Source organism: Streptomyces sp. NPDC001599, assembly GCF_042893535.1.
Taxonomy (GTDB): Bacteria; Actinomycetota; Actinomycetes; order Streptomycetales; family Streptomycetaceae; genus Streptomyces.
Genome location: NZ_JBIAVA010000007.1, coordinates 73,615 through 127,381, shown reverse-complemented (window position 1 = coordinate 127,381; position 53,767 = coordinate 73,615). Strand labels below are relative to the sequence as shown.

The 53,767-nt window shown below is 74.1% G+C and carries 58 protein-coding genes (1 of these 58 cut by a window edge); 25 read left to right on the top strand and 33 right to left on the bottom strand.

All coding sequences use genetic code 11. From position 1 onward, the window contains the following. From ACFYZ3_RS19465 to ACFYZ3_RS19455, 3 genes are all read left to right on the top strand, one after another. Positions 1-902: the 3' portion of a SpoIIE family protein phosphatase gene (locus tag ACFYZ3_RS19465; protein WP_388519044.1), read on the top strand. It extends 802 nt beyond the left edge of the window; 902 of the gene's 1,704 nt are visible here — the last part of the coding sequence; its start codon lies off the left edge, out of view; it ends in the stop codon at positions 900-902. A gap of 399 nt (positions 903-1,301) precedes the next feature. Further along, the gene (locus ACFYZ3_RS19460) at positions 1,302-1,823 is read left to right on the top strand and encodes a DUF5994 family protein (protein ID WP_388519041.1); all 522 of its coding nucleotides are present in this window, start codon (positions 1,302-1,304) and stop codon (positions 1,821-1,823) included. A gap of 100 nt (positions 1,824-1,923) precedes the next feature. Then, on the top strand, positions 1,924-2,964 hold the full coding sequence (locus ACFYZ3_RS19455) for a fatty acid desaturase family protein (RefSeq protein ID WP_388519038.1): 1,041 nt from the start codon (positions 1,924-1,926) through the stop codon (positions 2,962-2,964). A gap of 258 nt (positions 2,965-3,222) precedes the next feature. Here ACFYZ3_RS19455 and ACFYZ3_RS19450 read toward each other — a convergent pair whose 3' ends face one another. Both ACFYZ3_RS19450 and ACFYZ3_RS19445 read right to left on the bottom strand, forming a co-directional pair. Beyond that, a complete protein-coding gene (locus ACFYZ3_RS19450) occupies positions 3,223-3,507 on the bottom strand; it encodes a hypothetical protein (protein WP_388519035.1) in 285 nt (94 codons plus the stop codon). Then, on the bottom strand, positions 3,504-4,097 hold the full coding sequence (locus tag ACFYZ3_RS19445; protein ID WP_388519033.1) for a DUF5994 family protein: 594 nt from the start codon (positions 4,095-4,097) through the stop codon (positions 3,504-3,506). The genes ACFYZ3_RS19450 and ACFYZ3_RS19445 overlap by 4 nt, the downstream gene beginning before the upstream one ends. Before the next feature lie 306 nt (positions 4,098-4,403). On the opposite strand from ACFYZ3_RS19445, the gene ACFYZ3_RS19440 reads away from it, so the two are divergent. Continuing rightward, positions 4,404-4,805 carry a DUF5994 family protein gene (locus ACFYZ3_RS19440; protein WP_388519030.1) on the top strand — a complete coding sequence of 134 codons (402 nt, stop codon included), beginning with the start codon at positions 4,404-4,406 and terminating at the stop codon, positions 4,803-4,805. Here ACFYZ3_RS19440 and ACFYZ3_RS19435 read toward each other — a convergent pair. Both ACFYZ3_RS19435 and ACFYZ3_RS19430 read right to left on the bottom strand, forming a co-directional pair. After that, positions 4,773-5,306, bottom strand: coding sequence for a DUF5994 family protein (locus ACFYZ3_RS19435; RefSeq protein WP_388519027.1), 534 nt, complete (start codon positions 5,304-5,306; stop codon positions 4,773-4,775). The two genes, ACFYZ3_RS19440 and ACFYZ3_RS19435, sit on opposite strands and share 33 nt — an antisense overlap. A gap of 260 nt (positions 5,307-5,566) precedes the next feature. Continuing rightward, a complete protein-coding gene (locus tag ACFYZ3_RS19430) occupies positions 5,567-5,914 on the bottom strand; it encodes a hypothetical protein (RefSeq protein ID WP_388519024.1) in 348 nt (115 codons plus the stop codon). A 144-nt stretch (positions 5,915-6,058) separates the two neighbouring features. On the opposite strand from ACFYZ3_RS19430, the gene ACFYZ3_RS19425 reads away from it, so the two are divergent. The 5 genes from ACFYZ3_RS19425 (at position 6,059) to ACFYZ3_RS19405 (ending at position 10,165) form a co-directional block, all read left to right on the top strand. Next, positions 6,059-6,706, top strand: a complete 648-nt coding sequence (locus tag ACFYZ3_RS19425; protein ID WP_388519022.1) for a dihydrofolate reductase family protein — start codon at positions 6,059-6,061, stop codon at positions 6,704-6,706. A gap of 87 nt (positions 6,707-6,793) precedes the next feature. Then, positions 6,794-7,189: a helix-turn-helix transcriptional regulator gene (locus tag ACFYZ3_RS19420; RefSeq protein ID WP_361011822.1), complete on the top strand. Its 396-nt coding sequence runs from the start codon at positions 6,794-6,796 to the stop codon at positions 7,187-7,189. A gap of 239 nt (positions 7,190-7,428) precedes the next feature. Further along, positions 7,429-8,220 carry a molybdate ABC transporter substrate-binding protein gene (gene modA / locus ACFYZ3_RS19415; protein WP_388519608.1) on the top strand — a complete coding sequence of 264 codons (792 nt, stop codon included), beginning with the start codon at positions 7,429-7,431 and terminating at the stop codon, positions 8,218-8,220. Further along, positions 8,217-9,068, top strand: a complete 852-nt coding sequence (locus ACFYZ3_RS19410) for an ABC transporter permease (protein WP_388519019.1) — start codon at positions 8,217-8,219, stop codon at positions 9,066-9,068. The genes modA and ACFYZ3_RS19410 overlap by 4 nt, the downstream gene beginning before the upstream one ends. Then, positions 9,065-10,165: an ABC transporter ATP-binding protein gene (locus ACFYZ3_RS19405; protein WP_388519016.1), complete on the top strand. Its 1,101-nt coding sequence runs from the start codon at positions 9,065-9,067 to the stop codon at positions 10,163-10,165. Before ACFYZ3_RS19410 ends, ACFYZ3_RS19405 begins: the two co-directional genes overlap by 4 nt. A gap of 44 nt (positions 10,166-10,209) precedes the next feature. On the opposite strand, the gene ACFYZ3_RS19400 is transcribed toward ACFYZ3_RS19405, so the two are convergent. From ACFYZ3_RS19400 to ACFYZ3_RS19390, 3 genes are all read right to left on the bottom strand, one after another. Then, positions 10,210-10,776, bottom strand: a complete 567-nt coding sequence (locus ACFYZ3_RS19400; protein ID WP_388519014.1) for a hypothetical protein — start codon at positions 10,774-10,776, stop codon at positions 10,210-10,212. Positions 10,777-10,919: 143 nt separating this feature from the next. Then, positions 10,920-11,522, bottom strand: coding sequence for a hypothetical protein (locus tag ACFYZ3_RS19395; RefSeq protein ID WP_388519012.1), 603 nt, complete (start codon positions 11,520-11,522; stop codon positions 10,920-10,922). Positions 11,523-11,544: 22 nt separating this feature from the next. Beyond that, positions 11,545-12,099 carry a SigE family RNA polymerase sigma factor gene (locus ACFYZ3_RS19390; RefSeq protein WP_388519009.1) on the bottom strand — a complete coding sequence of 185 codons (555 nt, stop codon included), beginning with the start codon at positions 12,097-12,099 and terminating at the stop codon, positions 11,545-11,547. A 285-nt stretch (positions 12,100-12,384) separates the two neighbouring features. Between ACFYZ3_RS19390 and ACFYZ3_RS19385 the strand changes: the two genes are divergently transcribed. Together ACFYZ3_RS19385 and ACFYZ3_RS19380 are read left to right on the top strand one after the other, a co-directional pair. Beyond that, positions 12,385-12,630: a hypothetical protein gene (locus ACFYZ3_RS19385; protein ID WP_388519006.1), complete on the top strand. Its 246-nt coding sequence runs from the start codon at positions 12,385-12,387 to the stop codon at positions 12,628-12,630. Between the two features lie 151 nt (positions 12,631-12,781). Further along, on the top strand, positions 12,782-13,558 hold the full coding sequence (locus tag ACFYZ3_RS19380; protein ID WP_388519003.1) for a polysaccharide deacetylase family protein: 777 nt from the start codon (positions 12,782-12,784) through the stop codon (positions 13,556-13,558). Between the two features lie 13 nt (positions 13,559-13,571). On the opposite strand, the gene ACFYZ3_RS19375 is transcribed toward ACFYZ3_RS19380, so the two are convergent. The 11 genes from ACFYZ3_RS19375 to ACFYZ3_RS19325 form a co-directional block, all read right to left on the bottom strand. After that, positions 13,572-14,768, bottom strand: a complete 1,197-nt coding sequence (locus ACFYZ3_RS19375; RefSeq protein ID WP_361011806.1) for an FAD-dependent oxidoreductase — start codon at positions 14,766-14,768, stop codon at positions 13,572-13,574. Positions 14,769-14,967: 199 nt separating this feature from the next. Next, a complete protein-coding gene (gene sigJ / locus ACFYZ3_RS19370; protein WP_388519000.1) occupies positions 14,968-15,909 on the bottom strand; it encodes an RNA polymerase sigma factor SigJ in 942 nt (313 codons plus the stop codon). Positions 15,910-15,930: 21 nt separating this feature from the next. Continuing rightward, complete coding sequence (locus ACFYZ3_RS19365; RefSeq protein ID WP_388518997.1) at positions 15,931-16,608, bottom strand: potassium-transporting ATPase subunit C; 678 nt, start codon at positions 16,606-16,608, stop codon at positions 15,931-15,933. 5 nt (positions 16,609-16,613) lie between these two features. Beyond that, positions 16,614-18,752 (bottom strand): potassium-transporting ATPase subunit KdpB, encoded by a 2,139-nt coding sequence (gene kdpB, locus ACFYZ3_RS19360; protein ID WP_388518994.1) that lies wholly within the window; start codon positions 18,750-18,752, stop codon positions 16,614-16,616. Next, positions 18,749-20,413, bottom strand: a complete 1,665-nt coding sequence (gene kdpA / locus ACFYZ3_RS19355; RefSeq protein ID WP_388518991.1) for a potassium-transporting ATPase subunit KdpA — start codon at positions 20,411-20,413, stop codon at positions 18,749-18,751. Before kdpA ends, kdpB begins: the two co-directional genes overlap by 4 nt. Before the next feature lie 7 nt (positions 20,414-20,420). After that, on the bottom strand, positions 20,421-20,510 hold the full coding sequence (kdpF, locus tag ACFYZ3_RS19350; RefSeq protein ID WP_007451765.1) for a K(+)-transporting ATPase subunit F: 90 nt from the start codon (positions 20,508-20,510) through the stop codon (positions 20,421-20,423). 256 nt (positions 20,511-20,766) lie between these two features. After that, entirely contained in the window at positions 20,767-21,555 is a 789-nt protein-coding gene (locus ACFYZ3_RS19345) for an ABC transporter permease (protein ID WP_388518988.1), read from the bottom strand. Then, positions 21,552-22,547, bottom strand: a complete 996-nt coding sequence (locus ACFYZ3_RS19340; RefSeq protein ID WP_388518985.1) for an ATP-binding cassette domain-containing protein — start codon at positions 22,545-22,547, stop codon at positions 21,552-21,554. Before ACFYZ3_RS19340 ends, ACFYZ3_RS19345 begins: the two co-directional genes overlap by 4 nt. 90 nt (positions 22,548-22,637) lie before the next feature. Further along, the gene (locus ACFYZ3_RS19335) at positions 22,638-23,480 is read right to left on the bottom strand and encodes a DUF4097 domain-containing protein (protein ID WP_388518983.1); all 843 of its coding nucleotides are present in this window, start codon (positions 23,478-23,480) and stop codon (positions 22,638-22,640) included. Positions 23,481-23,603: 123 nt separating this feature from the next. Beyond that, entirely contained in the window at positions 23,604-24,125 is a 522-nt protein-coding gene (locus tag ACFYZ3_RS19330) for a hypothetical protein (protein WP_388518980.1), read from the bottom strand. A 163-nt stretch (positions 24,126-24,288) separates the two neighbouring features. Beyond that, entirely contained in the window at positions 24,289-24,912 is a 624-nt protein-coding gene (locus tag ACFYZ3_RS19325) for a carbonic anhydrase (RefSeq protein WP_361014199.1), read from the bottom strand. A 334-nt stretch (positions 24,913-25,246) separates the two neighbouring features. On the opposite strand from ACFYZ3_RS19325, the gene ACFYZ3_RS19320 reads away from it, so the two are divergent. After that, on the top strand, positions 25,247-26,653 hold the full coding sequence (locus tag ACFYZ3_RS19320; protein ID WP_388519605.1) for a GAF domain-containing SpoIIE family protein phosphatase: 1,407 nt from the start codon (positions 25,247-25,249) through the stop codon (positions 26,651-26,653). Positions 26,654-26,815: 162 nt separating this feature from the next. Here the strand turns inward: ACFYZ3_RS19320 and ACFYZ3_RS19315 are convergent, their stop codons facing one another. After that, positions 26,816-28,105, bottom strand: a complete 1,290-nt coding sequence (locus tag ACFYZ3_RS19315) for a phosphatase PAP2 family protein (protein ID WP_388518977.1) — start codon at positions 28,103-28,105, stop codon at positions 26,816-26,818. 78 nt (positions 28,106-28,183) lie between these two features. After that, positions 28,184-28,804 carry a glyoxalase gene (locus ACFYZ3_RS19310; RefSeq protein WP_388518974.1) on the bottom strand — a complete coding sequence of 207 codons (621 nt, stop codon included), beginning with the start codon at positions 28,802-28,804 and terminating at the stop codon, positions 28,184-28,186. 130 nt (positions 28,805-28,934) lie between these two features. On the opposite strand from ACFYZ3_RS19310, the gene ACFYZ3_RS19305 reads away from it, so the two are divergent. Further along, a complete protein-coding gene (locus tag ACFYZ3_RS19305; RefSeq protein WP_356862233.1) occupies positions 28,935-29,519 on the top strand; it encodes a TerD family protein in 585 nt (194 codons plus the stop codon). On the opposite strand, the gene ACFYZ3_RS19300 is transcribed toward ACFYZ3_RS19305, so the two are convergent. Then, positions 29,509-30,252, bottom strand: a complete 744-nt coding sequence (locus ACFYZ3_RS19300; RefSeq protein WP_388518971.1) for a ferritin-like domain-containing protein — start codon at positions 30,250-30,252, stop codon at positions 29,509-29,511. The genes ACFYZ3_RS19305 and ACFYZ3_RS19300 overlap by 11 nt on opposite strands. Positions 30,253-30,366: 114 nt before the next feature. Then, positions 30,367-31,020, bottom strand: a complete 654-nt coding sequence (locus ACFYZ3_RS19295; protein WP_388519602.1) for a DNA-binding response regulator — start codon at positions 31,018-31,020, stop codon at positions 30,367-30,369. A gap of 1,003 nt (positions 31,021-32,023) precedes the next feature. On the opposite strand from ACFYZ3_RS19295, the gene ACFYZ3_RS19290 reads away from it, so the two are divergent. The 4 genes from ACFYZ3_RS19290 (at position 32,024) to ACFYZ3_RS19275 (ending at position 35,647) form a co-directional block, all read left to right on the top strand. Beyond that, on the top strand, positions 32,024-32,881 hold the full coding sequence (locus ACFYZ3_RS19290; protein ID WP_388518969.1) for an aldo/keto reductase: 858 nt from the start codon (positions 32,024-32,026) through the stop codon (positions 32,879-32,881). A gap of 284 nt (positions 32,882-33,165) precedes the next feature. After that, entirely contained in the window at positions 33,166-33,369 is a 204-nt protein-coding gene (locus tag ACFYZ3_RS19285) for a cold-shock protein (RefSeq protein WP_003975209.1), read from the top strand. 283 nt (positions 33,370-33,652) lie between these two features. Further along, a complete protein-coding gene (locus ACFYZ3_RS19280) occupies positions 33,653-35,245 on the top strand; it encodes a DEAD/DEAH box helicase (RefSeq protein WP_388518965.1) in 1,593 nt (530 codons plus the stop codon). A gap of 72 nt (positions 35,246-35,317) precedes the next feature. After that, a complete protein-coding gene (locus tag ACFYZ3_RS19275; RefSeq protein ID WP_361014176.1) occupies positions 35,318-35,647 on the top strand; it encodes an SCO5918 family protein in 330 nt (109 codons plus the stop codon). A 7-nt stretch (positions 35,648-35,654) separates the two neighbouring features. Here ACFYZ3_RS19275 and ACFYZ3_RS19270 read toward each other — a convergent pair whose 3' ends face one another. The 5 genes from ACFYZ3_RS19270 to ACFYZ3_RS19250 form a co-directional block, all read right to left on the bottom strand. Further along, positions 35,655-36,008, bottom strand: coding sequence for a DUF952 domain-containing protein (locus ACFYZ3_RS19270; RefSeq protein ID WP_388518962.1), 354 nt, complete (start codon positions 36,006-36,008; stop codon positions 35,655-35,657). Continuing rightward, entirely contained in the window at positions 36,005-36,562 is a 558-nt protein-coding gene (locus ACFYZ3_RS19265) for a hypothetical protein (RefSeq protein ID WP_388518959.1), read from the bottom strand. The genes ACFYZ3_RS19270 and ACFYZ3_RS19265 overlap by 4 nt, the downstream gene beginning before the upstream one ends. Continuing rightward, positions 36,546-37,037, bottom strand: a complete 492-nt coding sequence (locus tag ACFYZ3_RS19260; protein ID WP_388518956.1) for an RNA polymerase sigma factor — start codon at positions 37,035-37,037, stop codon at positions 36,546-36,548. The genes ACFYZ3_RS19265 and ACFYZ3_RS19260 overlap by 17 nt, the downstream gene beginning before the upstream one ends. An 81-nt stretch (positions 37,038-37,118) precedes the next feature. Beyond that, positions 37,119-37,736, bottom strand: coding sequence for a class F sortase (locus tag ACFYZ3_RS19255; RefSeq protein WP_388518953.1), 618 nt, complete (start codon positions 37,734-37,736; stop codon positions 37,119-37,121). After that, positions 37,733-38,128, bottom strand: a complete 396-nt coding sequence (locus ACFYZ3_RS19250; RefSeq protein ID WP_388518950.1) for a sortase-dependent protein — start codon at positions 38,126-38,128, stop codon at positions 37,733-37,735. The genes ACFYZ3_RS19255 and ACFYZ3_RS19250 overlap by 4 nt, the downstream gene beginning before the upstream one ends. Before the next feature lie 200 nt (positions 38,129-38,328). On the opposite strand from ACFYZ3_RS19250, the gene ACFYZ3_RS19245 reads away from it, so the two are divergent. Next, the gene (locus ACFYZ3_RS19245) at positions 38,329-39,333 is read left to right on the top strand and encodes an NAD-dependent epimerase/dehydratase family protein (protein ID WP_388518947.1); all 1,005 of its coding nucleotides are present in this window, start codon (positions 38,329-38,331) and stop codon (positions 39,331-39,333) included. 17 nt (positions 39,334-39,350) lie between these two features. On the opposite strand, the gene ACFYZ3_RS19240 is transcribed toward ACFYZ3_RS19245, so the two are convergent. Together ACFYZ3_RS19240 and ACFYZ3_RS19235 are read right to left on the bottom strand one after the other, a co-directional pair. After that, a complete protein-coding gene (locus tag ACFYZ3_RS19240; protein ID WP_388518944.1) occupies positions 39,351-40,463 on the bottom strand; it encodes a sensor histidine kinase in 1,113 nt (370 codons plus the stop codon). Positions 40,464-40,465: 2 nt separating this feature from the next. Further along, complete coding sequence (locus tag ACFYZ3_RS19235; RefSeq protein WP_388518941.1) at positions 40,466-41,212, bottom strand: response regulator transcription factor; 747 nt, start codon at positions 41,210-41,212, stop codon at positions 40,466-40,468. A 405-nt stretch (positions 41,213-41,617) separates the two neighbouring features. Between ACFYZ3_RS19235 and ACFYZ3_RS19230 the strand changes: the two genes are divergently transcribed. The 3 genes from ACFYZ3_RS19230 to ACFYZ3_RS19220 are packed head-to-tail and all read left to right on the top strand — an operon-like array spanning position 41,618 to position 43,757. Beyond that, positions 41,618-42,334 (top strand): glycosyltransferase family 2 protein, encoded by a 717-nt coding sequence (locus ACFYZ3_RS19230; RefSeq protein WP_388518938.1) that lies wholly within the window; start codon positions 41,618-41,620, stop codon positions 42,332-42,334. Then, a complete protein-coding gene (locus ACFYZ3_RS19225) occupies positions 42,331-42,972 on the top strand; it encodes a DUF2064 domain-containing protein (protein WP_388518935.1) in 642 nt (213 codons plus the stop codon). The genes ACFYZ3_RS19230 and ACFYZ3_RS19225 overlap by 4 nt, the downstream gene beginning before the upstream one ends. Further along, on the top strand, positions 42,969-43,757 hold the full coding sequence (locus tag ACFYZ3_RS19220) for a class I SAM-dependent methyltransferase (RefSeq protein WP_388518932.1): 789 nt from the start codon (positions 42,969-42,971) through the stop codon (positions 43,755-43,757). Before ACFYZ3_RS19225 ends, ACFYZ3_RS19220 begins: the two co-directional genes overlap by 4 nt. Positions 43,758-44,106: 349 nt before the next feature. Here the strand turns inward: ACFYZ3_RS19220 and ACFYZ3_RS19215 are convergent, their stop codons facing one another. Further along, positions 44,107-45,399, bottom strand: coding sequence for a molybdopterin-dependent oxidoreductase (locus ACFYZ3_RS19215; RefSeq protein WP_388518929.1), 1,293 nt, complete (start codon positions 45,397-45,399; stop codon positions 44,107-44,109). 113 nt (positions 45,400-45,512) lie between these two features. Between ACFYZ3_RS19215 and ACFYZ3_RS19210 the strand changes: the two genes are divergently transcribed. Next, positions 45,513-46,889 carry a hypothetical protein gene (locus tag ACFYZ3_RS19210; protein ID WP_388518926.1) on the top strand — a complete coding sequence of 459 codons (1,377 nt, stop codon included), beginning with the start codon at positions 45,513-45,515 and terminating at the stop codon, positions 46,887-46,889. 84 nt (positions 46,890-46,973) lie between these two features. On the opposite strand, the gene ACFYZ3_RS19205 is transcribed toward ACFYZ3_RS19210, so the two are convergent. The 3 genes from ACFYZ3_RS19205 to ACFYZ3_RS19195 all read right to left on the bottom strand — a co-directional run bounded on the left by ACFYZ3_RS19205 (position 46,974) and on the right by ACFYZ3_RS19195 (position 49,549). Continuing rightward, positions 46,974-47,177 carry a cold-shock protein gene (locus ACFYZ3_RS19205; RefSeq protein ID WP_003975194.1) on the bottom strand — a complete coding sequence of 68 codons (204 nt, stop codon included), beginning with the start codon at positions 47,175-47,177 and terminating at the stop codon, positions 46,974-46,976. Between the two features lie 258 nt (positions 47,178-47,435). Continuing rightward, positions 47,436-48,092, bottom strand: a complete 657-nt coding sequence (locus ACFYZ3_RS19200; protein ID WP_388518923.1) for a hypothetical protein — start codon at positions 48,090-48,092, stop codon at positions 47,436-47,438. 206 nt (positions 48,093-48,298) lie between these two features. Continuing rightward, a complete protein-coding gene (locus ACFYZ3_RS19195; protein ID WP_388518920.1) occupies positions 48,299-49,549 on the bottom strand; it encodes a sensor histidine kinase in 1,251 nt (416 codons plus the stop codon). 208 nt (positions 49,550-49,757) lie between these two features. Here ACFYZ3_RS19195 and ACFYZ3_RS19190 point away from each other — a divergent pair, with 208 nt between their 5' ends. The 3 genes from ACFYZ3_RS19190 to ACFYZ3_RS19180 are packed head-to-tail and all read left to right on the top strand — an operon-like array spanning position 49,758 to position 53,340. Then, complete coding sequence (locus ACFYZ3_RS19190; RefSeq protein ID WP_388518917.1) at positions 49,758-50,030, top strand: hypothetical protein; 273 nt, start codon at positions 49,758-49,760, stop codon at positions 50,028-50,030. Then, positions 50,027-50,785 carry an ABC transporter ATP-binding protein gene (locus ACFYZ3_RS19185; RefSeq protein WP_388518914.1) on the top strand — a complete coding sequence of 253 codons (759 nt, stop codon included), beginning with the start codon at positions 50,027-50,029 and terminating at the stop codon, positions 50,783-50,785. Before ACFYZ3_RS19190 ends, ACFYZ3_RS19185 begins: the two co-directional genes overlap by 4 nt. Positions 50,786-50,787: 2 nt before the next feature. Beyond that, positions 50,788-53,340 (top strand): FtsX-like permease family protein, encoded by a 2,553-nt coding sequence (locus tag ACFYZ3_RS19180; protein ID WP_388518911.1) that lies wholly within the window; start codon positions 50,788-50,790, stop codon positions 53,338-53,340. Positions 53,341-53,767 lie beyond the last annotated feature (427 nt).

Sequence of the window (53,767 nt, the reverse complement as noted above, 5' to 3'; positions counted from 1 at the left end):
GCGCCAGCTCGGCCGTCACGGTGCCGCTCGGCGCCCGGGACCGGATCACCGGGGCGCTGACGGTGGTGCGCACCGACCCGGCGCACCCCTTCGACGAGGGGGACCTGGCGGCAGTGAGCGACGTCGGCCGCCGGGTGGGCGTGGTCGTCGACAACACCCGCCGCTACGGCCGTCAGCGTGCCGTCGCCGAGGCCATGCAGCGCAACCTGCTCGCCCCGCTGCCCCGGCCGGGCCACCTCCGGCTGGCCGCCCGCTACCAGCCCGCACCTGCGGGCTCCCAGGTCGGCGGAGACTGGTACGACGCCTTCATCCTGAAGGACGGCGCGCTCGCCCTGGTCATCGGTGACGTCGTGGGCCACGACCTGACCGCGGCGGCCGGCATGGCCCAACTGCACGGCATCCTGCGTTCACTGGCCTGGGACCACACGGGACCGCCCGGCGCCGTCGTCGACCGCCTCGACGCCGCCATGCCGGTCATCACCACCGTCCCGCTGGCCACCCTGATCCTCGCCCGTGTCGAGGGCGACCCGGACACAGGCCCCTGGACGCTCCGCTGGACCAGCGCGGGGCACCCGCCTCCGCTGCTCCTCTCCCCGGACGGCACCGCGTGCTACCTGGAAGCCGGCCAGGGACTGCTCCTCGGAACCGAGCCCGTCGGCGGCGCGGGCCGACCGGACGCCACGCATCCCCTGGAGCCCGGCTCCACCCTGCTGCTGTACACGGACGGGCTCGTCGAGACACCGGGCAGCGACCTCGACACGGGCCTGGAGGAGCTGCGCCGGCACGCCCTCGCGCTCGTCCACGAACCGCTGGACAGGCTGTGCGGAGACGTGCTCGCCCACCTGCCGCCCGGCAGCACCGACGACGTGGCCCTGCTCGCCCTGCGCGTACCGCCGCCATGAGACGTGGTGGCCGTCGGTCCGGGCCGGTGCAGCGGAGGCGCCCACCGCTCCCACGGCACCGATGACCGGCTGTCACGCCGTCTTTACGCACCGAGGAGTACGCTGACGAGACCGAGGGCATCAGGCACGCCGGTGGCGGACCGGCTCCACCCCGGTATCCACCGGCGTTCATCACGCGGGAGGGTCTCCCCCTCCACCGCTCATACGCCCGCCGACTCCCTTCCCGCCCGCTCGCGTTGGTCGTCGGCGCCTTCCTCCGGCAAGAGCGGCCAAGCACGACGACCTCCAACACCCGGAGCCCCCGGTCGCGTCCGGCGCTGCCCCGGCAGGGCAGGCGGACCGCAGGCCGCCGTGCCCTGCCGAACAGGCGGGCAACCCACCTCGTCAGAGAGAACCCACGTGATCACCACAGGCCCCACCGCACCGCCCACCCTGCCTCTGCCCCTGCCGCTCCCCCTCGTCCGCCTGCGTCTCGCGCCGCACCGCGCGCTGCCGCGCCGCATCGACGGAGTGTGGTGGCCACACTCCCGCGACCTTCTGACACAGCTCCCGAAGATGCTCGCCGCCTTGCCGAGCGCGTGGGGCGACATCACCGGCGTCACCGTGGACGCCGCGGCCTGGTCGGCGGCACCGGGGCGCATGTTCGTCGCCAACCAGGTCGTACGCCTGCACAAGGCCCCCGCGTCTCCGCAGGCCCCGGATCGGGTCGTCCTGCTCTCCCCCGGGCTCGGCCGTTGGGATCTGCAGGTGATCCCGCCGGATGCGACGGAGGAAGCGGCCGCTCTGCTCACGGCCGCCGCCCTGGACGACCGACGGCCCGTCGCCGGTGGAGAAGCCCGGCCCCTGTCCCCGACGGCTGCGGCAGGTCCGCACGGCCGTGTGAGACCGGCCGGGCGGGGAACCCGCGCCCCTCGGTGGTAGGAGCCGCCGCGGACACGTCCGTGTACGCACCCGCTCCCCGTGCCCGACTCGCCCTGGGGCCGACCCGAGTCATCCGCCCGCTTCTCAGAGAGACGTCCTCATGACCATGGCCACCACCACCGCCACACGTTCCGACACTCCCGGCAGCGACTTCGCCCGGCTGTCGAAGAAGATCGCGGATGCCGGGCTGCTGGGGCGCCGCCCCGGCTACTACACGTTACGGATCACCGCGGTGACCGGGCTCTACGTCGCCGGATGGGCCGCGTTCGTCCTCGTCGGCGCCTCCTGGTGGACCTTGGCGATCGCCGCGTTCCTGGCCGTCATGTACGGACAAGTCGCCCTGGTCGCTCATGACATGGCCCACCGGCAGGTGTTCCGCCGCCGTCGGGCCAGCGAGCTGTCCGGCCGGATCGCCGGCGCGTCGATCGGCATGAGCTACGGCTGGTGGCAGGACAAGCACACCCGTCACCACGCCAACCCCAACACCGAGGACCTCGACCCCGACATCGGCCCCGACCTGCTCGTCTGGTCCCCGGACCAGGCCCGTGCCGCCACCGGACTGCCCCGCCTCCTCGGCCGCTGGCAGGCGTTCCTGTTCTTTCCCCTGCTCACGCTGGAAGGCTTCAACCTGCACGTGGCGAGCGGCCGGGCCATGGCCAACCGCCGGCTCAAACGCCGGACACTGGACGGCGCTCTGCTCCTCGCGCACTGCGCCGTCTACCTGACCGCCCTGTTCTGGGTCCTGCCGCCCGGCATGGCGATCGCCTTCCTCGCCGTCCACCAGTGCCTGTTCGGCGTCTACCTCGGTTCGGCCTTCGCACCCAACCACAAGGGGATGCCGATCCTGACGGCCGACGACCGCCCCGACTTCCTCCGCCGCCAGGTACTCACCTCACGCAACGTCAACGGCGGCCGGTTCACCGACCTGGCGCTCGGCGGTCTGAACCACCAGATCGAGCACCACCTGTTCCCGAGCATGCCCAGCCCCAACCTGCGCAAGGCCCGCGCCATCGTCCGGCGGTACTGCCGGGACCTGGGTGTGGACTACGCGGAGACGGGCCTGGTCGCCTCCTACCGGCTGGCGCTCACCAGCCTCCACGAAGCCGGCGCCCCGCTCCGACGGACCCGCGCCCGCGCCTAGGGGGTGTCGTTTGGATCAGGCCGGCCGCAGCCTGCGGTGCCTTGTGGCCGACCCGAGCGGGGCGATGGGGGTTGCTCCCGCGCACGGGGGTCCCCCCGCTCGAACGCAGTCGAGCGGGGGGGGAGAAGCCGAGCGGGGGGGGGAGCGTGCAGCTGCAAGGCGGAGGAGGGCGACAGGGCGGAGCCCTGGCAACCGACGACAACGCCCGCAGATGCGCTGCCGGCCCCCGCGACCCCGGCAAGATCGAAACGACTCCCCCTAGCGCGCCGAGACGCCGTGGGTACGGCGCCGAGGGCGCAGCCGTCCGCGTCCGCCGCCCCCACGTCCCCGGCGTTCGCCGGCGTCGCGCGCGGCGGAGGCCCGTCGGCGTACGGCCGACCCTTCGTCCGTCTTCCGGTCGGGCGCGACGACACCGCCACGGCCGTAGTGGAAGGCGGCGCTCCTGTCCCCGTGCTGAGAGTTCAGCCGGTGGATGAGGAACGCGCCTGCCGCGATCACCGCCAGCAGCACGATCACCGTCACGAGGATGTCCACGGTCCTCACGCCCTCTCCGGCAGGTCCGCCGATGCCTCGGTGACCGCCCGGTCCCGCGCGGGAAGGACCAGGACACCGGCTCCGTGTCCCCCTTCGGACTCCCACACCGCCTCCCCGGTGCGGTCGTCCTCTTCGGCGGCCACCGTCTGACGCGCAGCCTCCGCCACCAGGCTGCTCGCGGAGGAGGTCCGGCGCGGGTCGCCGGCCGCCGCCATCAGCCACGTGGCCGCGGCCGGAGGCGTCCGTGGGGGAACGACCAGCAGGTTCCAGCGACCCACGTGGTAGGAGAGCAACAGGAGTTCGTGCTCGTCCTGCTCGAAGCGGAACCAGCCCACCTTCACCACGTGCCCGGCGACAGGCACCTTGCGCGGGACGACCGGCCACTGGGCGGGATTCACCGTGACCCGCGTGATCCGCCCCCATAGCGGATCGAGAACGGACACCAGGGCAGGCAGTTCGGCGGTGAGATCACGCGAACGCGGCCACCAGGCGCCGTCCAGCAGGGCGGGTGCAGAACCGGCGGGAGCGAGTGACAGACGCACAGACGACGTGGGACGCCGGTCTTGGGACGTCATCGGAGGGGAGACGGTCGCAGTCATCGCGCGAACCCTGCCCCGGGCGGGCCTGAGCCGACCCGGCGTATTCGATCATCGAGAACGGCACAGGCGCTTATGTCCGTGCACGGAGTGTCCCCGGTTGGTTCAGCCTACTCTTCGCGGCGTCTGAGCGGGCCGTACGCCGGGGCGGTACGGCCGATGAGGCCGATGCCTCTTGTCGGGCCTCGTCGAGGAGTAACCTGAGGACGTCGAGGGCTTTCGCGCACCGGCGCCGCCGGTCCCGCCCTCGGTCACCCACCCACCGGGCGCTCCGTCGGTCGACGCAGGCCCGCAGTCAGGCTTTTCATCATGACCTTGAACACCACTCAGCGTTGTCCGCACACGGCACCGTTCCGGCCACGTGCCGCGCGCCTCGTCCTCGGATCCGCCAGCCGTTTCGGCCGCCCGGACGGAGCCTGGTGGCCACGGACCCGCGACCTGGCACGGGAACTCGGCGAACTCGCCGACGTGATCGATCCGCTGTGGGGCCGACTCACCCACGTGGCCGTCAATCCCCGCCACTGGCAGCCTGTCCCGCACGGTGGGGTCGTCGTCAATGGTCACGAGGTGGCGGTCGACCGCTTCGCCGAGGTGCTCAACCCGCACAGGATCCTGCTGCAGTCCTACACCACCGGCCGTTGGGATCTCCTCGTGGTACCGCCCCCGACGAGCGCCTCGTCAGCGGCCCGGCTCATGGCGGCCGTGACGTGACACAGCGTGGGGGGCGTGCCCCGGGCCCACGCCTTCCGCAGCGGTGTCGATGAGGATCTGTTCCGCCGGCGTCCGACTGCCGGCGCGCACGGCCGCGGCCATGGCGGCGCGCGCCGCGTCGAGCGCGGTGTGCGGCGGAATCACCAGTAGCGAGAAGAGATCATTGCCGCCCCGGGTGATGAGGACGGTGTCGTCTCCGACCGGGAAGGAGTCGATGTGGACGACGCGGCCGTCGATCGTCATCCGCGTCGGCAGTCCGTCCCAGGCGTCGCTGTCCAGGCCGATACGTGTGATGGGCCCGAGGTACTCAGACAGCGCGGAGACGAGGCCGGGAAGTTCATTGGTGATGTCGCGGGAGCGGGGCCACCACGCCCCGTCGAGTGCGCCCTTCCGGTCATGGGTCGTCTCAAGCCGCACCACCGCGCTTCCCGGTCGTGGAACGGCCTGGTGCACGGCGTCGGGCAGGAGCCTGGTCACCCGCGCGGGACCGGGGTCGGACATCGCACTCGCCTGCCTCTCGGGGAACGGCAAACCGAAAGCCTCCTGGCTTCACCGTACGCCTCAGCCGACGACGGCCGGGTCCCCCGGATCATCGAGGGCCTCGCAGTCACCGCCGCGAACCCCTGGGTCATCGGCCCGGGGATCTTCGTTGTCCAGTCGCCTTGGCGGACGGCGCGCCCTTGCCTGAATCTCTGCGGCTTCGGCGGACGCAGCCGTGGCAGGTCACGGGTGACGATTTCATCGATCACGATGCCGCGAACTCACGCGTCCTGCCTGAGCCCTTGGTCGATGCGGGTGCGCAGGGAACGCAGCGCTTGTCTGAGTGCTGCCGGTTCGATGGCCGTGAGGTCGGCGTCGAAGGTCAGCAGCAGTCCTGCCGGCCCCGCCCATGACCACGCTCCGAGCGTGAGCCGGCAGCTGGAGTCGGTGGCGTACTCGACCGTCGCCCCGCCGGGGGCGAACCGGGCGACGACGGGCGCGGGCAGTGCGACGAGCGCCGACCCGCGACATGGCCATTCCGCCGGGATGCCACCGCGGTCGTGCGTGATGCTCGCGCTTGCGAAGGCCGCGGCCGGACACGTCGACCAGTGACCGCCGGGGAGAGGCACGTTACTCAGCTCGCCGCACGGCCTTCAGTCAGTGGAGCCGAGTTCGTGAGAACTCGCGCGCCGCTGTCGATTCCGTCGGGTCCCGTTCGACATCTTGATGCAGGACGCATCGCCGGGAAGCAACAGGACCTGATGAGGGAACGCATGGATCAGCTGCTGCGAGTACAGAATTTCACCGTCTCACGCGACGGCGTCGCCGCCGGTGAGGACCAGAGCCTGGAGCGGCCCTTCGGCCACGCCGTCGACCCGGGGCGGCTCATGGCCTGGGCCGGCGCCACGGCGAGCTGGCCCAACCGCACCGAGCCCGGGGGGAGCCGGGGCCTGGACGACTACTTCACCCGGGACTTCAGCCACAACATCGGCGCCGAGATCATGGGCCGCAACAAGTTCGGGCCCCAGCGCGGCCCGTGGCAGGACCACGAGTGGCAGGGCTGGTGGGGTGACGAGCCGCCGTTCCACACGCCGGTGTTCGTCCTGACCCACCACGCGCGTCCGTCGTTCACGCTCTCCGACACCACGTTCCACTTCGTGGACGGCGAACCCGCCACCGTGCTCGCGCGGGCGCGGGAGGCCGCACAGGGCAAGGACGTCCGGCTCGGTGGCGGTGTGCGCACCGTCCGGGAGTTCCTCGACGCCGGCCTCGTCGACACCCTGCACGTGGCCGTCGCGCCGGTGACGCTCGGGTCCGGGCTGCGCCTCTGGGACTCGCCCGAGCAGCTGCTGGACCGGTACCACATGGAGGTCGTGCCCAGCCCGAGCGGCATGACGCACCACCTCTTCTGGCGTCGATGACAGGAGGGGGAACGCCCGGCCCGACGTCGGGGAGGCTCCGGCCTCCTCGGTGACGGCCCTTCCCGCCGCTGATCTATCTTGGCGGCCATGCAGTCATACACGATTGGCCAGGCCGCCCGGCTGCTCGGCGTGAGCCCGGACACCGCACGGCGGTGGGCGGACGCGGGCCGGGTGGCGACCCATCGCGACGAGGCCGGGAAGCGGCTCATCGACGGGAAGGACCTGGCCGCCTTCTCCGTGGAGCTGGCGCAGAGCGGGAGCGGTGAGGAGGACGCCTCCCACACCTCGGTGCGCAACGCCTTCCCCGGCATCGTCACCGCGATCAAGCTCGGTGACGTGGCGGCCCAGGTGGAGATCCAGGCCGGTCCGCACCGGCTGGTCTCGCTGCTCACGCGGGAGGCCGTGGAGGAGTTGGGGCTGGAGGTCGGGGTGGAGGCCACCGCCCGGGTGAAGTCGACGAACGTGCACGTCGACCGGGTCTGAGCCGGCCGGCCCGTCTGTCGGGGCGCACCCGGCAGGCCCGGCAGGCCCGGCCGCCCAGTGCGCCGTATGAACGCACATGCCAGGTGATGGGATCACTGATCCCGCTCATGCGAAGTGCCAGGAGACTTTCGGCTTGCATCTGCGGCAGTATGCTCGTCGTATGTTCCGTCCCTGACCCGCATGCCCTGACCTTCGGGAGTGGACTCGTGTCGACCCGTTCCGCGCGCCGGATCCGCCGGATGCTTCAGGTGACCGGCGCAGGTGCCGCCGCGCTGGCGGCCCTGAGCGCCTGCTCGTCCTCCGACTCCGGTTCCGGCTCCGGTGCCTCCTCGGCGGGCGGCGGTTCGGACGGGCTGTCCGGGACCGTGAACGTCTTCGCCGCGGCCTCGCTGACGGAGAGCTTCACCGAGCTGGGCGAGGAGTTCGAGAAGCAGCACCCCGGCACCGAGGTCGTCTTCAACTTCGGCGGCAGCGACGCGCTCGCCGCGGGCATCACCAGCGGGGCACCGGCCGACGTGTTCGCCTCCGCCAGCCCCAGGACGATGAAGGTCGTCACGGACGCGGATGCCGCCGCCGGGACGCCGGCCACCTTCGTCCGCAACCAGCTGGAGATCGCCACCCTGCCCGGCAACCCGGAGCAGGTCGCCTCCCTGAAGGACCTCACCGGGGACGGTCTGAAGGTCGTGCTGTGCGACAAGGCGGTGCCGTGCGGCGCGGCCGCACAGAAGGCGCTGACCGCCGCCGGTCTCGAACTCACCCCGGTCTCCTACGAGGAGGACGTGAAGTCGGCGCTCAACAAGGTGGTCCTGAAGGAGGCCGACGCCGCGGTCGTCTACCGGACGGATGTGAAGGCGGCCGGTGACAAGGTGACGGGCGTGGAGTTCCCCGAGTCGGCGAAGGCCGTCAACGACTACCCGATCGCCCTGCTCAAGGACGCCCCCAACGCGGACGTCGGCAAGGCGTTCATCGCGCTGGTGCGGTCCGCCGAAGGACAGCAGGTCCTGACCGGCGCCGGGTTCACGGCGCCGTGACCACCTCGCACAGGACCGGTTCCCCGGCCGGCCCCCGCACGGGTGGACGGCCGCGCCGCCGCCAGGTCCGGGGCGGTGCCCCCCTGCCGCTGCTCGTGCCCGCGCTGATCGGCCTGGCGTTCCTGGTACTCCCCCTCGTCGCCCTGCTGATCCGGGCGCCCTGGGCGAGCATGCCCGAGCTGCTGACCAGTACCGAGGTGTGGCAGGCACTGCGCCTGTCGCTGATCTGCGCCACGGCGGCGACCGTGGTGAGCATGGTGATCGGCGTGCCGCTGGCCTGGCTGCTGGCCCGGGTGGAGTTCCCGGGACGCGGACTGGTCCGCGCCCTGGTGACGCTGCCGCTGGTGCTGCCGCCGGTGGTGGGCGGTGTCGCCCTGCTCATGGCACTGGGGCGCAACGGGGTCGTCGGGCAGTGGCTGGACTCCTGGTTCGGGATCACGCTGCCGTTCACCACCACCGGTGTGATCCTCGCGGAGGCGTTCGTGGCGATGCCGTTCCTCGTCATCAGCGTCGAGGGCACCCTGCGCGCCGCCGATCCCCGCTACGAGGAGGCGGCCACCACCCTCGGCGCCTCCCGCTTCACCGCGTTCCGGCGGGTCACGCTGCCGCTGATCGCGCCCGGGATCGCCGCCGGTGCCGTGCTGGCCTGGGCGCGGGCGCTCGGCGAGTTCGGGGCGACGATCACCTTCGCCGGGAACTTCCCCGGCCGCACCCAGACCATGCCGCTGGCGGTCTACCTCGCCCTGCAGAGCGACCCGGAGGCGGCCGTCGCCCTCAGCCTGGTACTGCTGGCCGTGTCCATCGCCGTACTCGCCGGACTGCGCGACCGCTGGATGACCGCCTCATGACCGACACCGGGAAGAACACCGCGCGGACGGACACGGCCGCCGGGGACCAGGCGGTGGACGGAGGGCTCGACGCGCGGCTCGTCGTCGAGCGGGGTGGCTTCCGCCTCGACGTGGCCCTGACCGCGGCCCCCGGCGACGTCGTCGCGCTCCTGGGCCCGAACGGCGCCGGAAAGACCACCGCCCTGCGCGCCCTCGCCGGTCTCGTCCCACTCTCGGACGGTCATCTGCGGCTCGACGGAGTGGAGTTGGACCGTACGCCGCCGGAGTCCCGGCCGGTCGGGGTCGTCTTCCAGGACTACCTGCTCTTCCCGCACCTGACCGCGCTCGACAACGTGGCCTTCGGTCCGCGCTGCCGGGGCGCGACCAGGGCGCAGGCCCGGATGCAGGCCGCCGCCTGGCTGGAGCGCCTGGGTCTCGCCGGGCACGCCGCCGCCAAACCGCGCCGGCTCTCCGGCGGCCAGGCCCAGCGCGTCGCCCTCGCCCGCGCCCTGGCCACCCACCCCCGGCTGCTGCTCCTCGACGAACCCCTCGCGGCCCTCGACGCCCGCACCCGCCTCGACGTCCGCGCCCAACTCCGCCGCCATCTGGCCGATTTCGAGGCCGTCGCCGTACTGGTCACGCACGACCCGCTGGACGCCATGGTCCTCGCCGACCGCCTCGTCGTCGTCGAGGACGGCCACGTCGTCCAGGAGGGCACCCCCTCCCACATCGCCCGCCGGCCGCGCACGGACTACATCGCCCACCTGGTCGGGCTCAACCTCTACCGGGGCCGGGCCGAGGGCCACACGGTACGGCTCGACGACGGGCCCGCGATCACGACCACCGAGGAGCTGACCGGGCCGGTCTTCGTCGCCTTCCCGCCCAGCGCCGTCACCCTGCACCGGGACCGCCCCACCGGCTCCAGCGCCCGCAACGTCTGGCGCTGCGAAGTGGCCGGTCTGGAGACCCACGGCGACCGGGTCCGCGCCGACCTCACCGGCGAACTCCCCCTCGCCGCCGACCTCACCACGCTCGCCGCCGCCGACCTGGACCTGCACCCCGGCGCCACCGTCTGGGCCACGGTGAAGGCCACGCAGACACACGCCTACCGCGACTGACGACGTGGTCGCGACCACGTACGGATCACGGTCCCGCCCGCGCATCAGGGCGTGTACAGCGACTGCACCCTGGTGACCCGCCCGCGGCCGTCGAAGCTCAGGTCGTAGCCGAGGAGCGCGCGGTCCGAGGCGGGCCGGGCCGTCAGGCGGCCGACGAACTCCTCCTGGGCGTACGCGGCGGGGTGCTTCGCGTCGCCGAGCGGGACCGACAGGAGCACCTGGGCGTCCTCGGTCATGCTCACCTCGGTGTAGGGCCCCTCTCCCGGAACGATCACCCATGCCTCGAACTGGGGGTGGGGCTTCTTCTCGGCGGGCCGCACCGACAGGTAGGTCCGTCCGTCGCCGGTCCGGGCGTCGCCGATCTGCACGAACTGCTTGGTGCCGGCCCAGCGTGCCGCGGTGGCGCTCGGCCCGGCGCTCGGGGCCGTCCCGTCCGGCGACGGGGTGGCCGGCGCCGAGGTCACGGACTCGGTGGCGGTGGCGGCCTGCCCGTGGTCCGGTCCGTCGTCCGGTCCGGCGTCCGGTCCGCCGCACCCGGTGAGGGCCAGCAGGCCGAGGGTGAGGGCGGTGAGGCACCGGACGGTGGTGGTCCGGCGGTGTGCGACGCGCATGGTGAAGTCCCCCCAAGGACGTGGTGCGTTCTGGATACGCACTCTCTACGCGCCGGCCCACCCGGTGGGTTGCATCCCGATGCGAATTGTTCGCCCCCCTCGCCGTCGACGGCCCGTCCGGCACCTCCACGGCACCCGCGGGATCAGTCGCCGAGCCAGTACGCCTCCCGCAGCGAGTGCACGCGGCCCTCGCCGTCGTAGTCGATCGCGAAGGCCCACTTCCGCCCGGCGGCCAGCCGGTCCAGCAGCTCGTCCAGTCGCAGGTCCGCCGGGTTCCCGCCGGACAGCCGCCGTGCTTCCACCGGCGTCCCCCGCGGCAGGGTCAGCGTGTGCGCCTCGCCCGTGGGCGTCGCCCCGCCCCGCACGGTGCGCAGCGGCTCGACGGTGACCCGCACCGTGTCGCCCTCCGCCACCGCGTCGTACACGTAGGCCAGTTCCTCGGCGTACTCCGCTCCCGGAGCGGGCGTCGGCGGCCTGAAGGACGAAGCGGCCGCCGTCGGGAGGACGGCGGGCGGCTCGGGGTCCCGGGCGGCCCGGACCAGCGACAAGCCGCCCAGGGCCACCGCCGCGGCCAGCAGCGCGCCGCCGGACGCCAGTGCGGCACGCCTGCGGCGCAGGCGCTGCTCGCCGCGCGCCCGGATCCGCTCCGGGGCCGGCGGCACCGCGTGCCGGCGGCCCGACTCCGCGAGGTCCGCCAGGGACTCCCCCAGCCCGGTCAGCGGTCCGGGCGCCGGTCCTGGCCCCACTTCTGACCTCGGTCCTGGCCTGTCAGCCATGTCGCACCTCCGGCAGGCGACTCGTCCGCGGATCCAGCTCGGTGTCGGACAGCAGCCGGGCCAGCGCCGCCCGGCCCCGGCTCAGCTGCGCCTTGACCGTACCGACCGGACTGCCGACCTCGGCGGCCACCTGCTCGACCGTCAGGTCGCACAGGTGGTGGAGCACCACGGCCCGTCGTTGCGCCTCGGGTATCCGCCGCAGCGCCTGGACCAGCAGCACGTGGTGCGGTTCCGGGGGCGGGACGGCGGCCGGCGGGCCCTGGCGCCGGGCGAAGGCGAGCGCGGTGCGCACCTTCCGCCACCGGCTGACCGCCAGCCGCCAGGCCACCGTGCGCACCCACGCCTCGGGGGCACCGCTCAGGTCCAGCTCGGTCCGCTGTTCCCAGGCCCGGGCGAAGGCCTCCTGGACCACGTCCTGGGCCTCGGCGAGGTCGCCCGTCATCGCGTACAGGTGACCGATGAGCCTGCCGACGCTCTCGGCGTAGAAGGCGTCGAACTCGCGTGTGTCCGCACCCCGGCCGGTGCTCGGTTCGTCTGGTGGTCGCATGTCTCCCCCGTCAGGCTGCACGGTGCCATCCGGCCGCCTTCCGGTACAAGGAGCCTGCGTCGTCGGCTCCGGTCCGACTCGCGGCGGCCCCGGCCGACCCGGCCCGCATCCTGCCCGCTCTGGGCGCCGCGGGGACCGCCACGGACGCCGCCCGCCCGGTCCTGACGGGACGGCGCCTGAGGTTGCCGGAACCCGGCAGGCTTCGACCGGCCTCCCGTGCCGGAGGACAGGCTCACGCCGGGGCGGCCGGCTTGCCTAGGCTGCCGTCCGAAGGGGGCCCCGATCATGTCCGTTCGACCGAGCACGGACGACTGGCGGCTCATCGCCTTCGGCGCCACCGTCGTCTGCACGGCCGCGCTGTACCGGTGCATGCCGACGGCCAGGAAGGTCGGGGCCGACATCCGGGAACAGGAGGAGAAGCCCTGGGACAAGGTCCCCCTCAACACCTTTTCCCTGTACTGGATGATCGGGTCGGGCACGGCTTGCACAGGAGCCGCAGCCTACTTCTGGGAGTACCTCGCCCTCGGGTGAGCCGTAGCCCGTCGAGTTGTCCGCGAACTCCCCCGGGATTGTCCGTGATCGGTAACGGAGGGATCCCGGGCGGGGTTTCTCCCGTCCTGTCATGTGGTCCCCGACGTGAGCGGGGGCGGCGGGGCAACTACGCGAAGGCGGGGCGGCGGACATGGCGCGGCACGGTGGTGGACGGGGCTGGTACGGCAAGGTGGTCGGGGCGGCGCTCGGTGTGACGGTGCTCGCCGTCGGCGCCTCGGTGTGGACCGCGCAGGCCGACTCCGTCGGCGGCGGTGCGACGCCGCGGGCGTCCGCGTCGGCCACGCCGGGCGGCGAGGCCAAGCCCGTCGACATCAGCATCGCGCACGCCTCGGACGCGGGGCCGAACGGCGTGAACATCACCATCGACGACGGCCCCGACCCCGCGTGGACGCCTCAAGTGCTCGACCTGCTGAAGGAGTACGGCGTGAAGGCCACCTTCTGCATGACGGGCCTTCAGGCCGAGGCCCACCCGGATCTCGTGAAGGACGTCGTGGCGGCCGGTCACCTGCTCTGCGACCACACGGTGTCGCACGACACCACCATGGACAAGAAGTCCGAGGCCTACCAGTCCAAGGAGATCCTCGACGCCGAGCGCATGATCATCGAGGCGTCCGGGGGCGTGCGGCCGGTGTACTACCGGGCCCCCGGCGGGGCGTTCACCCCCTACAGCCGCAAGCTCGCCGCCTCCCACGGGATGCGCCCGCTGGGCTGGAACGTGGACACCAAGGACTTCGAGCGGCCGGGCGCGGACGCCATCGTCGCCACCGTCAAGCGGGAGCTGCCCAACGGCCCGACCATCCTCTTCCACGACGCCGGGGGCGACCGCACCCAGACCGTCGAGGCCCTGCGGCAGGTCCTGCCCTGGCTGAAGGAGCAGGGCCACACCTTCGGCTTCCCGGTGCGGTGAGCGCGTCCCTGGTTCAGGTCGTCGGGACCGGCTCCGGGGTGCGGGGCGCCACCGGGCGGCGGCGGGTCGGGATGCCGAGGGTCGGGTTGGCGACGCCCCAGGCCGCGGACTTGCAGACGAGTTCCTTGTAGAGGGCGGCGAGCCGTCCGGTCAGGGCCGCGCGCACGGCGCGGTCGTCGGCGGTGACGTACTGGATCAGGCCCTGGCCCCGGCCGAGCGAGATGCACTGGTTGAAGTAGCGCGGCGTCACGTTCGGGAGCTTCCCGCCGGTCAGCCGGGCCGCGATGGCGTCGGCGGCCTGCCAGGCGGTGGGCACACCCGAGGCGCACGACATCCGCAGCGGCTTGTCGCCGGGGCCCGCCGCCAGCGCGGCGTCGCCGACCGCGTACACGTCCGGGTGGGACACCGAGCGCATGGTCCCGTCGACGACGATCCGGCCGGTGTCGGTGACATCCAGCGTGGTGGCGCTCGCCAGGGGGTGGACGGCGAATCCGGTGGTCCACACCGTGACGTCGGCCGGGACGGCCGTGCCGTCGGCGGTGACGACGTGGTCCGCGGCCACGGCCGTGACGGCGGCGTTCTCGTACGCCGTGACGCCGAGGGCGGCGAAGACCTTCCGTAGGTGGCGGCGGCCCTTGGGGGAGAGCCAGTCGCCGAGTTCGCCGCGGGCCGTGAGCGACACGTCGAGGTCCGGGCGGGCCTCGGCGATCTCGGACGCGGCCTCCAGGCCGGTGAGCCCGCCGCCGACGACGACCACGGTCCGGCCGGCCTCCAGCCCCGCCAGGCGTTCGCGCAGCCGGAGCGCTCCCGGGCGGCCGGCGATCTCGTGGGCGTGCTCCACCGCACCGGGGACGTCCTGCGGGTTCCAGGCGCTGCCGAGGGCGTAGACGAGGGTGTCGTAGGCCAGTTCACCGGCGCCGTCCTCGTCGGTGACGGCGACGGTCCTGCGGTCGGCGTCCACGCCGGTGACCTTGGCGATCCGCACCTCGACGCCGGTGTTCGCGAACATCTCGTCGAGCGGCCGGGCCCTGAGGTCCTGGCCGACGGCGAGCTGGTGCATCCTGACCCGTTCGACGAAGTGGGGCTCGGCGTTGACGAGGGTGATGGCCGCGTCCTCGCTCCGCAGCCGCCTGGCAAGACGGCCGGCGGCGACGGCTCCGGCGTATCCGGCGCCCAGGACGACGATGCGGTGCCGCGGGGTGTGCTGCATGACGTGCTCCCTTGTCTCCGGCCGCTGGGGGTTCTCTCCAGCGGGACTCGCCCCTTGAACCGGGCAGCCCGCCGATTCCTGACAGGGGTGGGAGTGACGCGCACCACATTCCGGCCGGGGCCCGGGGTCCGGGAGGGAAGGGGAGGGAAGGGGACGGAAGGGGAGGGGCGGCGGCGAGGTCCGGGAGGCCGGGCCCGGGTCAGATCCGGAACAGGGGTTCCCCGTGCTCGTCGGCCTCCCACCGGCGGGTGGCGCGTTCGAGCTTGTCGGGGTTGACCTGGTTGCGGAAGCCCGCGAGCCCCTCGGAGGTGACCTCCAGGCACATGATCCCGATGACCCGGCCGTGCACGACGGCCACCAGGGCGGGGTCGCCGTTGGCGGTGGCGGCGTGGATCTCGGCGGGACCGCCGGTCAGCGCGCGCTTGGCCCTGCCGGGCTTGAACAGGCCCCGCAGGAACGTCGCCACGGCCTGGGCGCCCTCGAACGCCTTGGCGCGGGCCGGCACCTTCCCACCGCCGTCGCCGATCGACACGGCGTCCCGGGTGAGCAGCTCGACCAGCGGTTCGGTCCGGCCGCTGGTGGCCGCCGCGAGGAACTCCTCCACGATCCGCCGGGCGGCGGCCTCGTCGACCTCGGTGCGGGCCCTGCCCTGCGCGACGTGCTTCCTGGCCCGGTGCAGGGTCTGCTGGCTGGCGTCCTCCGTGATGTCGAGGATCGCGGCGATCTCCCGGTGCGGGTAGCCGAAGGCCTCACGCAGGACGTACACCGCCCGCTCGCCCGGTGAGAGCCGCTCCAGCAGGGCGAGGACCGCCAGGGAGACCGACTCGCGCTGCTCGGCCGTCTCCGCCGGGCCGAGCATCGGGTCCCCGGCGAGCAGCGGCTCGGGCAGCCACTGGCCCACGTAGGTCTCCCGGCGGGCGCGGGCCGAGGTGAGCTGGTTGAGGCACAGGTTGGTGAGGACCTTCGTCAGCCACGCCTCGGGGACCTCGACGCGTGCGACGTCGGCCGCCTGCCAGCGCAGGAACGTCTCCTGCACGGCGTCCTCCGCCTCGCTCGCCGAGCCGAGGAGGCGGTAGGCGATGGCCTCCAGACGGCGCCTGGAGGCCTCGAACCGTTCCACGTCGCTCACGGTCAGGGCCATGGCCCGGATTGTAACCGCGCCTCAGTGCCCGGCCTTCGGTGCCACCAGTTCCCCGAGCGCGATGTTGAGTTCGAGGACGTTCACCCGCGGTTCGCCGATGAAGCCGAGGGTGCGGGGGGTGGTGTGCTCGTCGACGAGCTTCTGGACGCGCTCGGCGGGCAGGCCGTTCTTCTCGGCGACCCGGTGCACCTGGAGGTCGGCGTACCGCGGGGAGATGTCCGGGTCCAGCCCGGAGGCGGAGGAGGTGACGGCGTCCGCGGGCACGTCCTCGGGCCGCACGGGGTGGCCGGGCACGGAGTTGTCCTCGACTACGGCGGCTTTGGCGTCCTTGACCCACTGGACGAGTTCCGGGTCGTCGGCGGAGCGGTTGGTGGCCCCGGACAGGAGCAGCTCGTACTGCGTGTTGACGCTGTTGGTGCCGAGGCCGTTGGCCGGGCGGCCCTGGAACCATCTCAGGTCCGGTTCCGGGGTCTCCTGGCCCTTCCCCAGCGGCAGGTTGTAGGACTGGCCGATGAGGGAGGAGCCGACGACCCTCCCGTCCGCCTTGATCTCGGAGCCGTTCGCCTTCCCGGGGAACAGCCCCTGGGCGACGCCGGTGACGACGAGCGGGTAGACGATGCCGGTGACCAGGGTCAGGACGAGCAGGGCGCGCAGGCCCGCCGTGAGCAGCCGGGCGGCGTTGGTCAGGGATGTGTTCATGTCGGTCAGCCGATTCCGGGAGTGAGCGAGACGATCAGGTCGACGATCTTGATGCCGATGAACGGGGCGATCAGCCCGCCCAGTCCGTAGACGGCGAGGTTGCGGCGCAGCATCCGGTCGGCGCTCATGGGCCGGTAGCGCACGCCCTTCAGCGCGAGCGGCACCAGCACGACGATGATCAGCGCGTTGAAGATCACCGCGGACAGGATCGCGGAGTCCGGGGAGGACAGGCCCATGATGTTGAGCTTGTCCAGGCCCGGGTAGACGGCCGCGAAGAGCGCCGGGATGATCGCGAAGTACTTGGCGACGTCGTTGGCGATGGAGAACGTCGTCAGGGCGCCGCGGGTGATCAGGAGCTGCTTGCCGATCCCGACGATCTCGATCAGCTTGGTGGGGTTGGAGTCGAGGTCGACCATGTTGCCGGCCTCCTTGGCGGCCGACGTGCCGGTGTTCATCGCCACACCGACGTCCGCCTGGGCCAGCGCGGGGGCGTCGTTGGTGCCGTCGCCGGTCATCGCGACCAGCTTGCCGCCGGCCTGCTCGCGCTTGATGAGGGCCATCTTGTCCTCGGGCGTGGCCTCGGCGAGGAAGTCGTCGACGCCGGCCTCGTCCGCGATCGCCTTGGCGGTCAGCGGGTTGTCGCCCGTGATCATGACGGTCTTGATGCCCATGCGGCGCAGCTCGTCGAACCGTTCCCGCATGCCGTCCTTGACGACGTCCTTGAGGTGGATCACCCCGAGGACGCGCGCGCCGCGGTCGTCCTCCACGGCCACCAGCAGCGGCGTACCACCCGCCTCGGAGATGCGGGCGGTGGCGGTGTCCGCGTCCTCGGTGACCGTGCCGCCCCGCTCCCGGACCCAGGCGGCGACCGAACCTGCCGCGCCCTTGCGCACCCTGCGGCCGTCCACGTCCACGCCGGACATGCGGGTCTGGGCGGTGAACCCGATCCACTCGGCGCCGGCCGGCTCGCCCTGCTGCCGCTCGCGCAGGCCGTACTTCTCCTTGGCGAGGACGACGACGGAGCGGCCCTCGGGTGTCTCGTCGGCGAGCGAGGAGAGCTGGGCGGCGTCGGCGAGTTCGGCCTCCGTCACACCGCGGACCGGCACGAACCCGGCCGCCTGCCGGTTGCCCAGCGTGATGGTGCCGGTCTTGTCGAGGAGCAGCGTGGAGACGTCACCGGCGGCCTCGACCGCGCGGCCCGACATCGCCAGCACGTTGCGCTGCACCAGGCGGTCCATGCCCGCGATGCCGATCGCGGAGAGCAGGGCGCCGATCGTGGTCGGGATGAGGCAGACCAGCAGGGCCACCAGCACGATCATGTCCAGGTGGGTGCCCGCGTAGTCGGCGAACGGCGGCAGGGTGGCGCAGGCCAGCAGGAAGACGACGGTCAGCGAGGCCAGCAGGATGTTCAGCGCGATCTCGTTCGGCGTCTTCTGCCGGGCCGCTCCCTCGACCAGGTTGATCATCCGGTCGATGAAGGTCTCGCCCGGCTTCGTGGTGATCCTGACGACGATGCGGTCGGAGAGCACCTTGGTCCCGCCGGTGACCGCGGACCGGTCGCCGCCGGACTCGCGGATGACGGGCGCCGACTCGCCGGTGATCGCCGACTCGTCGACCGAGGCGACGCCCTCGACGACGTCGCCGTCGCCGGGGATGACGTCCCCGGCCTCGCAGACGACCAGGTCGCCGACCGTGAGCCCGGTGCCGGGGACCGTGGTGCCGTCGACCCGGCGGGCGACGGTGTCGGTCCTGGCCTTGCGCAGGGTGTCGGCCTGGGCCTTGCCGCGGCCCTCGGCGACCGCCTCCGCCAGGTTGGCGAAGAGCACGGTCAGCCAGAGCCAGGCGCTGATCGTCCAGCCGAACCAGTCGCCGGGGTCCGTGCAGGAGAAGGCCGTGGTCAGCACGGAGCCGACGAGGACGACGAACATGACGGGCGACTTCGCCATCACCCGCGGATCGAGCTTGCGGAAGGCGTCGGGCAGCGACGTGACCAGCTGCTTCGGGTCGAAGAGGCCCGCGCCGACGCGGCCCTGACCGGGCTGGTGCCCGGAGGGTGCGTCGCTGTGCGGCGCCCGGGTCTCAGTGGCTGTGGACATGGAGTCCCCTTGGTTCCGCGGGTCGGTCCGCTGCGTGTCGGTGTTCATGCCGCCAGCCCTTCGGCGAGCGGGCCCAGGGCGAGGGCCGGGAAGTAGGTCAGACCGGTGATGACCAGGACGGCGCCGACCAGCAGGCCGGCGAAGAGCGGTTTCTCGGTGCGCAGCGTTCCCGTGGTGGCCGGTACCGGCTGCTGCCGGGCCAGCGAGCCCGCGAGGGCCAGGACGAACACCATCGGCAGGAACCGGCCCAGCAGCATGGCGAGGCCGAGGGTGCTGTTGAACCATTGGGTGTCGGCGTTCAGGCCCGCGAAGGCCGAGCCGTTGTTGTTCGAGGCGGAGGTGTAGGCGTAGAGGATCTCGGAGAAGCCGTGCGCCCCGCTGTTGGTCATCGAGTCGCCCGGGGTGGGCAGGGCCATCGCCGCGGCCGTGAACACCAGGACCAGGGCCGGGGTGATCAGGATGTAGCAGGCGGCGAACTTGATCTCGCGGGTACCGATCTTCTTGCCCAGGTACTCGGGCGTACGCCCGACCATGAGCCCCGCGATGAACACCGCGATAACCGCCATGACCAGCATGCCGTAGAGCCCGGACCCGACCCCGCCGGGCGCGATCTCGCCCAGCATCATGCCGAGCATGGTGATGCCGCCGCCGAGTCCGGTGAAGGATGAGTGGAAGGAGTCCACCGCGCCGGTCGAGGTCAGGGTGGTGGTCACCGCGAAGAGCGACGAGCCGCCGATCCCGAAACGCAGCTCCTTGCCCTCCATCGCCCCGCCTGCCGCCTGCAACGCGGGGCCGTGGTGGGCGAACTCGGTCCACATCATCAGGGCGACGAAGCCGACCCAGATGGTGGCCATCGTGCCGAGGATCGCGTAGCCCTGGCGCACCGAGCCGGTCATCACGCCGAAGGTCCGGGTCAGCGCGACCGGGATCAGCAGGATCAGGAAGATCTCGAACAGGTTGGTGAACGGCGTCGGGTTCTCGAAGGGGTGGGCGGAGTTGGCGTTGAAGTAGCCGCCGCCGTTGGTGCCCAGCTCCTTGATGACCTCCTGCGAGGCGACCGCGCCCCCGTTCCACTGCTGCGGAGCGCCCAGGAACTGGCCGACCTCGTGGATGCCCGAGAAGTTCTGGATGACCCCGCAGGCCACCAGGATCACCGCGCCGACCGCGGCGATCGGCACCAGGACGCGGACGACCCCGCGGACCAGGTCGGCCCAGAAGTTGCCCAGTTCACCGGTGCGGGACCGCGCGAAGCCGCGTACGAGAGCGACGGCGACGGCGATGCCGACGGCCGCCGAGACGAAGTTCTGCACGGCCAGACCGGCGGTCTGCACGACGTGGCCCATGGCCTGCTCGCCGTAGTACGACTGCCAGTTGGTGTTGGCGACGAAGGACGCGGCGGTGTTGAACGCCTGGTCCGGGTCGATGGAGGCGAAGCCGAGCGAACCGGGCAGCACGCCCTGCAACCGCTGGAGCAGGTAGAGGAAAAGGACCCCGGCGAGGGAGAAGGCGAGGACGCCGCGCAGGTACGCGGGCCAGCGCATCTCCGTGTCCGGGTCCGCACCGATGCCCTTGTAGATCCACTTCTCGACCCGCAGGTGCTTGGGCGAGGAGTAGACCCTGGCCAGGTGGTTTCCGAGGGGGACGTAGGCGAGCGCCAGCGCGGCCATGAGCGCGAGCAGCTGGAGCACGCCGGCGAGGACAGGGCTCATGCGGTGCTCAGAACCTCTCCGGGTGGATCAGGGCGAGGACGAGGTAACCGAGCAGGGCGACGGCCACGATCAGGCCGACGACGTTCTCCGCGGTCACAGCTTCGTCACCCCCTTGGCGACAAGGGCCACGAACGCGAACACCGCGATCATGGTGACGACGAAGGCCACGTCGGCCATCGCTGGCTCCTAGTGAGGTTCGGAAAAGAAGCTGACAACGAGATGAGAGCCCCCTTCCGACCGTTTTCGGCCGCCGTTGATGGCTTCCATACGGCGGCGCGAACGCCTTTGACACCTCTCTGACGACATACGGCGCCACCCGACGAGATGCCGGGTGGCGCCGCCGCGGGGTCGCGCTACTTCGCGTCGCGGTTGAAGACCGACTTCGCCCAGACGTAGCCGAGCACGGTGAGGGCGAGGCACCAGACGAGGGCGAGCCATCCGTTGTGCCCGATCTCGGTGCCGAGGAGCAGGCCGCGCAGGGTCTCGATGGCGGGTGTGAAGGGCTGGTACTCGGCGATCGGCTGGAACCAGCCCGGCATCGAGTCGATGGGGACGAAGGTGCTGGAGATCAGCGGGAGGAAGATCAGCGGCAGCGCGTTGTTGCTGGCGGCCTCGGCGTTCGGGCTGATCAGGCCCATGCCGACGGCGATCCAGGTCAGCGCGGTGGCGAACAGGGCGACCAGCGCGAAGGCCGCGAGCCACTCCAGGGCGGTGGCGTCGGTGGAGCGGAAGCCGATGGCCGCGCCGACGGCGCCGACGAGGACCACACTGATCACCGACTGCAGCACGCTGCCGATGACATGCCCGGTGATCACCGAGCCGCGGTGGATGGGCATGGTGCGGAAGCGGGCGACGATGCCCTCGGTCATGTCGTTGGAGACGGAGACCGCGGTACCGACCGTGGTGGACCCGATGGTCATCAGCACCAGGCCCGGCACGAGATAGGAGACATACGCGGACCGGTCGGCGCCGCCGCCGATGCCGGCGCTCATCGCGTCGCCGAAGACGTAGACGAAGAGCAGCAGCAGCATGACCGGCGTGAGCAGCAGGTTCAGGGTGAGGGACGGGTAGCGGCGGGCGTGCAGGAGGTTGCGGCGCAGCATCGTGGAGGAGTTGCGCGCGGCGAGGGAGAGGGTGCTCATCGGACGGTCTCCTTCAGCTGGTCGGTCTGGGCGGGGACGGTGGCGGTGGCGGTGAGGGCGAAGAAGACGTCGTCGAGGTCGGGGGTGTGGACGGTGAGTTCGTCGGCCTCGATGCCCGCCTGGTCGAGGCGGTCGAGGATGGTGCGTAGGTCGCGCTGGCTGCCGTCGCTGGGGATCTGGAGGGTGAGGGTGTCGTCGTCGCCGGTGCTGTCGGGCAGGGCGGCGGTGGCCTCGCGGTGGGCGGTGGGGTCGGTGAAGCGGAGCCGGACGTGTCCGCCGGGGACGATCCGTTTGAGTTCCTCGGCGGTGCCCTCGGCGGCGATCTTTCCGTTGTTGAGTACGGCGATGCGGTCGGCGAGTTCGTCGGCCTCGTCCAGGTACTGGGTGGTGAGGAGGACGGTGACGCCGTCGGTGACGAGTTCGCGGATGATCTGCCACATGTTGTGGCGGGAGCGGGGGTCGAGGCCGGTGGTGGGTTCGTCGAGGAAGATGATCCGCGGGTTGCCGACCAGGGTCATGGCGATGTCGAGGCGGCGTTTCATGCCGCCGGAGTAGGTGGAGGCGGGCTTGTGCGCGGCCTCGGTGAGGTCGAAGCGCGCCAGCAGGTCCGCGGCGACCCGCCGGCCCTCGCGCCGGGGGAGCAGGTGCAGGTCCGCCATGAGGAGCATGTTCTCCTCGCCGGTGATCAGGCCGTCCACGGCGGAGAACTGGCCGGTGACGCCGATCGCGCGGCGCACGGCCTGCGGGTCGGCGGCGAGGTCGTGGCCCGCCACCTGGGCCTGCCCGCCGTCGGCCGGGACGAGGGTGGAGAGGATCTTGACGGCGGTGGTCTTGCCCGCGCCGTTCGGGCCGAGCAGCGCGAACACGGAACCGGCCGGGATGCGCAGGTCGATGCCGTCGAGGACGGTCTTGTCGCCGTAGGACTTGCGCAGCCCCACGGCGGAAACGGCGGCGGGTGTCTGCGGACCGGCTCCCGCAGTGGTCGTGGGCATGACAGACGAAGGCATGGAGCCCTCCCGTTCGAGGGGATGACAGGGGATGACGGGGGATGGGTGGGTGGGGGAAGGGGACGGGCGCGGCGCTCAGGCCTTGGCGCGGCGGACGTCGATGTTGCCGTACCGGGTGCGGGCGTGGACCTTGACGGTCTCCTCGGTCTCGGCGGGGCCGTCGGACGCGGTGAGGGTGTTGCGCACCTGCCCGCCGCTCGAACGGACGTCGAGCCAGGCGGCCGTGCCCTCGCGGACGCCGACCTCGATGGCGCCGTAGGAGGTCTCCAGCCGGATCTCGCCGCGGACCACCTCGTCGATCCGCAGGGTGCCGTGGGCGGTGGTCGCGGTGAGCGAGGCCTCGGCGTGGGCGACGTTGATGTCACCGTTGGCGTTCTTCACCCGCAGGTCGCCGAGGGCGGCGCCCACGGTCGTGGAGCCGTGCGAGTTCTTCAGTACGGCCGGGCCGTCGATCACGCCGACGCGGACGCTGCCGGAGCTGGTGGTGATCTCGGCCGAACCCTCGACCCGGTCCACGGTGACCGAGCCGTGGGAGGCGGTGAGCTGGAGCGGCCCCGTCGTGTCCAGGCGGACATCACCGCCCGGGGTCTTCACCCGGACCTCGCCGAGCCGGCCCTCGCCGAGGACCTGGGTCCAGGAACCCTCCATGTCGACGCGTGAGCCCGTGGGCAGCTCCACCGTCACGTCGACACCGCCGGAGGGTCCGATGAAGCGGCGTTCCTTCGTGCTGATCGTCAGGACGCCGCTCGCGTACGAGACCTCGGTCTGCTCGGCGGCCCGTACGTCCCTGTCCCGCTTCGGGTCGCCGGGCCGCACCTCGACGACCGTGTCGAGCCGGTCGCCCGCGGTGAACCGGATGGAACCGGCGCCCACGTGGGCGGTCACCGCGATCGGTCGGGGAGTGTCGAAAGAAGGCATGGCTGTACCGTCCTCGTGAGTCCTTGGGGTGTCCCCGCTGGTGGGACGTGGTGTGAGCGCTGTGCTGCGTTTCTCTCGGGTCCTAGCGCGGGTGCGAGCGCGAGGGGCGGGGCGGGGCCCGTCCTAGCGCACCCAGCCCGTGAAGCTCTGACCGACGTTGCGGGCCCGCTCCGGCGGACGCGCGGCGGTGCCGCCGCCGTCGACGGCTGCCGACACGGCCCGCACCAGCCAGGCGTTGACGGACAGACCCTCGCGGCTCGCGGCCTCCTCGGCGCGCGTCTTGAGGTGGGCCGGCAGACGCAGGTTGACGCGGGCGGTGCCACCCTCGTCGATGTCGGCGGGCGCCGGTGCCTTGAGCGTCTCGACGGACGCGGCCGGCTCCGCGGTGCCACCGCCCTCGGTGGGCGGCGGCGTCACCACGAAGTCGGGCTCGAGCCCGCGCAGCCGTACGTCGACGGAACCGGGGGCCAGGTCGCGGGTGATCTCGTCCATGGCGGCGGAGAGCACGTTGAGCATGGTCAGCCGGGTCGCCGACTCCAGCGGAGCGAGGAGCCGCTCCGCCAGTTCGCGGGCTTCGTCGCCACCGGCCTCGGCGGCCACCGCGAGTTCACGACGGAGGGTGTCGACATACGGGGTGAGGTCCATGACGCCATGATGGCACCACAATGGCGCCACACGCAAGCGTGAATGGCACCCACCCCTGAGCGGAGAGACAGGAACCTCTTCGACCTGCCAAAACGGGCGGGAGGTCGCTTGATGCCACCATGGCACCACAGGGAGCGCCATGGCGGCATCAGGCGTCGGGTGGCTACTCCGGGAGCCCGTGGGCCGCCACGCGCTTCACCGTTCCCCCGGCCAGCCGGTAGGACAGACCGACGACCGCGCACCGGCCGGCGGCCACCTCGTTCGCCAGCAGCGCCGAGCGCCCCACCAGCCCGTCCACGCTGCGGCGGATGTGCTCGTCCACGAACTGGTCGATCTCGGTACGCCCCAGGGCGCGCGCGGCGAGCACGCTCGGGATCACCCGCTCCACCACGTCCCCGAGGTAACCGGCCGGTGCCGCGCCACCGCGCTCGGCCTCGGCGGCCGCGGTGACCGCGCCGCAGGAGTCGTGCCCGAGCACCACCACGAGCGGTGCGCCCAGCACCTTGACGCCGTACTCGACGCTGCCCAGCACCTCCGCGCCCGCCACATGGCCGGCCGTCCGCACCACGAACAGGTCGCCCAGCCCCCGGTCGAAGATGATCTCGGCCGCCAGCCGCGAGTCCGAGCAGCCGAAGAGCACCGCGAACGGATGCTGGCGCGGGGCCAGCTCCGACCTGCGGTCGGCGTCCTGGTTCGGGTGCAGACGGTCACCGCTCACGAAACGGGCGTTGCCCTGCAGCAGTGCCGCGTAGGCCTCGGCGGGGGAGGAAGGGATCAGATCAGGCATGGCTGCACGGTACTGGCCGAAGGGCTGCGGCCCGCGGAGCCCGCGGCGCTACGCCCGGTCGGCCCGCCCTCGGCGGATCGCGCCTGCCCCGTCCCGTCCCGTCCTCATCAGCATGCCGCCCGTCCGCGCCCTGGCCACCCGCCAGGCCGAATCCGCCGGGACGAACCCGGTCGCACCGGGGCGGTGCCGGGTTACTCCGACCGGCTGTGCACGGACGGCACGCCCCGCACCGCCGGGCGAGGGTGGGCGGAAGGCGAACCGCACGGCGGGAGGCGAGGCACGCGTGATGGCGGAGGAACGGCACCGCTCGCCGGACGAGCCGGCCTCGGCCGACATGGCCTCCGGCGCGGGTTCCGGGGAGGGTTCCGCAGAGGGGACCCCAGAGGGGTCCGCAGGGGCCTCCGGCCACGGCGCCGACGAGCCGTACGCCTCGCTCCTCGACCTGCCGCTCAGCTCCGACCTGAGCCGGATCGGCGAGCAGCTGCACGCCTTGGCCCGCGCCCAACGGACCCTCCAGGAGCTGCTCCAGGCGGTCGTGAACATCACCGGCGAGCTGGAGCTGCCCGCGGTGCTGCGCCGCATCGTGCGCACCGCGATGGACCTGGTGGGCGCCCGCTACGGGGCCATGGGCGTCCTCGACCAGGAGGGCAGGTTCCTGGAGGAGTTCATCCCGCTGGGGCTGACCACACAGGAGCTGGCCGACCTGGAGGGGGTGGAGCTGCCGCGGGGCAGGGGCCTGCTGGGGCACCTGATCCACCACCCCGAGCCGCTGCGGGTCAAGAACATCTCGCGGCACCCGGAATCGGCGGGCTTCCCGCCCGGACACCCGCCGATGCGCAGCCTGCTCGGGGTGGCGATCAGTGTGCGCGGCCGGATCTACGGCAACCTCTACCTCTCCGAACGCAAGGACGGGCAGCCCTTCGACCGGCACGACGAGGGCGTGATCCGCGCGCTGGCCGGCACGGCGGGCGTGGCGATCGAGAACGCCCGCCTCTACCAGCAGGTCCAGAACAGCAGCGAGCAGTTCCAGCGGCTGCTGCTGCCACGCCTGCCCGACCTGCGGCCCTTCACCGCGGGCGCGGCCTACCGCCCGGCGAGCGCGCCCGCCGCCGTGGGCGGCGACTGGTACGACGCCATGCTGCTGCCCGGCGGGGCCTGCGCGGCGGTGATCGGCGACGTCGTGGGGCACGACCTGCGGGCCGCGGCCGACATGTCCCAGATCCGCAACATGCTGCGCGCCCTGTACTACGACCCGGGCGCTTCGCCCAGCACCTCCCTCACCCGGCTCGACCGGATCATGAACGCGGCCCTGGACGAGGCCCCGGTGGCCACGGCACTCCTCGCGCGGCTGGAGCCCGCCGACGGCACGTGGCAGCTTCGGTGGTCCAGCGCGGGGCACCCGCCGCCGCTCGTGCTGCTGCCCGACGGGCGGGTCCGCTACCTGGACGTGGAGCCCGGACTCCCCCTCGGGGTGGCGCCCGACCTGCCGCGGCCCGACCACTGCCGGCCCCTGCCGGTGGACAGCACCGTCATCCTGTTCACCGACGGCCTCGTGGAGGTCCCCGGCCAGCCGCTGGACCGGGGCCTGGACGCCCTGGCCGTCACCGCCTCCCGGCTGGTGGGGCTGGAGCCCGAGGACCTGTGCCGTGCCCTGGTCACCCACCGGCCCGGCAACGGCCACGACGACAAGGCCGTCCTCGCCCTGCGCACCCCGCCCCTGACGAGCTACGGATCCTCGTGAGGGCGGCCGGCCCGCGCCTCACGGCGATCCGCGCCTCACGGCGGCCCGCACCTCACGGCGATCCGCGCCTCACCCGGTCCACGGCTTCCTGCGGACCCGGGGCCCCAGCATTCAACGACCTGCGGCCTCTCGCACTTCAGCAGACATGCGGCTCCGGGGTGCTCAGGCCGCCTCGAGCCGTGGTTCCGGGAGCGTCGGCGGCGCCGCCGTCACCGGTTCCCAGCTCTTCGTGGTCCGTACGTAGCCGTGGATCACCGAGGCCATGGCCAGCAGCAGGAGCGGTCCGAAGACCCACGGGTGCCGGGCCATCTCCAGGGACAGGTAGCGCGTGGAGGCCAGGATCGCGGTGAACACCAGCGCCCCGTGGGCGACCAGCAGGCTTCCCGACCGGTCCCAGCCGCGGTCCAGGGAGCGCAGCCCCGCCTCGACCGTGACCGCGAACACGACGCCGGCGATCAGGTCGATGGCGTAGTGGTAGCCGAAGCCCAGCGTCGCGGTGAGCGTGGCGACCAGCCAGAACGTTCCCGCCCAGCGCAGGACGCGCGGACCCTTCCGGGAGTGGATGAAGATCACGGTGGCCCACGCCGTGTGCAGGCTGGGCATGCAGTTGCGGGGGGTGACCCCGTCGTACGTGAACGCGTGGGGCGGGCCGACCGGCGGGAGCGTGTGGGGCCACAGGTCGGCAATCGCCCACTCCGCGCCGCCGGTGCCGAAGGCGCCCGTGCCGTAGGCGAAGACCGGTCCGACGACCGGGAAGATCATGTAGATGCCCGGCCCGAGCAGGCCTATCAGCAGGAAGGTGCGGACCAGGTGGTGGCGCGGGAACCGGCGCTCGGCCGCCACCTTGCGCAGCTGGTACAGCGCGACGACGACCGCGGCCACCGCGAGCTGGACGTAGACCCAGTCCAGGACGTGTTCACCGACCGCGCCCGTGGCCTCGACGGCCCGTCCCACCAGCCACGACGGGTTCCCCAGCGCGTGGTCGGCGGTCGCCACGTACGGGTCGAGCACGTCGGGCCGCGTCTTCGACGTGATCAGCAGCCAGGCGTCGCCGGTCTTGCGGCCGGCCACCAGCAGGAGGCCGAGCCCGACGCCCTTCAGCAACAGGATCCGTTCGGGGCCGGTGCGCCGGGTCAGGGCGACGACCCCGCAGCCCAGGACCACCCACAGCGCGCCGTTGCCGAAGGAGTGGCTGCCGGACGCGGTGGCGTCCGCCGCCCACCGCACCAGCGCGACGGCGAGGTCGATGCCGACCGCGACGGCCGCCGCGACCAGTCGCTGCCGCCAGGTGAGGACCACCATCGTCAGCGCCAGCCCGGCGTAGAGCAGGGGCCCCGAGGCGGGGGCGAACACCAACTCCTTGGCCTGGTTGGTCATCGGCCCCGGCAGGCCGTAGCGGCGCGCGGCGATCTCCAGCGCGACGAGGAACGCGAGGGTCGCCACACCCGCCACGGCCCAGAGTCTCGCTCGCGTCCCGCCCCTGGGTATTCGCGGTGTTTCCCGTGAAGACATGCACAGGAAACTAGCCCATCAGTGGCTGGGCTCCGGCTGCCAGGCGAAGCCGTCCGGGTCGGCGAACGGGCGGGTGCCGCCGGAGACGACGAGACGGTGGGAGCCGGTGCCGTCGGCGGAGACGCCCGCGACCTTGGCGAGGGCCCGGCGCTTGTAGAGGGAGAGCTTGACGGTGCCCGGGCCGGTGGCGAACTCGACGTACTTCCCGCCGAAGCTCTTGCCCACGGTGAGGCCCTGCTCGACGTAGAACCGCTTGGTGGCCTTGACGTCCTCGACGCCCAGGAGCAGCACGATCTCGTCGACGTCGCGGGTGACCGGGGCGGTGTCCTTCTTCGCCGAGGTCGCGATCTGCCAGACCGTGCCGTCCGGCGCCTGAACGACTCCGCCGTAGCCCCACAGGGACTTCGCGGCGGGCTTGAGGACGGTGGCGCCGGCGTCGACGGCGGCGGTGAACAGGGCGTCGACGTTGCCGGGCTGGGCCACGACGAGTGACAGGGTGAAGCCGCGGAACCCGCTCGTGGGGTCGTCCGAGGTGCGCAGCCGCACCCGCGATCCGTCGAGCCCGAAGGCGTCGGCGTAGAAGCGGGCGGCGGCCTCGGTGTCGGCCACCTCGAGGGTGACGGAGTCGATGGAGTTCATGTCGTCGACGGTATGGGCGGACGGGTCCGCGGTGCTTCTCGAAAACTGACCGGTCGCCCCGCCCTGCCGAAACGTTCCGGCGCCAGGCAGACTCTGGGGCACAGGCACGACCACGGAGGATGACCCACACATGATCACGCTCACCAAGGAAGGCGGCCCCGCGGACCTGGACGGAGTGACCCATCTGTCCATCGGTGTCTCCTGGGACCCCACCGCCGGCAGCAGCGGCGGAGTGCTCGGCAAGCTGCGGCGCAAGACCGGCACCGACCTCGACCTGATCGCCGTCGCGCTCCAGGGCGGGGACCCGGTGCGCCTCGCCGGGCTCGACTCGCTCGACCCGATGGGCAACGGCTCGCTGCTGCACAGCGGCGACAACCAGACCGGCCACGGGGACGGCGACGACGAGACGGTGACCGTCGAGTTCGCGCGGCTCCCGAGCGTCATCACCTCGATCGTGTTCGTCGCCGCCGCGTACAAGAAGGGAAGCTCCTTCCAGAAGGCGCGCAACATCAGCTTCAAGGTCTACGACGCGACCGGGGGCAGCGCTGAGCAGGTCGCCGACATCTGGCCCAGCCTGCTCAGCCAGGACAACGGCTGCGCCGTGGCCAAGGCGGTGCGGGTCGGCGGCACCTGGAAGCTGGAGGTCGTCAACGAGACGGGCAAGATCAAGCAGGGCGACGAGCACGCCCTGATGCGCTTCGCCGTCAGCAAGTAGTACGGGCGCCGCCCTTCCACGCGTCCGGCCGCGGGTTCAGTACGGCGTGGACGACCTCGGCGGCCGAGGCCATGACGTCGGCCGCGAACCGGCGCCGTCCGACGCCGAGCCGGCGCAGCCCCGCGCCGTGGTCGGCGGCGACGACCACGGTGACGGCGAGCAGGAGCAGCCGCCACAGGGCCATCACGGGGCGGCGCGTCACCGCGGGGAGTTCGGCCAGCGAGTGGTGCAGCCGCTCGCAGTGGAAGGGGACGTGGCGCTGCTCGTCGGCCAGGATCCGGCCCGCCACCTCCGAGGTCAGCGCGTCGTCGGTGCCGTCCCGCAGGGACCGGTAGTAGCGCAGCGCCACGACCTCGGCGATCATCAGCACCAGCAGTTCGGTGCGCAGGCCCAGCAGCCGCCGCAGCCGTACGAAGACGGTGTCGCTCCAGTGGCCGCTCAGCGTCGGCCGGCCGCCGGCGGCCAGCAGCCGGGCGAGGAGCCGGGCGTGGTTCTGCTCCTCGGCGACGAAGAGCCGCACCGCCCGCGCGTAGTCGGCGTCGCCCGCCTCCTCGGCCTTGGAGACGAGGTTCGCGCCGTCACCGTCCTCGCCGACCTGGAAACGCTGGATGCCCGCCCACACCGCCCGGGGCAGTACGGCGCCCCGCGCCCAGTCCGGATCGCCCTGCGCCGCTCTGCGCTCCCGCTCGTCCTCGAACCGCCGTGTCCACTTGGCGAACCCGTCCGTACCCACTGCCCCGCCCCTCTCCGGGACACGGCCGCCGTGCCCTGGATGGGGACGACGCAGCCGGACGCCGATCCGTTCCCGCCGATCCGTTCCCGCCGGGGTGCCGTCGGCCGCTCGGTCTCAGCCGCTCAGGCCCAGTTCGCCCGCGCGCACGCCCGCCTGGAACCGCGACCCGGCGTCGAGGGCGTCGAGCAGCCCGGCGACCCGGCGCCGGTAGGTGCGCAGCGACATGCCCAGCTCCCGTGCGGCGGCCTCGTCCGTGGCACCCGAGCCCAGTGCCCGCAGCACCGTCCGGCTCCCGGCGTCGAGGTGCGGCTGGTCGCCCCGCAGGAAGGACGCGAGGTCGGTGGCCGCCTCCCAGGCGGCTTCGAACAGGGCGTGCACGCCGCCGACCAGGGTGGGCGCACCGGTCACGGTGTACGCACGGCCCCCGGGCGAGTCCGCACCGGCGAGGATCGCCCAGCGCCGGTCGATGATGATCGTCTCGTGCGGCAGGGCACCGGCGGCGATCCGCACCCGGGCGCCCCGGGCGGCCAGCTCGGCCAGGTGCGCCCGGCCGCCCTCGTCGGCCAGCGCGGCCGGGCTGAGCAGCTTGCGGACGTGCGCGGCGCCGCTGTCCCGCACCCGTGCCCGGGCGACCTGCCGGGCGGCGGGGCGGGGCCAGGTGTCGAGGTCGCGGGCGGCGCAGACGAACTCCTCCCGGACCGAGGAGAAGAGATGCCCGGCCCGGGCCAGCAACTCCGTATCACCGTGCACCGTCATGCTCTCTGCCATCGGGGCCATAAGGCCATTGTGACCCCTACGCCCCCGACGCCGACCGGGCCACGGCGCCCCCGACGCCCCGGCTTCCCCGCCCCGACGAACACCACGCCACCCGCCGGACACTCCGGCACCCCGGCACTCCCGCGCCGCCGACGGCCGGTGGCCACCGCGCCCCGACTTCCCGGGCGACGGCAGCCGGGGCCCGGCAACACCCGGCGGCACGGACCCCGCCCCCCGACGCCGACAGAGGCCACGCCGCTCGCCGGACACTCCGGCACTCCCGCAGGCCCGCTCGCCGGACACTCCGGCACCCCGGCACTCCCGCACCGCCGACGGCCGGTGGCCACCGCGCCCCGACTTCCCGGGCGACGGCAGCCGGGGCCCGGCAACACCCGGCGGCACAGACCCCGCCCCCCCCGACGCCGACGGAGGCCACGCCGCTCGCCGGACACTCCGGCACTCCCGCAGGCCCGCTCGCCGGACACTCCGGCACCCCGGCACTCCCGCGCCGCCGACGGCCGGTGGCCGCTGCGCCCCAACACCCCGGGCGACGGCGGCCGGGGCCCGGGGTGGGGCGGGTGGCGTGGGCGACGGACCAGGGCGGCCCGGCACGGCCCGCTGGCCGGGTTCACCCACCCCGGGCGACGTCGGCCAGGGCCCGGCAACACCCGGCGTCGCGGGCCCCGGGCTCCCCGGCGCCGACGGAGGCGGCGCCCCATTCCGCCACTCGCCGGCACTCCCGCAGGCCCGCCCCGCCGACGGCCGGTGGCCACTGCGCCCCAACACCCCGGGCGACGGCGGCCGGGGCCCGGCAACACCCGGCGGCACGGACCCCGCCCCCCGACGCCGACGGAGGCCACGCCGCTCGCCGGACACTCCGGCACTCCCGCAGGTCCGCTCGCCGACGGGCGGTGGTCAGTGCGGCCCGGCGGGAGGTGGCGTGCCGCGGGCGGGCTCTTGGCAGCAAGTTGCCATGGGCTCGTCGGGTGGGGGCCGGGCCGCGCAGGGTGAGGGCATGAGCAACGACTTCCGCCTCGGTGGCGACCTTCCGATCGGGCGGCTCGGCTTCGGAGCCATGCGCCTGCCCACCAACAGCTTCCACGGCCCGGCCCGCGACCCGGAGACCGGCCGCGCCGTGCTGCGCCGTGCCGTGGAACTCGGCGTCGACCACATCGACACCGCCGCCTTCTACGCCAGCGGCGACGGCTCCGTCCGCGCCAACGACCTGATCCGCGAGGCCCTGCACCCCTACCCGGACGGCCTGGTGATCGCCACCAAGGTCGGCCCGCTGCGCACCCCGGGCGGCGGCCTGGAGGCGACCACCGATCCGGGCGCCCTGCGGGCGCTGGTCGAGGAGAACCTGGCGGGCCTCGGGGTCGACCGCCTCGACCTGGTCTACCTCCGCATCGGCGGCATCGAGCCGCCGCCGCACGGCGAGTCCGTCGCCGCCCGCTTCGAGGCGCTGGCCGCGCTGCGCGAGGAGGGCCTGATCCGGCACCTGGGCCTCAGCCACGTGGACGCCGGGCACCTCGCCGAGGCGCGGACGATCGCGCCCGTCGCGGCCGTCCAGAACCACTTCCACACCAACCGGCGCGACGACACGGAGGTACTGGCCCGCTGCGAGGAGTCCGGCATCGCCTACGTGCCGTACTTCCCGCTGGGCGGCGGCCTGGGCGACATCGGCGGGGACCGGCTCGCCAAGGTCGCGGACCGGCACGGGGCCACGGTCCCGCAGATCGCCCTGGCCTGGCTGCTCGCCTCCTCGCCCGTCACCCTGGCCATCCCCGGCACGGGCTCCCCGGCCCACCTGGAGGAGAACACCGCCGCCGGGTCGATCGTCCTGACCGCCGAGGACCTCGCCGACCTCCGTTGACCCCGCCCGCACGGACGTGTCCTTTGTCTCGGTACGGGGGTTCGCGCGCCACGTACCGGCGCGGTCCGCCAGGTCGGCGGGGACAACCCGGTGGCCGTCCCGGGAATATTCCCCCGGCGGCTGATCGGGCCAAGATTATCGCCGGCACCCGGTCGATCACGGCGTGCTACTGTCGGAGGAAGTTGCAGTTGTGGTTGCCTGAAGGTTTTTTCCGACGGGGTGATCATCACGGCGACCGGAGTGCACACAGGGTGGACTCCGAGCACCGTACCGAAGGAGAAAACATGGCTTCCGGCACCGTGAAGTGGTTCAACGCCGAAAAGGGCTTCGGCTTCATCGAGCAGGACGGCGGCGGCCCCGACGTCTTCGCCCACTACTCGAACATCAACGCGCAGGGCTTCCGCGAGCTGCTCGAGGGTCAGAAGGTGACCTTCGACATCGCGCAGGGCCAGAAGGGCCCGACGGCCGAGAACATCACCCCGGCCTGACGCTCACGCACACCGCGCAGCTGGGGCCCGCACCTTGGGGTGCGGGCCCCAGCTCGCCGCGTTTCCGGGCGCACGGCGCCCCGCGGGGGCCACGGAAATCCCCCCGCGCATGCGACTTACCCGCGTTGCCCGTATCTCCGCGTTCCCCCGCATTCACCAATTCTCCCGGTCCGCCCGGCCCACCACGCCGAAATCGACCGGTCCGGCTCGTTCTTGCGATTCCCTGCGCCGCTCTTCCGCTGCGGGTCTCCCTTGATACGTGCCGTATCAAGGAAGGTTCCCCATGAACCGCGTACGCACCAACGACCGCCGGCGCGCCGGCGACGGCCCCCGTCGCTCCCGTTCGGCCGGCCGCCCCCAGAACTCCGGCCGCCGCCCGGCCGCCGCGCCCCAGGGCGGCGAGTTCGCCCTGCCCAAGACCGTCACCCCGGCGCTGCCCGCCGTCGAGGCCTTCGCCGAACTGGACCTGCCGGCCCGCATGCTGGCCGCGCTCGGCGACCAGGGCGTGACCGTGCCGTTCCCGATCCAGGCGGCGACCCTGCCGAACTCCCTGGCCGGACGCGACGTGCTCGGCCGCGGCCGCACCGGTTCGGGCAAGACGCTCGCCTTCGGGCTCGCCCTGCTGGCCCGCACGGCCGGCAAGCGCGCCGAGCCGCGGCGTCCGCTCGCCCTGGTCCTCGTCCCCACCCGTGAGCTGGCCCAGCAGGTCACCGACGCGCTCACCCCGTACGCCCGCGCCGTGGGCCTCAGGTCGGCCACCGTGGTCGGCGGCATGTCCATCGGCCGGCAGGCCGGCGCGCTGCGCTCCGGCGCGGAGGTCGTCGTCGCCACGCCCGGACGGCTCAAGGACCTCATCGACCGCGGCGACTGCGCCCTCGGCGACGTCACCATCACGGTCCTGGACGAGGCCGACCAGATGACCGACATGGGCTTCATGCCGCAGGTCACCGCCCTGCTCGACCAGGTGCGGCCGGACGGGCAGCGGATGCTGTTCTCGGCCACCCTGGACCGCAACGTCGACAAGCTGGTCCGCCGTTACCTGACCGACCCGGTGGTCCACTCCGTCGACCCGTCGGCCGGTGCCGTCACCACGATGGAGCACCACGTGCTGCACGTGCACGAGGACGACAAGCAGCGCGCGACCATCGAGATCGCGGCGCGCGAGGGCCGGGTCATCATGTTCCTGGACACCAAGCACCGGGTGGACCGGCTGGTGAAGCACCTGCTCAAGAGCGGGGTGCGCGCCGCCGGCCTGCACGGCGGCAAGTCCCAGCCGCAGCGCACCCGGACCCTCGCCCAGTTCAAGGACGGGCAGGTGACGGCCCTGGTGGCGACCAACGTCGCGGCCCGCGGCATCCACGTCGACAACCTCGACCTGGTCGTCAACGTGGACCCGCCCGGCGACCACAAGGACTACCTGCACCGGGGCGGCCGTACGGCCCGGGCCGGCGAGTCCGGCAGCGTCGTCACCCTGGTGACGCCGGACCAGCGGCGCGAGATGACCCGGCTGATGTCCTTGGCCGGTATCACCCCGCAGGTCACCCCGGTCCGCGCGGGCGAGGCGGAGCTGGCGCGCATCACCGGTGCGCAGGCCCCCTCGGGCGTCCCCGTCGTCATCGCCGCACCGGTCGTGGAGCGCCCCCGGCGCGCCGCCGCCGGCGCGGGGTCCTCGTCCCGCGGCCGCCGCGGCCGTTCCGCGCAGGGACGCAGCGGCGGACAGGGGACCGGCACCCAGGCCCGCACCGGCGCCGCACAGCCCCGCAGCGCCGGCCAGGGGCGCGCCGCCCAGGGGCGGCCCACCGGCGAGTCCCCGCGCCGCAGGCCGCGCCGCCAGTCCACCGGCGGCTCGGCCGGTTCGACCGGCTCGGCGGCCTAGGACACCCGCCCCGGATCCGGGCCGGACCCGGGTCCTGACCCCACCCGCTCCATTCCGCTCGTTGGAGGCATCATGCGCTGTGTCATCGCCCGGTACCCGTTCGACCTCACCAAGGGCGGGGTGCTGGACTCGATGAAGGGCGTCACGCCCGAACCCGTCACCGGTGAGTCCGTGACCATCGGCCGCCGCCGCTACCCCGTCAAGCAGGTGGGCGAGGTCATCACCCGGCAGGACCGGCGCGACTTCAGCGGCGGCGAGGTGACCCGGGCCATGGCCCGCCTCGGCTTCACCTGCCACCCCGCCCCCGGTGCCGAACCCGTCCCGTCGGCGCCCGCCACCACGCCGGTCGAGACGGCGTCCGCGCTGCTCGGCGGCACCGTCAGCACGCCCCAGGAACTCTGAGGCCGTTTCAGAACAGGCCCGTCGCCCGGCCCTCGTCGTCCCAGCGGACCTCCAGCACGCGCTGGACGGCCGCGCGGTCGACGGGGCCGAACACGTGCGGGAACAGGGTGCCCTCGGCGACCCCGGGCGGCGGGGCGGGTTCGGCCGCCTCCCACCCGCACCGCGCGGTGAGCCGGTCCTCGTCCAGGAGCAGGGCCACCAGCGGCCGGGGCGCGTCGCGGTAGAAGGCGTTGACGACGGCGAGCGTGGTCTCCTCGTCGGGCGAGCAGTGGACGAAACCGTCCTCCGTGAGGGAGGCGGGCGCGTACGGCCGGCCCGGGTCTGCGTTCCACTCGGCCAGCGGCACCACGTGGTAGATCATCGCCCAGTTGTAGCAGCCGTGCCGTCCGTGGCAGGCGTGGGCACCACGGTGCCGGGCGCGCTCGACGGTGCCCGCCGCACGGGCGCATCGCTCGGCTCGGACGATGGCTCGGCCGACGGTTCGGACGACGACGGCGTGGACGGCGACGGCTCGGAGGGCGACGGCGTGGCACCGGTCGGCGCGGATTCCTCAGCCGGCAGTGCGGGGCCCGTGCCGGGCGCCCGGGTGGAGTCGCTCGGCGGCGCCGGACTCGGTGTGGCCTGCGGCGTGGGGGCGGCCGGGGCCGGGGCCATGGGCGGCGTGGGGCGCGCGGGCGGGGCGGGGGCCGCCCAGTTCAGCGGCAGCGCGATCAGGGCGGCGGCGGCAGCGGTCGCGGCGGCACCGGCGGCGGCGCGCAGCAGGCGCCGCCGGGACGCGGCCCGGCGGATCGCCTCGTAACGGCCCGGCGGCGGGCCCAGGAAGTCGGCGCCCGGACGCAGCACGACCAGCAGCGGATCGTCGCCGTCCCGTTCGAATCCGGGCTCGTCCATCTCGTCCTCAAGGCGTGTGGTCAAGGCTTCTCCTCAGATGGACGCGGAGCAGCTCGCGGGCCGCGTGCAGGTCGGCCTTGACGGTTCCCTCCTTGCGTCCGGTCAGCTCGGACACCTCCCGGATCGGCATGTCGGCGTAGTAGTGGAGCAGGATCGGCACGCGCAGTCGCTCCGGCAGCGACTGTACGAGCAGCCGCACCGAGGGGTCGGCCTGTTCGGGGTGCGGGCGCACGGCGACCTCCGCGGTGACCCGGCGCACCGCCCGGCGCTCGCGCTCCAGCTTGCGCCAGTGGTCGCGGACGAGGTTGGCGGCGGTGACGTAGAGGAAGCCGCGGGGTTCCTCCACGGACGTCCAGCGGGCCCAGAGCCGGGTGAACGCCTCGGAGGCGATCTCGTGGGCCGTCTCGTCGTCGTCGACGAGCCGGCGGCACCAGCCGGCGAGGCGCGGATACAGGGCGGCGAACAGCTCGGACGCCGCCCTGTCACGGGACCGTTTCAACGCTCTCCATGGTCGTGAGGGTAATGCGGTGTGCGCACCAGGGCCCTTCCCAGGGCCCCAGGGCCTGTCCCAGGGTCTGTCCTAGGCGCCCTTGGTGGCGCTCAGCCGGGCGAAGACGATCACGTTGTCCCGGTACTCCTCGCCGTCGCGCGGACCGCCGCAGGTGATGAGCCGCAGCTCCGGGCCCGCCACGTCCCCGTAGACGTCGTCCGTCGGGAAGTCGGACTTCGCCACCGTCCGTACGGCGGTGACCGCGAACTCGGCGGCGGTGCCGTTCCGCAGGCGGGCCTCGATCCGGTCGCCGCGGTGCAGCCGCGCGAGGTGCCGGAAGACCCCGTCGCCGTAGGTGCCCACCGTGACGTGACCGAGGAGGACCGAAGGACCCACCTGACCCGGCGTCGGCGAGTGCCGGTACCAGCCCGCGCGGTCGTCGTCCGTGACGGGCGGGACCTCCACCGTGCCGTCCGCGGCCAGCCCCAGGCCCATGACGGGGGTGTCGACCCCGATGGCGGGGATGCGCAGCCCCACCGGCTCCGAACGGGCCAGGGGCCGCACCGATTTGGCGGGAGCCTGCGCGGGCGGTGCCGCGGGCGCCGGCCGGTCGGGTGCCGTGTCGCCGTCCCCCTGGCCGCCGCCGCAGCCCGCCAGCAGCGCGGCCAGCGCGGCGGTCGCGAGGACGCGGCCGGGGCGCGGGATCATGCGCCGGTCGCCGCCGCCCGTCGACGGCGTACGACGAAGAGGACCGCGCCGCCCGCGAGGAGCACCCCGCCGGTGCTGGCGCCGACCACGGACGCGTCGGTCCCGGCCGGGTCCGAGGGCGCCGCCACTCCGGTGTCGGCCGCGCCCTCCGGTACGACGGAGACCTGGCCGTCGGCGGGCGCGGGCGCCGGGGCCTCGGTCGGCTCGGCGGCAGGGGCGCTGACGGACGGCACGGGTGCGGGGGTGGCGTCGGTCGGTCCGGTGCCGGGGCTCGGGGCGCTCTCGGCGGGAGCGGAGGGGACCGGGCTGGGGTCGTCGGCGAACGCGGTCCCGGTCCCCGCCAGTACGGCGGTGCAGGCCAGGGCCACGGCGGTGAGGATGGTTCGGCGCATCGGGTCGCTCTCTCTCGTCGTCGGCGCACCACGTGCGGGGTGGTGACGCGGGTCGGACGGAGAGACGAGGCGGGGACCGGCCGGGTTGTAAAGGAATGGCAAAGTCACCTCGGGTCCGCGACCGCCCCGCTTCTTACGGACCCGTGACGTGCGGGCCGCCGCACCCGGCCCGGCGCCTGCCCGGGCCTAGCGTGTCGGACATGCGCGTACTGGTCACCGGCAGCGCCGGTTTCATCGGGTCCCATGTCGTCGAGGCCCTGCGGAAGCGCGGGCACGAGCCCGTCGGCTACGACGTCCGCGAGGACCCCGGCGCCGACGTGCGCGATCCGGCGGCCCTCGCGCGGGCGCTCGCCGGGGTGGACGCCGTGTGCCACCAGGCGGCGATGGTCGGCCTCGGCAACGGGTTCGACGACGCGGCGGAGTACGTCTCCCGCAACGACCTCGGCACCGCCGTGCTGCTCGCCGCGACGGCCCGGGCGGGCGTGCGGCGGCTGGTGCTCGCCGGATCGATGGTCGTGTACGGGGAGGGCCGGTACACGTGCGCGCGGCACGGCGTGGTGCGGCCGGGGCCGCGCGCCGTGGCCGACCTGGACGCGGGCCGGTTCGAGCCGACCTGCCCCCGGTGCGGCGCGGACCTGGCCCCGGGGCTGGTCGGCGAGGACGCCCCGGCCGACCCGCGCAACGTGTACGCCACGACCAAGCTGGCGCAGGAGCACCTGGCCGCCGCCTGGGCCCGGACTACCGGCGCGACGGCGGTGTCGCTGCGCTACCACAACGTGTACGGCCCCCGGATGCCCCGCGACACCCCGTACGCCGGGGTCGCCTCCTTCTTCCGCTCCGCGCTGGCCCGCGGTGAGGCACCGCGCGTCTTCGAGGACGGGCGCCAGCGCCGGGACTTCGTGCACGTACGGGACGTGGCCGCCGCGAACGTCGCCGCGCTGGAGTCCGCCCGGCCGCCGGAGGGCGCCCTCAGCGCCTACAACACCGGCAGCGGTGAGCCGCACACGGTGGGCGAGATGGCCACCGCCCTGGCCGCCGCGTACGGCGGACCCGAGCCCGTCGTCACCGGCGAGTACCGCCTGGGCGACGTCCGGCACATCACCGCGGACTCCGCGCGCCTGCGGGCCGAGCTGGGCTGGCGGCCCCGGGTCGGATTCACGGAGGGCATGCGGGAGTTCGCCCGGGCGGGCCTGCGGGGGGAGTGACCCCTGGCCCCCGGTTCTCAGGCCTCCGCCGGCGGCAGGGTCACCTCGAAGCGGCAGCCGCCGGGGATGTTGCGGACCGTGGCCCGGCCCCGGTGGGCCTCGACGATGCCGCGGACGATGGCGAGGCCCAGACCCGCCCCGGCCGGGGGCGTACGGGCGTGGGTGCCGCGCCAGCCGGTGTCGAAGACCCGCGGCAGGTCCTCCTCGGGGATGCCGCCGCAGCCGTCGGTCACGGAGACCACCACCCCGTCGGCGGACCGCTCGGCGGCGACCGCGACCGTGCCGTCGGCCGGGGTGCGGCGGATCGCGTTGACCAGCAGGTTGCCCAGGACCCGGCTCATCTCCTTGCCGTCCACCTCGACCGGTACGGCCGCCACGGCGTCGCCGACCAGCCGTACACCCCGCTCGCGCGCGAGCGGGTCCGCCCCCGCGAGGGCGTCGCCGACCAGGTCGTAGAGCGAGATGCGGGCCGGGGCGAGGACGAGGGTGCCGGCGTGGATGCGGGAGAGTTCGAAGAGGTCGCCGACCATGTCGTTGAGGCGTTCCACCTCGGCGCGGATCTGCCGCAGGTAGCGGTCGGGGTCGGCGGCGACCCCGTCCTCCAGCGCCTCGGACATGGCGCGCAGCCCGGCCAGCGGGGTACGCAGGTCGTGCGAGATCCAGGCGACCAGCTCGCGCCGGGAGGTCTCCAGGGCGCGCTCCCGCTCCCGGGACTGAGCGAGCCGGGCGCTGGTGGCCGCCAGTTCGCGGCTGAGCGCGTCCAGTTCGGCGGTCGCCGGGGTGCTGGGCGCGGCGTAGTCCCCGTCGTCGCCGAACGACCGTGCCGCCGCCGCCAGTTCGCGGCTGCGGGCGACCACCCAGCGGCCCAGCAGCAGCGCGGTGGCCAGGGAGACGACGGCCGCCATCGCCACGACGGTCGTGACGACGGACAGGTCGTGCGGGGACAGGAACATCGCCCAGGCGACGGCCAGCGTGCCCGCGAGCATCGCGAGGACGGCGACCGCCGCGACCACGGCGAGGGACGCGGTCAGCGAGCGCCGCCGGATCAGCCGCAGCACGGCCGCGCCCACCAGGCCGGTGGCGGCGGCGCCGGCGAAGGCGTAGAGGGCGATGAGGAGGGTGGCGTGCACGGTCAGTCCGCCTCCCGGCCCGCGGGGTCGAAGCGGTAGCCCACGCCCCACACCGTCTGGATCAGCCGGGGCCGGGCCGGATCGTCCTCGACCTTGCCGCGCAGCCGGCGGACGTGGACGGTGACGGTGGACAGGTCTCCGAAGTCCCAGCCCCACACCTCGCGCATCAGCTCCTCCCGGGCGAACGCCCGCCCCGGATGCCGCAGGAAGAAGACGAGGAGATCGAACTCACGCAGCGTCAGGGCCAGTTCGGCGCCGTCCTTGGTGGCCCTGCGGGCGGTCGGGTCGGCGGTGAGACCGGCCGCGGACGGCGGGCGCGGCGCCGGGGCGGGCCGGGTGCGGCGCAGGACGGACTCCACCCGCAGCACCAGCTCCCGCGGGCTGAACGGCTTGGTCACGTAGTCGTCGGCGCCGACCTCCAGTCCGAGGACGCGGTCGTCCTCGTCGCCCCGGGCGGTCAGCATGATGACCGGCACGGGCCCCTGGCCGCGCAGCCGCCGGCACACCTCCAGGCCGTCCATGCCGGGCAGCATCAGGTCGAGCACCACCAGGTCGGGCCGGTGCCCGGCGGCCCGCGCGAGCGCGTCCGGACCGTCACCGGCCCGGTCGACACGGTAACCGGCCCGGTCGAGATACCCGGCCACGACCTCCGCGACGGTGGGATCGTCGTCCACGACGAGAATCCGCGCGGCGCCCTCCGCGACGACGGCCCCGGGCCCACCGGCAGAAACGGCCTCGGAAGCGGCCACGGGAACGGCGGCGGCCGGGGCCCCGCCGAAGGGCGGAACCGGGGGCCCGCCCGGGGGCGCGTCCGCAACCCGTTCATCGACACGAACAGCTTCTGCTTCGGCCGCAGGCACGGCATCCGGTTCAGCCACGGACACGGCATCCGGTTCGGCCACGGACACGGCCTCGGACTCAGCCGCAGCGGCGGCCGCACGCCCGCCGAGGGGTGGAGCCGCGGGCTCGCCGAGGGGTGGAGCCGCGGGCTCGCTCGGGGGTGCGGCCGTCGGAGCGGGCTCGTGGGGCTGCTGGTGCATGGAGCCAGCCTCGCACCGTCGCCTCGCCGGCGGGCCTCCCGAGCGCGGCCGGGCCCGCGACGTCCGTGTTTCGTAAGGAGTGGAAGCCCGATTCGTCCGGTTCCGGTTCGTAGGGTGAACGCCGTGACCACCTCGCCCGCTCCGGATGTCGACGTCGTACTCCCCTGCCTGAACGAGGCCGAAGCCCTCCCCTGGGTCCTGGCCCGTGTCCCGGCCGGCTGGCGTGCGCTCGTCGTCGACAACGGCTCCACCGACGGCTCGGCGGACCTCGCCCGCTCGCTCGGCGCCACGGTCGTGACCGAGCCGCGCCGCGGTTTCGGCGCCGCCTGCCACGCCGGACTGACAGCCGCGACCGCCGACGTCGTCTGCTTCTGCGACTGCGACGCCTCCCTCGATCCGTCCCTGCTGATCCCCTTCGTGGACGAGGTCCGCGCCGGGGCCTGCGACCTGGTGCTCGGCCGCCGGCGGCCGCAGACCAGGGGCGCATGGCCCGCGCACGCCCGCGCGGGCAATCTCGCCCTCGCCCGGATGCTGCACCGCCGCACCGGCCTGCGGCTGCACGACCTCGGCCCGCTGCGCGCCGCCCGCCGCGAGCGGCTGCTCGCCCTCGGCCTCACCGACCGGCGCAGCGGCTACCCGCTGCAGATGGTCGTGCGCGCCGCCGACGCGGGCTGGCGGATCGCCGAGCACGACGTCCCGTACCTGCCCCGCACCGGCGCCTCCAAGGTGACCGGGACCTGGCGCGGCACCTGGCACGCCGTGCGGGACATGCGCCGCGTGCTGGCCGAGCCGCCGGTCCGCGGCCAGGTCCGTGAGGGGAGCCCGAGGTGACCGCCACGACCACCCTCCTGGTCATCGCCAAGGAGCCGCGCCCCGGCCGGGTCAAGACCCGGCTCACCCCGCCCTTCACGCCCGCCGAGGCGGCCGCGCTGGCCGAGGCGGCCCTCGCCGACACCCTGGCGGCCGTGGCCGCGACGCCCGCGCGGCGCCGGGTCCTGGTGCTCGACGGCGCCCCGGGCCCGTGGCTGCCGCCCGGCTTCGACGTCGTACCGCAGTGCGCGGGCGGGCTCGACGAACGGCTCGCGGACGCCTTCGCCGGGTGTGCGGGGCCCGCCCTGCTGATCGGGATGGACACCCCGCAGGTGACGCCCGGCCTCCTCGACGTGGACTTCCGCGACTGCGACGCGTACTTCGGCCCGGCCGAGGACGGCGGCTTCTGGGCGCTGGGCCTGGCCCGGCCCGAACCCGCGCTGCTGCGGGGCGTGCCCATGTCGACGCCGGTGACCGGGGCGGTGCAGCGCGAACGGCTCCTGACGGCGGGGCTGCGGGTGCGCGACCTGCCGCCGCTGCGCGACGTCGACACCGCCGCCGACGCCCGCGCCGTCGCCGCGCTGGCCCCGCACGGCCGGTTCGCCGCCCGGCTGGCGGCCCGCGCACCGGCCGCGGACCGGCGGCGGGCGAGCCGGTGAAGGCCGCCGCGCGACTCGCCCCCGGCAGGCCGTCCCCCGCCCCCGCCTGGGAGACCTCCGACCCCTACGCCGCCGCCCTGCGGTCGGGACACGGGCCGCTGTTCCTGCGCCGCACCGACGGCTGGCTGCTGCCGCTGGACGTGGAGCGCTGGTGCGCGCGGGCCGACGCCGTCGACCTGGACGTCCTCGACCGGTGCGAGGGCGCCGTGCTCGACGTGGGCTGCGGCCCCGGCCGGCTGGTGGCCGAACTCGCCGCCCGGGGACGGACCGTGCTCGGCATCGACGTCAGCGAGGCCGCCGTGTCCCGCACCGTGGGGCTCGGGGGGCAGTCGCTGCGGCGCTCCGTGTTCGAGCCGCTGCCCGGTGAGGGACGCTGGGACACCGTGCTCCTCATGGACGGCAACGTCGGCATCGGCGGCGACCCCCGCGCCCTGCTCGGCCGCGTCGCCGCCCTGCTCGCGCCCGGCGGTCTGCTGATCGCCGAGACGGCCCCGGCCGACGTCGACGAACGCTGCCACGTGCAGCTCGTCGACGTCACCGACGGCCACGCGGCGTCCGGCAGCCCCTTCCCCTGGGCGCGGCTCGGCACCCGCGCCCTGCTGCGCCGCGCGAGCGCCGCCGGCTGGCGGACCGCCGGTCAGTGGACCTCGGGGGAGCGCCGCTTCGTCGCGCTGCGCAGCAGCCGCAGGGCGAGCAGCAGCGCCGAGCCGCCGAACAGCGCCGCCGTGATCAGCAGCCAGCGGGTCAGGAAGCCGTCCGCCGACAGCCCGGTGACGCCCGCGTAGCTCCCGTCGACCCGGCCGCCGATCAGCGGGAACCACACGAGCAGGAGCAGCCCGGAGAAGGCCGCGGGGAACCGGACGTACGAGGTCCACTCCCGGTGGCGGGCCGCGCCGAGTCCGCCCGTGACCGCCCGGTCCAGCACCGCGTACAGCGGCAGCAGCACCAGGTCGTGCAGGAGCGCCGCTCCCACGAACCAGAGGACCACGCCGAGCCAGTCGCCGGCGAGCAGCCGCACGCCCGCGTAGCCCGCGAGTGCGAAGGAGCAGGCCAGCAGGAGGATCTGGAAGGGGCTGCCGACCACGCGCCGCGGCGCCGGCGGACGCCTCGGCCGCGACGGCCTGCGCACGAGCTTCATCGGAGGTCTCCGAACGTCATCCGCGCCACCCACTTGGTGTTCAGCACGCCGGGCGCGGCGGGCACGATGATCCGGGCCGGGTGGCCGTGGTCCGGGCTCAGCGCCTCGCCGTTGACGTACAGGGCGAGCAGGGAGCGCGGGTCGGCCACCTGGTTGGCGCGCAGGGCCCCGCTGCGGAAGGCGCCGCGTCGCTGGAGGGACTCGACGAACACGTCCGGCGGGTCGTCCTCGTGGCCCACGCGGGCGGCGAGGTCCCGCAGCCGCACGCCGCGCCACCACTGGTCGGACGTCGACCAGCCCTCGACGCAGGCGATGGGGAGGGCCACGCTGTGCTGCTCCATGGCGAGCAGCTCGGCCCGGCTGAACCGGACGGTCCCCGAGCGCCCGGTGACGACGAGCCGCCAGGTGTCCTCGCTCGTCTCGGCCGGGTCGATGCCCACGTGGGCGGCGGTCTTGTTGATCTGGAACCCGTTCGGGCCGCTGCCCGGTTCGGGCCCGCCGTGCGGGGAGAGCACGGCCGTGGCCCGCAGCGGCCCGTCGAAGCTGCGCCCCGCGTTCGTCGCGAACATCAGCAGTGAGCCGCCCCCGACGAACCACAGGGCCCCGCGCCGCGTGACGGTGGGCGCGGCCGGGCGCGGGGAGACCAGATCGTCCCGCTCCCCCCGCTCCTCCCGCTCCTCCCGCTCCCCCCACTCCTCGCTCTCCTCCTGCTTCCCGCGCATCGCCCGGAGGTTGCGCAGCGCCTGCGGCGTCTTCAGCACGGCGTGCGCGAGGAACGCTGCGAAGAAGACCCAGGCACCGTAGAAGTGCAGCGGGTAGAAGGAGCCGGGAAACAGGTATTCCAGCTGGATGTTGAGCACTCCGGTCACGAACTCGAACAGCGCGCCCCCGACCAGCAGCAGCAGCGAGATCCGCTCCAGCGCATGGGCGAGCGAGCGGACCGGCGGCAGCGTGAACAGCCTCGGGACCACCGACCACAGCTTGGCCAGCAGCACCGGGATCAGGGTCAGCCCGAGAGTGACGTGCACGCCCTGCGTGAGCCGGTACAGCCAGGGCGGGTCGGTCGGCCAGGCGAAGAGGTAGAAGCCGAGGATCCCCTTGTCCGGGGTCTTGTCGTTGACCGGCGCCAGATCCGGGTTGTAGGCGGCGTAGGACACCAGTCCCGTCACGAACAGCACCGTGATGCCGACGAGCAGGACGAGGCCGAGTACCGAGGTGAACCGGGGGCCGCGCAGCGGGCTGCGCCAGAAACCCGGGGAGGAGGGGAGCCGTGGGGCGAGGTCGCGCATGTCCCGACCGTAGGCCGGGACCGGCCGCCGGAACGGTCCGCGACCCATGACGAAACGCTGACGTCCGCCGTGCGCACCGCCCTTCGCGTGATCTCCCGGCCTACGGTGCCGGGGTGACCGAGACCCGCCCGCGCGCCGTCCCGCGCGACCTGTACGCCGCAGCGGCCGCCGTGCTGCTCGTGACGGCCGCCGTCCTGGTCGGCCGGTACGTGTACACCTATGACGACCTGATCGTCGGCTGGCCGCCCCTGCTGGGCCGCTGGGACCCGCACCTGGGTCCCGGCACCCCGGCGGCCGTCCTGGTGGCGGCGGGGGTGGTGGCGTACGGCCCGGCCGTCGCCGCCCGGCTGCCGTGGCGCGCGCTGCTGCCCGCGGCCTGGGGCACGGCGATGGCCTGGACCTGGTCGCTGGCCCTGATCGACGGCTGGGAACGCGGCATCGCCGGACGGCTCACCACGCGCCAGGAGTACCTCTCGGTCATCGACCGCTGGCACGACATCCCGGCGACCCTGCGCGACTTCAACGGGCACATCCTGCTCCACTCCCCCGACAACTGGCCCGCCCACGTCGCCGGTCACCCGCCCGGGGCCACGCTCGGCTACGTACTGCTGGACCGGATCGGGCTGGGCGGCGGGGGCTGGGCCGGGGCCCTGACCATCACCGTGGGCGCGACGGGCTGCGTGGCGGTGCTGGTCGCGGTGCGGGCCCTGGCGGGCGAGCGGCTCGCCCGGCGGGCGGCGCCGTTCCTGGTCCTGGCACCGGCGGCGGTGTGGATGGGCACGTCCGCCGACGGCGGCTTCGCCGCGGTCGCCGCGTGGGCGGTGGCGCTGCTGGCCCTCGCGGTCACCGGGCGCTCACTGTGGTGGGCGGCGGGCTCGGGGCTGCTCTTCGGGCTGACCTGCTATCTCTCGTACGGCCTGACGCTGTTCGCGGTGATCGCGGCGGCGGTGCTCCTGCTCGGCCGGCGCGGGGTGCGGGCGCGGCCGGTGCTGTTCGTGCCGCTGCTGGCGGGGGCGGCGGTGGTGCCGGTGGCGTTCACGGCGGCCGGGTTCGACTGGTGGGAGGCGTACCACCTGCTGGTCACCCGGTACTACGAGGGCGCGGCCGGCGTGCGCCCCTACGCGTACTGGGTGTGGGCCAACCTCGCCTGCACGGTGCTCATCACGGGCCTGGCGACGGTGGCGGGACTGCGGCGGGCCGGGGGCGTGCTGGTCCGGCGGCGGGCCGAGGGCGCGCGGGCGGACGAGGTGGGGGCGGACGTGGGGCGGGCCGGGGAGGTCCGGCTGGCGTTCCTCGTGGCCGCGGGACTGCTCGCCCTGCTGGCCGCCGACCTGTCCGGCATGAGCAAGGCGGAGACGGAACGCATCTGGCTCCCCTTCGCCCTGTGGCTCCTCCCGGCCGGCGCGTTCCTCACCCGGCCGCGCGGCTGGCTGACGGCGCAGGCGGTACTGGCGCTGCTCCTGAACCACCTGGTGGCGACCGGCTGGTGAACACACGCGAAGGGCCCGCACCGTGCGGTGCGGGCCCTCGACACGTACTGCGCGACTACCGCGCGGTGTACTGCACGCGGGGTGTTACGCGGGAACGATGTTCTCCGCCTGCGGGCCCTTCTGGCCCTGCGTGACGTCGAAGTTCACCCGCTGGCCCTCCTGGAGCTCGCGGAAGCCCTGGGTGGCGATGTTCGAGTAGTGGGCGAAGACGTCGGCGCCGCCGCCGTCCTGCGCGATGAAACCGAAGCCCTTTTCGGCGTTGAACCACTTCACGGTACCGGAAGCCATGCTTTTTTCTCCTAGGCAGTGTTGAAGGCCCGCACTGTGCGAGCCCCCCATCGCCGCGATGATCACCTGCCCGGAAACCCGGTAACACAAATGGCAACCACAACTGCAACTGATGTCCAGCCTAGCACGAAATGAATCGACAACCCGGTAAGAAATCGCCGACAGAGATCGGTAATTTTCGCGCCAGAATTTATTCCCGCCCTGGACGAATATATGTTTCAACGGGGCCGGGATTTTCCACTCACCGGGCGCTGTCGCTCAGGGCCCGAGGACCAGGACGCCGTACGGGCCGAGCACGGACGACTGGAGGGTGTCCCCCTCCGCGTAGCGCCAGCCCCAGGAGCGCAGCGCCCGTACGGTCGCGCCGTCGGCGCGGTCCACCAGCGTGACGCCGAGGGCGGCGTCGTGCTCGGCGAGCAGGCGGGCCTGTAGGCGGCGGGCGAGGTTCCAGGGCCGGTCGTGGTGCTCCCGGCGCACCCGGGCCGGGACGACGATCCCGGAGACCAGGAAGAGCCGGCCCGACGCGGCGACGGGCAACACGCTCCCGGTCAGGTACCGCTCCAGGCCCCGCACGCCGCGCGGGTCGCCGCCGGGCACGGGGTAGCCGTAGGCGCAGCCGGTCAGGACGGTGGTCTCCGCTATCAGCAGGCCGAAGCCCGGACGCCGTACGTCGGCGGCCAGCCGGCGCAGGAAGGCCCCGCGGGCCACGTTCCACGCCCGGGGACCGCCGCCGGAGGTCTGCGCGTACAGGTTGCCCAGCTCGGCGAACCGGTCCTCGATCTGACGCCGGGTCAGTGGCCGCAGCCGCTCCCCGGCCTGCGGCGAGGAGCGCTGCAGCGGGCCCGGCCGGTGGGTGCCGGCGGGCCGCTCGTGAGGCTCTGTGGTCGCCGGCCGCACCGGCACGTGCACCGTCATGAGGCGAGTCCTGCCCCGGGCTCGGGCGGGTCCGGCCCGGTGTCGTCGATCGCCGGGAGCGGCACCGGTGTCGGCTCCGGTGCACGACATTCCCCCGGTCCTTCCACGGTACTCCCGGCCCCGAAGCCCGTCCCGGCTCCCGGCCCCGAAGCCCGTCCCGGCTCCCGGCCCGGGGGACCCCGGACCCCGGGCCCCGGCCCGATGGGTCACCGCCCGCAGGGCAGGTCCACGTCCAGGACGGTGGGGCCGCCGGGTGGGCTGGTCAGGCGGAGGGTGCCGTCCAGTGCCGCGACGCGGCGGCGGATGCCGGTCAGGCCCGAGCCGCCGTCCTCGTCGGCGCCGCCCCGGCCGTCGTCCTCGACCAGCAGGCGCAGCCTGCCCCCGCGGGCCCGGGCCGTGACCGAGGCGCGGGCGGCGCCGCTGTGCTTCGCGATGTTGGTGAGTGCCTCGGCCACCACGAAGTACGCCGTCGCCTCGACCGACGCCGCGCACCGCTCGGGCACGTCGGCCTCGACGCGGCACGGCACCCCGCAGTCCGCCGCGAGGCCCGACAGCGCGCCGGCGAGGCCCCGGTCGGCCAGGACCGGCGGCAGGATGCCCCGCGCCACCTGGCGCAGCTCCGCCAGGGCCTGCTCGGCGGCGGACTGCGCCCGCTCCAGCAGTTCGTCGGCGCCCGCCGGGTCCCGCGCCGCCATCCGGCGGGCCGCGCCCAGCAGCACCGTCACCGACACCAGCCGGTTCTGCGCGCCGTCGTGCAGGGACCGTTCGATCCGGCGCAGCTCGGTGGCGTGCGCGTCCAGGGCCGCGGCCCGGGTCGCGGTCAGTTCGGCCACCCGCAGGGACAGGTCCGTGTCCGGGCCCGCCACCAGCAGCCGCCGGGCCGGGGCGGCCTGGAGGCGGGCCATGCCCGGGCCGAGGCCCAGGACGATCGCGGTCCAGCCCACGCCCAGCAGCGTCGCCGCGAGCGCGTCCGGCCAGCCGTGGGCGGTGCCGATGCCGATGGACGTGGTCGTCGCGTCCCCGGGGCTCAGCCACCACCACAGCGGGAAGGTGGTGTCCCGGACGGCGAACAGCGGCAGCAGAAGGCCGAGCAGGCCCAGCAGGAACCCCAGGGTGGCGTGCCGGACCAGCCAGCCCAGCTCGCGCCGGGTGGTGGGGTCGGCCAGGGCGAGCCGCAGCCGGGTGGGCGGCGGGTCGGGCGGGACGATCTCGATGCCCCGGCCGGCCAGGCGTTCGCGTTCCCGGCGGGCCAGCGCGTGCAGGGCCCGCAGTGCGCCGGGGGCGAGCAGCAGCCCCACGCCGGCCGGCGCCGTCACGGCGGCCACCGCCAGCAGCACCAGCACGCCCAGTGCCTGGAACGCCGTACCGAGCCCGCCGACGAGCTGTCCCGTCGCGGCACGGGCGGCGCGCAGGGTCCGTGCGGCGGTCTCCCGCACGGACGCGACCGGGACCGTCATCCCTCTGCCTCCCCTCCGGGCCGTACGTACCGCTCCGGCGTGCCCGGCGTGCCCGACCCTATGCCGCCGGACGGGCCTTCGGCGGGCGCGGAGCCGGAAAGTACAGCCTGCTGTACCCCGGACCGGGCGGCCCACGGGATCGGCCGCGGGGGGCCTCGGTCCCTAGCGTCGGAGACGACCGAGAGCGACGCCGACGGAGGCCGCAGCCATGACGCACCAGAACCGCCAGGACCACCAGGACCCCTACCGCCTGGGCACACCCCGGACCGTCCCCGCCGCCCACGGCGACGCCGGCCCGGACGCCGTCTCGCGCGGGGACGTCGTGCGTGCGCTGCTGTGGGCCGTCGTGGTGCTCAGCGCGGTCGCCAACATGGCCCTCTCCTTCACCGGTGCCGCCACCCCGCTCCACCTGGCCAGCGGTGTGGTCACCGTCCTCGCCGCCGGCGCCCTCGTCGTACGCCGCCTGCGGGGGCGGCGATGAGCACCGCCGCCCCCGCCGCGACCGCCACCGGGCGCCGGGCGCCCGCCATCGCGCTGGACCGCGTCGCCCGGACCTACCCGGGCGGTGTCCGCGCACTCGACGAGGTGTCGCTGACCGTGGAGCACGGCACGTTCCTCGCGGTGATGGGGCCCTCGGGCTCCGGCAAGAGCACCCTGATGCACTGCGCCGCCGGGCTGGACTCCCCCACCTCCGGCAGCGTCCGCATCGACGGGCGGGAGATCTCCGGTCTGAACGAGACCCGCCGTACCGAACTGCGCCGCGAACGCGTCGGGTTCGTGTTCCAGGCGTACAACCTCATCCCCTCGCTCAGCGTCGAGGACAACATCACGCTGCCGCTGCGGCTGGCCGGCCGGCGCCCGGACCGGGACTGGCTGCGGACGCTGACCGAGCGGGTGGGGCTGGCCGACCGGCTGTCGCACCGCCCGGCCGAGCTGTCCGGCGGTCAGCAGCAACGGGCCGCCGTCGTACGGGCGCTGGCGGCCAAGCCCGCCGTCGTCTTCGCGGACGAGCCGACCGGCGCGCTGGACCTGCGCAGCGCCCACCAGGTGCTCGACCTGCTGCGCGCCCTCGTCGACGACCTCGGTCAGACGGTGGTCATGGTCACCCACGACCCGGCCGCCGCGGCCCGCGCCCACCGGGCACTGGTGATGGCCGACGGCCGGGTGGTCGAGGCCCTGGAGCGGCCGACGGCCCCGCAACTGGCCGAGCGGCTCGTCGCGTTGGGGGAGCGGTAGACATGCTGCACCTCGCCCTGCGGATGGCCGCGCACCGGATCACCGCCCTGCTTGCCGTGGCGTGCGCGGTCCTCGGCGGCGCGGCCCTGATCACCACCACCGGCGTACTCGCCGAGTCCGGGCTGCGCTCCCAGCTGCCGCCCGGGCGGCTCGGCGGCGCGGACGTCGTGGTCGCCGCCGAGCAGGAGTTCCACCCGAGCGGTGACCTGCCGATCGCGCTGCCCGAGCGGGCCACCGTCCCGGCCCGGCTCGTCGACCGGCTGGCCGCCCTGCCCGGCGTGACCGCGGCCGTCGGCGACATCGGCTTCCCGGCCGCGCTGCTCGACGGGCGCGGCCGGCCCGTCCCCGTCGCCCAGGACCCGGCGACGGCTGGTCACGGCTGGTCCTCGACCCGGCTGCTGTCCGGCGCGCGGGTCGAGGGGCGGGCGCCGTCCGGTGCGAAGACGGTCGCCGTGGACGCGGCGGCGGCCGACGCGGCGGGCCTCGCGGTGGGCGACCGGGTCCGGATCGTGGCCAACGGCCGCCCTGCCGCCGCCTACCGGATCTCCGCGCTGGTCGACGCCCCGGGTGCGGACGGCGGCGTCTGGTTCGCTGACGGGACGGCCGCGGCGCTGGCCGGGCGCGGTGCCGGGGGCGACGGCCCGCGTGCCGGGACCGTGGACCTGGTTGGGCTGCGGGCCGCCGACGGTGCCGGGGAGCGGGTGGCCGACGCCGTCCGCGAGGAGGTCGCGGGCACCGGGCTCCGGGTGACCACCGGCGCGGACCGGGGCGAGGCGGTGGCGCCGGGCGTGGGTTCGGCGCGCTCGCTGCTGATCCTGCTCGCCGGTTCGCTCGGCGGGATAGTGCTGCTGATCACCGGGTTCGTCGTCGCGGGCGCGCTGGGCGTGACCATCGCCGGGCAGCGCCGCGACCTGGCGCTGATGCGGGCGGTCGGCGCGACGCCGAAGCAGATCCGGCGGCTGGCCGCCGGACAGTCGACGGTCGTCGCAGCCCTCGCCCTGGTGCCGGGCGTGGCGGCCGGCTACCTGCTGGCGGGCCACTTCCGGGAGCTGCTGGCCGACCGGGACGTGCTCCCGCCTGAACTCCCTCTCACCGTGACCCCGTTGCCCGCCCTCGCCACACTGCTCCTGGTCGCGGCGGCCGTGCAGCTCTCCGCCCGGTGCGCGGCCTGGCGCACCTCGCGGATGCCGGCCACCGAGGCGGTCGCCGAGTCGCGCAGCGAGCCGCGCACACCGTCGCGGGCCCGGACCGGGGCCGGGCTGCTGCTGATCCTCGGTGCCTGCGCGCTCTCGGTGGTGCCGCTCCTGTCCCGGACGGTCCTCGGCGCCTCGGTCACCTCCATCGCGGGCATCCTCGCCGCGATCGGGCTGGCGATGTGCGGCCCGGCGCTGGTCAGGAGCGCGGGCGAGGCCGCCGTACGGCGGCTGCGGCCCGGGGTGGCGGCGCCGACCTGGCTGGCGCTGTCCAACGTACGGGCCTACGCGCTGCGGCTGTCGGGTGTGGTCAGCCCGCTGGCCATGGGCGTCGTCTTCGTCCTGACGTACACGCTCACCCAGACGACGGTGCTGGCCGCGACCTCCGACGACACCCGCACCGGCACGCTCGCCCAGTACGAGCTGACGGCACCGGCGCTGGGCGGGCTGCCCCACGGCACCCTGTCCGCCGTACGGGACGTGCCCGGCGTACGGGAGGCGGCGCCGGCCGGGACGACCACGGTGGTGTGGGAGTACGAGGAGCTGGGCGAGCCCGCGGTCGAGTCCGCCTCGGCGATGATCCTCACGCCGGACGCCCGGGACGTCCTCGACCTCGGCGTGAGGGACGGCGGCCTGGACCGGCTGACCGGGGCGACGGTCGCCGTCAGCGCCGAGGCCGCCCGCACGCGCGACGCCGGGCTCGGCGAGCGGGTGCGCCTGGTGCTCGGCGACGGGGCGCGTGTCGAGGCCCGGGTCGTCGCCGTGTACGACCGGGGGCTGGGTTTCGGCCCCGTCGTCCTCTCCCGCCAGCTGGCCGCCGGGCACACCACGACCGGCCTGGACCAGCGGATCCTGGTCCGCACCGACGGCAGCTCCCGGGCCGGGGCGGGCCTCACCGCGCTGGCCGCCGGCCGCCCCGGCCTCGCCCTCGCGAGCACCGCCGCGGACGCCACGGGCGCGGACGCGCCGCCCGAGGTGTGGATCAACCTGGCGGTGGTCGTGGTGCTCCTCGGCTATCTGCTGCTGAGCATCGCCAACAAGCTGGTCGCCGCCACCGCCCAGCGCCGGACGGAGATCGCCGCGCTGCGCCTGGTCGGCACGACGCCCCGGCAGATCCGCGCGATGATGCGCCGCGAGGCCACGGTGATCGCCGCCGCGGCCCTCGTCTGCGGCCTCCTGCTGTCCGCCCTCCCCCTGGCCCTCCTCGGCCAGGGCTTCCTCGGCCGCCCCTGGCCGGCGGGCCCCGCCTGGCTCCTCCCGGCGGTGGCGGCGACGGTGGCGCTGACGTCGTACCTCACGACCGAACTCCCCACCCGCCACGCCCTGCGAACACCTCCGGCGGACGGGCTGAGGGCGGGGTGACCCGATGACCGGGGGCGGGTCGGGGGCCGCCGGACCGGCGGCGACCGGGCGGGCGGGGGCGCCCGGTGGCCCCGACCGGGCGAGCGGGGGCGCGCCGGCAGACACCCGTCAGCACGGGGGGCGCTCCTTCCAACCGGCAGGGCGCGTTCCCCGACCACTCGGAAGGCGCGCGACCCGCCATGTCCCGGCCCCCTGCCGACGGACCCTCGCGAAGAGGTGCTCCCCGAAGGCCCGTCGGCAGACACCCGTCAGCACGACCGGGGCGCGCCTCCCGACCGGCAGGGCGCCTCCCCCGACCGCTCGGAAGGCGCGCGACCCGCCATGTCCCGGCCCCCCTGCCGACGGACCCTCGCGAAGAGGTGCTCCCCGAAGGCCCGTCGGCAGACACCCGTCAGCACGACCGGGGCGCGCCTCCCGACCGGCAGGG

What these genes read in the sequence shown, in the direction of transcription:
- ACFYZ3_RS19455 (WP_388519038.1), top strand. Translation starts at nt 1,924, where the DNA reads ATGACCATGGCCACCACCACCGCCACACGTTCCGACACTCCCGGCAGC.
- ACFYZ3_RS19445 (WP_388519033.1), bottom strand. Translation starts at nt 4,097, where the DNA reads ATGACTGCGACCGTCTCCCCTCCGATGACGTCCCAAGACCGGCGTCCC.
- ACFYZ3_RS19440 (WP_388519030.1), top strand. Translation starts at nt 4,404, where the DNA reads ATGACCTTGAACACCACTCAGCGTTGTCCGCACACGGCACCGTTCCGG.
- ACFYZ3_RS19435 (WP_388519027.1), bottom strand. Translation starts at nt 5,306, where the DNA reads ATGTCCGACCCCGGTCCCGCGCGGGTGACCAGGCTCCTGCCCGACGCC.
- ACFYZ3_RS19425 (WP_388519022.1), top strand. Translation starts at nt 6,059, where the DNA reads ATGGATCAGCTGCTGCGAGTACAGAATTTCACCGTCTCACGCGACGGC.
- ACFYZ3_RS19420 (WP_361011822.1), top strand. Translation starts at nt 6,794, where the DNA reads ATGCAGTCATACACGATTGGCCAGGCCGCCCGGCTGCTCGGCGTGAGC.
- modA (WP_388519608.1), top strand. Translation starts at nt 7,429, where the DNA reads ATGCTTCAGGTGACCGGCGCAGGTGCCGCCGCGCTGGCGGCCCTGAGC.
- ACFYZ3_RS19405 (WP_388519016.1), top strand. Translation starts at nt 9,065, where the DNA reads ATGACCGACACCGGGAAGAACACCGCGCGGACGGACACGGCCGCCGGG.
- ACFYZ3_RS19400 (WP_388519014.1), bottom strand. Translation starts at nt 10,776, where the DNA reads ATGCGCGTCGCACACCGCCGGACCACCACCGTCCGGTGCCTCACCGCC.
- ACFYZ3_RS19390 (WP_388519009.1), bottom strand. Translation starts at nt 12,099, where the DNA reads ATGCGACCACCAGACGAACCGAGCACCGGCCGGGGTGCGGACACACGC.
- ACFYZ3_RS19385 (WP_388519006.1), top strand. Translation starts at nt 12,385, where the DNA reads ATGTCCGTTCGACCGAGCACGGACGACTGGCGGCTCATCGCCTTCGGC.
- ACFYZ3_RS19380 (WP_388519003.1), top strand. Translation starts at nt 12,782, where the DNA reads ATGGCGCGGCACGGTGGTGGACGGGGCTGGTACGGCAAGGTGGTCGGG.
- ACFYZ3_RS19375 (WP_361011806.1), bottom strand. Translation starts at nt 14,768, where the DNA reads ATGCAGCACACCCCGCGGCACCGCATCGTCGTCCTGGGCGCCGGATAC.
- sigJ (WP_388519000.1), bottom strand. Translation starts at nt 15,909, where the DNA reads ATGGCCCTGACCGTGAGCGACGTGGAACGGTTCGAGGCCTCCAGGCGC.
- ACFYZ3_RS19365 (WP_388518997.1), bottom strand. Translation starts at nt 16,608, where the DNA reads ATGAACACATCCCTGACCAACGCCGCCCGGCTGCTCACGGCGGGCCTG.
- kdpB (WP_388518994.1), bottom strand. Translation starts at nt 18,752, where the DNA reads ATGAACACCGACACGCAGCGGACCGACCCGCGGAACCAAGGGGACTCC.
- kdpA (WP_388518991.1), bottom strand. Translation starts at nt 20,413, where the DNA reads ATGAGCCCTGTCCTCGCCGGCGTGCTCCAGCTGCTCGCGCTCATGGCC.
- ACFYZ3_RS19345 (WP_388518988.1), bottom strand. Translation starts at nt 21,555, where the DNA reads ATGAGCACCCTCTCCCTCGCCGCGCGCAACTCCTCCACGATGCTGCGC.
- ACFYZ3_RS19340 (WP_388518985.1), bottom strand. Translation starts at nt 22,547, where the DNA reads ATGCCCACGACCACTGCGGGAGCCGGTCCGCAGACACCCGCCGCCGTT.
- ACFYZ3_RS19335 (WP_388518983.1), bottom strand. Translation starts at nt 23,480, where the DNA reads ATGCCTTCTTTCGACACTCCCCGACCGATCGCGGTGACCGCCCACGTG.
- ACFYZ3_RS19330 (WP_388518980.1), bottom strand. Translation starts at nt 24,125, where the DNA reads ATGGACCTCACCCCGTATGTCGACACCCTCCGTCGTGAACTCGCGGTG.
- ACFYZ3_RS19325 (WP_361014199.1), bottom strand. Translation starts at nt 24,912, where the DNA reads ATGCCTGATCTGATCCCTTCCTCCCCCGCCGAGGCCTACGCGGCACTG.
- ACFYZ3_RS19320 (WP_388519605.1), top strand. Translation starts at nt 25,247, where the DNA reads ATGGCCTCCGGCGCGGGTTCCGGGGAGGGTTCCGCAGAGGGGACCCCA.
- ACFYZ3_RS19310 (WP_388518974.1), bottom strand. Translation starts at nt 28,804, where the DNA reads ATGAACTCCATCGACTCCGTCACCCTCGAGGTGGCCGACACCGAGGCC.
- ACFYZ3_RS19305 (WP_356862233.1), top strand. Translation starts at nt 28,935, where the DNA reads ATGATCACGCTCACCAAGGAAGGCGGCCCCGCGGACCTGGACGGAGTG.
- ACFYZ3_RS19295 (WP_388519602.1), bottom strand. Translation starts at nt 31,020, where the DNA reads ATGGCAGAGAGCATGACGGTGCACGGTGATACGGAGTTGCTGGCCCGG.
- ACFYZ3_RS19290 (WP_388518969.1), top strand. Translation starts at nt 32,024, where the DNA reads ATGAGCAACGACTTCCGCCTCGGTGGCGACCTTCCGATCGGGCGGCTC.
- ACFYZ3_RS19285 (WP_003975209.1), top strand. Translation starts at nt 33,166, where the DNA reads ATGGCTTCCGGCACCGTGAAGTGGTTCAACGCCGAAAAGGGCTTCGGC.
- ACFYZ3_RS19280 (WP_388518965.1), top strand. Translation starts at nt 33,653, where the DNA reads ATGAACCGCGTACGCACCAACGACCGCCGGCGCGCCGGCGACGGCCCC.
- ACFYZ3_RS19275 (WP_361014176.1), top strand. Translation starts at nt 35,318, where the DNA reads ATGCGCTGTGTCATCGCCCGGTACCCGTTCGACCTCACCAAGGGCGGG.
- ACFYZ3_RS19270 (WP_388518962.1), bottom strand. Translation starts at nt 36,008, where the DNA reads ATGATCTACCACGTGGTGCCGCTGGCCGAGTGGAACGCAGACCCGGGC.
- ACFYZ3_RS19255 (WP_388518953.1), bottom strand. Translation starts at nt 37,736, where the DNA reads ATGATCCCGCGCCCCGGCCGCGTCCTCGCGACCGCCGCGCTGGCCGCG.
- ACFYZ3_RS19250 (WP_388518950.1), bottom strand. Translation starts at nt 38,128, where the DNA reads ATGCGCCGAACCATCCTCACCGCCGTGGCCCTGGCCTGCACCGCCGTA.
- ACFYZ3_RS19245 (WP_388518947.1), top strand. Translation starts at nt 38,329, where the DNA reads ATGCGCGTACTGGTCACCGGCAGCGCCGGTTTCATCGGGTCCCATGTC.
- ACFYZ3_RS19215 (WP_388518929.1), bottom strand. Translation starts at nt 45,399, where the DNA reads ATGCGCGACCTCGCCCCACGGCTCCCCTCCTCCCCGGGTTTCTGGCGC.
- ACFYZ3_RS19205 (WP_003975194.1), bottom strand. Translation starts at nt 47,177, where the DNA reads ATGGCTTCCGGTACCGTGAAGTGGTTCAACGCCGAAAAGGGCTTCGGT.
- ACFYZ3_RS19200 (WP_388518923.1), bottom strand. Translation starts at nt 48,092, where the DNA reads ATGACGGTGCACGTGCCGGTGCGGCCGGCGACCACAGAGCCTCACGAG.
- ACFYZ3_RS19195 (WP_388518920.1), bottom strand. Translation starts at nt 49,549, where the DNA reads ATGACGGTCCCGGTCGCGTCCGTGCGGGAGACCGCCGCACGGACCCTG.
- ACFYZ3_RS19190 (WP_388518917.1), top strand. Translation starts at nt 49,758, where the DNA reads ATGACGCACCAGAACCGCCAGGACCACCAGGACCCCTACCGCCTGGGC.
- ACFYZ3_RS19185 (WP_388518914.1), top strand. Translation starts at nt 50,027, where the DNA reads ATGAGCACCGCCGCCCCCGCCGCGACCGCCACCGGGCGCCGGGCGCCC.
- ACFYZ3_RS19180 (WP_388518911.1), top strand. Translation starts at nt 50,788, where the DNA reads ATGCTGCACCTCGCCCTGCGGATGGCCGCGCACCGGATCACCGCCCTG.